The organism is Devosia sp. J20-27 (genome assembly GCF_055808595.1).
On record NZ_CM147875.1, the window covers coordinates 2,883,600 to 2,941,270 of the forward strand.

Annotated in this window: 48 protein-coding genes and 2 pseudogenes (2 of these 50 cut by a window edge); 31 read left to right on the forward strand and 19 right to left on the reverse strand. The window is 64.0% G+C overall.

Features of this window, described 5'->3' with window-relative positions; all coding sequences use genetic code 11:
- Window positions 1–1,988, forward strand: the 3' portion of a protein-coding gene (locus AC0L4C_RS14250) for a ComEC/Rec2 family competence protein (protein WP_473400323.1). The gene continues 115 nt to the left of window position 1, outside the view; only the last 1,988 of its 2,103 coding nucleotides appear in the window; the start codon falls outside the window, past its left edge; it ends in the stop codon at window positions 1,986–1,988.
- 71 nt (window positions 1,989–2,059) lie between these two features.
- Here the strand turns inward: AC0L4C_RS14250 and AC0L4C_RS14255 are convergent, their stop codons facing one another.
- From AC0L4C_RS14255 to lexA, 4 genes are all read right to left on the reverse strand, one after another.
- The gene (locus AC0L4C_RS14255) at window positions 2,060–2,932 is read right to left on the reverse strand and encodes an SMP-30/gluconolactonase/LRE family protein (RefSeq protein WP_473400324.1); all 873 of its coding nucleotides are present in this window, start codon (window positions 2,930–2,932) and stop codon (window positions 2,060–2,062) included.
- Window positions 2,929–3,543 carry a 2-dehydro-3-deoxy-6-phosphogalactonate aldolase gene (locus AC0L4C_RS14260; protein ID WP_473400325.1) on the reverse strand — a complete coding sequence of 205 codons (615 nt, stop codon included), beginning with the start codon at window positions 3,541–3,543 and terminating at the stop codon, window positions 2,929–2,931. Before AC0L4C_RS14260 ends, AC0L4C_RS14255 begins: the two co-directional genes overlap by 4 nt.
- A gap of 7 nt (window positions 3,544–3,550) precedes the next feature.
- A complete protein-coding gene (locus tag AC0L4C_RS14265) occupies window positions 3,551–4,462 on the reverse strand; it encodes a 2-dehydro-3-deoxygalactonokinase (RefSeq protein WP_473400326.1) in 912 nt (303 codons plus the stop codon).
- Between the two features lie 196 nt (window positions 4,463–4,658).
- Window positions 4,659–5,384, reverse strand: coding sequence for a transcriptional repressor LexA (gene lexA, locus AC0L4C_RS14270; RefSeq protein ID WP_473400327.1), 726 nt, complete (start codon window positions 5,382–5,384; stop codon window positions 4,659–4,661).
- A gap of 248 nt (window positions 5,385–5,632) precedes the next feature.
- On the opposite strand from lexA, the gene AC0L4C_RS14275 reads away from it, so the two are divergent.
- Together AC0L4C_RS14275 and AC0L4C_RS14280 are read left to right on the forward strand one after the other, a co-directional pair.
- Complete coding sequence (locus tag AC0L4C_RS14275; RefSeq protein ID WP_473400328.1) at window positions 5,633–6,067, forward strand: hypothetical protein; 435 nt, start codon at window positions 5,633–5,635, stop codon at window positions 6,065–6,067.
- Window positions 6,019–6,480: a transglutaminase-like cysteine peptidase gene (locus AC0L4C_RS14280; protein WP_473400329.1), complete on the forward strand. Its 462-nt coding sequence runs from the start codon at window positions 6,019–6,021 to the stop codon at window positions 6,478–6,480. Before AC0L4C_RS14275 ends, AC0L4C_RS14280 begins: the two co-directional genes overlap by 49 nt.
- A 77-nt stretch (window positions 6,481–6,557) precedes the next feature.
- On the opposite strand, the gene AC0L4C_RS14285 is transcribed toward AC0L4C_RS14280, so the two are convergent.
- From AC0L4C_RS14285 to AC0L4C_RS14330, 10 genes and pseudogenes are all read right to left on the reverse strand, one after another.
- Entirely contained in the window at window positions 6,558–7,790 is a 1,233-nt protein-coding gene (locus tag AC0L4C_RS14285; RefSeq protein WP_473403525.1) for a calcium-binding protein, read from the reverse strand.
- Between the two features lie 1,410 nt (window positions 7,791–9,200).
- Window positions 9,201–18,872, reverse strand: a pseudogene (locus AC0L4C_RS14290) (VCBS domain-containing protein); the annotation flags it as partial.
- Window positions 18,873–18,978: 106 nt separating this feature from the next.
- A pseudogene (locus AC0L4C_RS14295) lies at window positions 18,979–19,206 on the reverse strand (channel protein TolC); the annotation flags it as partial.
- A gap of 305 nt (window positions 19,207–19,511) precedes the next feature.
- Window positions 19,512–20,720, reverse strand: coding sequence for a molybdopterin molybdotransferase MoeA (locus AC0L4C_RS14300; protein ID WP_473400330.1), 1,209 nt, complete (start codon window positions 20,718–20,720; stop codon window positions 19,512–19,514).
- Complete coding sequence (gene moaC, locus AC0L4C_RS14305; RefSeq protein WP_473400331.1) at window positions 20,717–21,196, reverse strand: cyclic pyranopterin monophosphate synthase MoaC; 480 nt, start codon at window positions 21,194–21,196, stop codon at window positions 20,717–20,719. The genes AC0L4C_RS14300 and moaC overlap by 4 nt, the downstream gene beginning before the upstream one ends.
- 1 nt (window position 21,197) lies before the next feature.
- A complete protein-coding gene (gene trpC, locus AC0L4C_RS14310; RefSeq protein ID WP_473400332.1) occupies window positions 21,198–22,004 on the reverse strand; it encodes an indole-3-glycerol phosphate synthase TrpC in 807 nt (268 codons plus the stop codon).
- A 3-nt stretch (window positions 22,005–22,007) separates the two neighbouring features.
- Entirely contained in the window at window positions 22,008–23,021 is a 1,014-nt protein-coding gene (gene trpD / locus AC0L4C_RS14315; RefSeq protein WP_473403526.1) for an anthranilate phosphoribosyltransferase, read from the reverse strand.
- Window positions 23,018–23,614 carry an anthranilate synthase component II gene (locus AC0L4C_RS14320; RefSeq protein WP_473400333.1) on the reverse strand — a complete coding sequence of 199 codons (597 nt, stop codon included), beginning with the start codon at window positions 23,612–23,614 and terminating at the stop codon, window positions 23,018–23,020. The genes trpD and AC0L4C_RS14320 overlap by 4 nt, the downstream gene beginning before the upstream one ends.
- Before the next feature lie 108 nt (window positions 23,615–23,722).
- Window positions 23,723–25,231 (reverse strand): anthranilate synthase component I, encoded by a 1,509-nt coding sequence (gene trpE / locus AC0L4C_RS14325; protein WP_473400334.1) that lies wholly within the window; start codon window positions 25,229–25,231, stop codon window positions 23,723–23,725.
- A gap of 7 nt (window positions 25,232–25,238) precedes the next feature.
- Window positions 25,239–27,116 carry a peptidylprolyl isomerase gene (locus AC0L4C_RS14330; RefSeq protein ID WP_473400335.1) on the reverse strand — a complete coding sequence of 626 codons (1,878 nt, stop codon included), beginning with the start codon at window positions 27,114–27,116 and terminating at the stop codon, window positions 25,239–25,241.
- A gap of 224 nt (window positions 27,117–27,340) precedes the next feature.
- Here AC0L4C_RS14330 and tpiA point away from each other — a divergent pair, with 224 nt between their 5' ends.
- The 4 genes from tpiA to AC0L4C_RS14350 all read left to right on the forward strand — a co-directional run bounded on the left by tpiA (window position 27,341) and on the right by AC0L4C_RS14350 (window position 30,950).
- Window positions 27,341–28,096, forward strand: a complete 756-nt coding sequence (gene tpiA, locus AC0L4C_RS14335) for a triose-phosphate isomerase (RefSeq protein ID WP_473400336.1) — start codon at window positions 27,341–27,343, stop codon at window positions 28,094–28,096.
- A 104-nt stretch (window positions 28,097–28,200) separates the two neighbouring features.
- A complete protein-coding gene (gene secG, locus AC0L4C_RS14340) occupies window positions 28,201–28,695 on the forward strand; it encodes a preprotein translocase subunit SecG (protein WP_473400338.1) in 495 nt (164 codons plus the stop codon).
- Window positions 28,696–28,821: 126 nt separating this feature from the next.
- Window positions 28,822–30,450, forward strand: coding sequence for a CTP synthase (locus AC0L4C_RS14345; RefSeq protein ID WP_473400339.1), 1,629 nt, complete (start codon window positions 28,822–28,824; stop codon window positions 30,448–30,450).
- Window positions 30,450–30,950, forward strand: coding sequence for a GNAT family N-acetyltransferase (locus AC0L4C_RS14350; protein ID WP_473400341.1), 501 nt, complete (start codon window positions 30,450–30,452; stop codon window positions 30,948–30,950). The genes AC0L4C_RS14345 and AC0L4C_RS14350 overlap by 1 nt, the downstream gene beginning before the upstream one ends.
- 53 nt (window positions 30,951–31,003) lie before the next feature.
- On the opposite strand, the gene AC0L4C_RS14355 is transcribed toward AC0L4C_RS14350, so the two are convergent.
- Window positions 31,004–31,516 (reverse strand): hypothetical protein, encoded by a 513-nt coding sequence (locus tag AC0L4C_RS14355; protein ID WP_473400342.1) that lies wholly within the window; start codon window positions 31,514–31,516, stop codon window positions 31,004–31,006.
- A gap of 75 nt (window positions 31,517–31,591) precedes the next feature.
- On the opposite strand from AC0L4C_RS14355, the gene AC0L4C_RS14360 reads away from it, so the two are divergent.
- From AC0L4C_RS14360 to AC0L4C_RS14435, 16 genes are all read left to right on the forward strand, one after another.
- Window positions 31,592–31,768: a DUF4169 family protein gene (locus AC0L4C_RS14360; RefSeq protein ID WP_473400344.1), complete on the forward strand. Its 177-nt coding sequence runs from the start codon at window positions 31,592–31,594 to the stop codon at window positions 31,766–31,768.
- 17 nt (window positions 31,769–31,785) lie between these two features.
- On the forward strand, window positions 31,786–32,265 hold the full coding sequence (locus AC0L4C_RS14365) for a glutathione peroxidase (protein WP_473400345.1): 480 nt from the start codon (window positions 31,786–31,788) through the stop codon (window positions 32,263–32,265).
- Window positions 32,266–32,282: 17 nt separating this feature from the next.
- A complete protein-coding gene (locus AC0L4C_RS14370) occupies window positions 32,283–32,888 on the forward strand; it encodes a nucleotidyltransferase family protein (RefSeq protein ID WP_473400346.1) in 606 nt (201 codons plus the stop codon).
- A 74-nt stretch (window positions 32,889–32,962) separates the two neighbouring features.
- Window positions 32,963–33,913 carry an NAD-dependent epimerase/dehydratase family protein gene (locus tag AC0L4C_RS14375; protein WP_473400347.1) on the forward strand — a complete coding sequence of 317 codons (951 nt, stop codon included), beginning with the start codon at window positions 32,963–32,965 and terminating at the stop codon, window positions 33,911–33,913.
- Window positions 33,914–34,138: 225 nt separating this feature from the next.
- Window positions 34,139–35,020, forward strand: a complete 882-nt coding sequence (locus AC0L4C_RS14380; protein ID WP_473400348.1) for a glycosyltransferase family 8 protein — start codon at window positions 34,139–34,141, stop codon at window positions 35,018–35,020.
- Window positions 35,021–35,112: 92 nt separating this feature from the next.
- Window positions 35,113–35,508 carry an FtsB family cell division protein gene (locus tag AC0L4C_RS14385; RefSeq protein WP_473400349.1) on the forward strand — a complete coding sequence of 132 codons (396 nt, stop codon included), beginning with the start codon at window positions 35,113–35,115 and terminating at the stop codon, window positions 35,506–35,508.
- A 126-nt stretch (window positions 35,509–35,634) separates the two neighbouring features.
- The gene (gene pdhA / locus AC0L4C_RS14390) at window positions 35,635–36,654 is read left to right on the forward strand and encodes a pyruvate dehydrogenase (acetyl-transferring) E1 component subunit alpha (RefSeq protein WP_473400350.1); all 1,020 of its coding nucleotides are present in this window, start codon (window positions 35,635–35,637) and stop codon (window positions 36,652–36,654) included.
- A 364-nt stretch (window positions 36,655–37,018) separates the two neighbouring features.
- On the forward strand, window positions 37,019–38,410 hold the full coding sequence (locus AC0L4C_RS14395; protein WP_473400351.1) for a pyruvate dehydrogenase complex E1 component subunit beta: 1,392 nt from the start codon (window positions 37,019–37,021) through the stop codon (window positions 38,408–38,410).
- A gap of 5 nt (window positions 38,411–38,415) precedes the next feature.
- A complete protein-coding gene (locus AC0L4C_RS14400) occupies window positions 38,416–39,780 on the forward strand; it encodes a pyruvate dehydrogenase complex dihydrolipoamide acetyltransferase (protein ID WP_473400352.1) in 1,365 nt (454 codons plus the stop codon).
- Entirely contained in the window at window positions 39,777–40,412 is a 636-nt protein-coding gene (locus tag AC0L4C_RS14405) for an SGNH/GDSL hydrolase family protein (RefSeq protein WP_473400353.1), read from the forward strand. Before AC0L4C_RS14400 ends, AC0L4C_RS14405 begins: the two co-directional genes overlap by 4 nt.
- Before the next feature lie 10 nt (window positions 40,413–40,422).
- The gene (gene lpdA / locus AC0L4C_RS14410) at window positions 40,423–41,865 is read left to right on the forward strand and encodes a dihydrolipoyl dehydrogenase (protein ID WP_473400354.1); all 1,443 of its coding nucleotides are present in this window, start codon (window positions 40,423–40,425) and stop codon (window positions 41,863–41,865) included.
- A 32-nt stretch (window positions 41,866–41,897) separates the two neighbouring features.
- On the forward strand, window positions 41,898–42,155 hold the full coding sequence (locus AC0L4C_RS14415; RefSeq protein ID WP_473400355.1) for a GlsB/YeaQ/YmgE family stress response membrane protein: 258 nt from the start codon (window positions 41,898–41,900) through the stop codon (window positions 42,153–42,155).
- The gene (locus tag AC0L4C_RS14420; protein WP_473400356.1) at window positions 42,152–42,553 is read left to right on the forward strand and encodes a hypothetical protein; all 402 of its coding nucleotides are present in this window, start codon (window positions 42,152–42,154) and stop codon (window positions 42,551–42,553) included. Before AC0L4C_RS14415 ends, AC0L4C_RS14420 begins: the two co-directional genes overlap by 4 nt.
- A gap of 142 nt (window positions 42,554–42,695) precedes the next feature.
- Window positions 42,696–42,956 (forward strand): GlsB/YeaQ/YmgE family stress response membrane protein, encoded by a 261-nt coding sequence (locus tag AC0L4C_RS14425; protein ID WP_473400357.1) that lies wholly within the window; start codon window positions 42,696–42,698, stop codon window positions 42,954–42,956.
- A 159-nt stretch (window positions 42,957–43,115) separates the two neighbouring features.
- Entirely contained in the window at window positions 43,116–44,057 is a 942-nt protein-coding gene (lipA, locus tag AC0L4C_RS14430; protein WP_473400358.1) for a lipoyl synthase, read from the forward strand.
- Window positions 44,058–44,062: 5 nt separating this feature from the next.
- Window positions 44,063–44,500, forward strand: coding sequence for a type II toxin-antitoxin system RatA family toxin (locus AC0L4C_RS14435; RefSeq protein ID WP_473400359.1), 438 nt, complete (start codon window positions 44,063–44,065; stop codon window positions 44,498–44,500).
- On the opposite strand, the gene AC0L4C_RS14440 is transcribed toward AC0L4C_RS14435, so the two are convergent.
- Together AC0L4C_RS14440 and AC0L4C_RS14445 are read right to left on the reverse strand one after the other, a co-directional pair.
- Window positions 44,497–44,994 (reverse strand): CinA family protein, encoded by a 498-nt coding sequence (locus AC0L4C_RS14440; protein ID WP_473400360.1) that lies wholly within the window; start codon window positions 44,992–44,994, stop codon window positions 44,497–44,499. The genes AC0L4C_RS14435 and AC0L4C_RS14440 overlap by 4 nt on opposite strands.
- Entirely contained in the window at window positions 44,994–46,187 is a 1,194-nt protein-coding gene (locus AC0L4C_RS14445) for a bifunctional 2-C-methyl-D-erythritol 4-phosphate cytidylyltransferase/2-C-methyl-D-erythritol 2,4-cyclodiphosphate synthase (protein ID WP_473400361.1), read from the reverse strand. The genes AC0L4C_RS14440 and AC0L4C_RS14445 overlap by 1 nt, the downstream gene beginning before the upstream one ends.
- Before the next feature lie 163 nt (window positions 46,188–46,350).
- Between AC0L4C_RS14445 and dusB the strand changes: the two genes are divergently transcribed.
- The 7 genes from dusB to hflX all read left to right on the forward strand — a co-directional run bounded on the left by dusB (window position 46,351) and on the right by hflX (window position 55,610).
- On the forward strand, window positions 46,351–47,349 hold the full coding sequence (gene dusB, locus AC0L4C_RS14450) for a tRNA dihydrouridine synthase DusB (protein ID WP_473400363.1): 999 nt from the start codon (window positions 46,351–46,353) through the stop codon (window positions 47,347–47,349).
- Window positions 47,346–48,479, forward strand: coding sequence for a two-component system sensor histidine kinase NtrB (locus AC0L4C_RS14455; RefSeq protein WP_473400364.1), 1,134 nt, complete (start codon window positions 47,346–47,348; stop codon window positions 48,477–48,479). The genes dusB and AC0L4C_RS14455 overlap by 4 nt, the downstream gene beginning before the upstream one ends.
- Window positions 48,476–49,924: a nitrogen regulation protein NR(I) gene (gene ntrC / locus AC0L4C_RS14460; RefSeq protein ID WP_473400365.1), complete on the forward strand. Its 1,449-nt coding sequence runs from the start codon at window positions 48,476–48,478 to the stop codon at window positions 49,922–49,924. The genes AC0L4C_RS14455 and ntrC overlap by 4 nt, the downstream gene beginning before the upstream one ends.
- Before the next feature lie 168 nt (window positions 49,925–50,092).
- Window positions 50,093–52,453 (forward strand): sensor histidine kinase NtrY-like, encoded by a 2,361-nt coding sequence (locus AC0L4C_RS14465; RefSeq protein ID WP_473400366.1) that lies wholly within the window; start codon window positions 50,093–50,095, stop codon window positions 52,451–52,453.
- Window positions 52,453–53,835 carry a nitrogen assimilation response regulator NtrX gene (gene ntrX / locus AC0L4C_RS14470; protein WP_473400367.1) on the forward strand — a complete coding sequence of 461 codons (1,383 nt, stop codon included), beginning with the start codon at window positions 52,453–52,455 and terminating at the stop codon, window positions 53,833–53,835. Before AC0L4C_RS14465 ends, ntrX begins: the two co-directional genes overlap by 1 nt.
- Window positions 53,836–53,986: 151 nt before the next feature.
- Window positions 53,987–54,235, forward strand: coding sequence for an RNA chaperone Hfq (hfq, locus tag AC0L4C_RS14475; RefSeq protein ID WP_473400368.1), 249 nt, complete (start codon window positions 53,987–53,989; stop codon window positions 54,233–54,235).
- 16 nt (window positions 54,236–54,251) lie between these two features.
- Complete coding sequence (gene hflX / locus AC0L4C_RS14480) at window positions 54,252–55,610, forward strand: GTPase HflX (protein WP_473400369.1); 1,359 nt, start codon at window positions 54,252–54,254, stop codon at window positions 55,608–55,610.
- Window positions 55,611–55,660: 50 nt separating this feature from the next.
- Here hflX and mazG read toward each other — a convergent pair whose 3' ends face one another.
- A complete protein-coding gene (mazG, locus tag AC0L4C_RS14485) occupies window positions 55,661–56,467 on the reverse strand; it encodes a nucleoside triphosphate pyrophosphohydrolase (protein ID WP_473400370.1) in 807 nt (268 codons plus the stop codon).
- Between the two features lie 108 nt (window positions 56,468–56,575).
- On the opposite strand from mazG, the gene hpt reads away from it, so the two are divergent.
- Window positions 56,576–57,112, forward strand: coding sequence for a hypoxanthine phosphoribosyltransferase (gene hpt, locus AC0L4C_RS14490; protein ID WP_473400371.1), 537 nt, complete (start codon window positions 56,576–56,578; stop codon window positions 57,110–57,112).
- Between the two features lie 2 nt (window positions 57,113–57,114).
- Here hpt and AC0L4C_RS14495 read toward each other — a convergent pair whose 3' ends face one another.
- On the reverse strand, window positions 57,115–57,671 hold the 3' portion of the coding sequence (locus AC0L4C_RS14495; protein WP_473400372.1) for a fumarylacetoacetate hydrolase family protein. It continues 172 nt past the right edge of the window; the window shows 557 of its 729 coding nt (coding positions 173–729); its start codon lies off the right edge, out of view — the gene reads right to left on this strand; its stop codon occupies window positions 57,115–57,117.

Sequence of the window (57,671 nt, forward strand, 5' to 3'; positions counted from 1 at the left end):
GCATGGACGGGCGGCGCATCTTTGTTCTGCTGCCGTTTGCCGTGATCGCCGGGATGATCGTCTTTCTGCAGGGCGATGCCGCCGTGGCGCCGGAAGCGCTATGGGTTGTGGCCGGGCTGCTGGCCTTGGCGCTGCTGCTCACCCAGGCACGCGCCGCGGCCTTCAAGGGGCTCGTCCTTGGCGCGGCGTTCTGGAGCGGGTTGAGCCTGCTGCCCTTGCACGGGGCGCTGTTCGGTACGCCGATGCTGGCGCGGCCCGCCTACGGCGTGTTCGAGGCGCGGGTCGACGAGATCATCAGCGAGGCCGAGAGCGGCCGCCGTGTGGTGGTCTCGGGTGTCCATCCGGTTACCGGTGGGCGGGGCGTGCCGATGCGGCGGGCCCGGGTGGTGATCAAGGGCGGTCCGCATCTGGCGCCGGGCGACGTGATCCGCGGACCGATCCGCTTTTACCCGGTGCCCGGGCCGGTGGTGCCCGGCGGCTATGACACGCAGTTTCATTCCTATTTCGATGGCGTCGGCGCCTATGGCAACGCGACGGGCGCCATCGAAGTGGTGCAGAGCGGGGCGGACGGGCCCGAGCGACTGGTCGACGCGGCGCGGCAATTGATTGGTCAACGCATCGATGCCCGGATCAGCGGCGAGGCCAATGGGCTTGCCCGCTCGATGATGATCGGCGACCAGAGCCGGATCACCGATGCCACCCGCGAGGCGATGGCCAGTTCAGGCCTGGCGCATATCTATTCGATCTCGGGGCTGCACCTGTCGCTGGTGGCGCTCGGCGTGCTGACGGTGATGCGCTACCTGCTGGTGCTGGTGCCGGGCATATCGCGCTACGTCTCGATCAAGAAGGTGGCTGCCGTGGTGGCGCTGGCCGCCGCCTTCGGCTACCTGCTGCTGGCCGGCGGATCGGCCAACGTGCCGGCCTTTCGCTCGACGCTGATGATCGCGCTGGTGCTGGGAGCGGTGCTGGCGGGCCGACGCGCCCTGACGATGCGCAACGTCGCCATCGCGGCGCTGATCATCATCGTCAGCGATCCGGCCAGCGTGTTCCGGCCGAGTTTCCAGTTGTCGTTTGCAGCGGTGGTCGGGCTGATCGGCAGCTATGAATGGGCGAGCGGCGACGGGGAACCCGCAGGTGGAGCCCTCGGCTGGGTGCGACGCGCCATAATCGGCACGGCACTGACCAGCCTGATCGCCGGTCTCGCGACGCTGCTGTTCTCGGCCTATCATTTCCAGCAGACGGCGCCGTTGGGGCTGCTCGCCAACCTGATGGCGCTGATCCTGATCGCACCGATCATGACTGCCATTGTGATCTCGGCGCTGTTGCTGCCGTTCGGCTGGGAAGGGCCGTTCCTCTCGGTGCTGCAGGTGCTGCTGGAGGGGTTGATCTGGATTGCCCGGACGGTCACGGAGTGGAGTGCGGGGCTGAGCCTGCACCCGCTGCTGACCCCGCTGGCGCTGGCATTCGGCCTCGTCGCGCTGGCCTGGTTCGCGGTGGTGCCACGGTGGTGGAAACTGGCAGGACCGGCGCTGCTGCTGCCGGCGGTACTGCTGTTTGCGCTGGACCGGCCGCCCGATGTGCTGGTGGCCGACACCACGCGGGCGGTGGCCGTGCGCACGGCGGCAGGGCTGCAACTGGTCGACGGCAAGGCCGGGAGCTTTGCGGTCGACGTGTGGCAGGAGACCTATGGCGAGCCGATCGCCACCGGGGCGGGACGCTGCGACAGCGTTGGATGCCTGGTGGACAGTCCCGCGGGCTTTCGTCTGGCGCTGATCAACGACCCGTCAGGGTTCTTCGAGGATTGCGGCAGCGCCGACGTGGTGATCACGCGACGCGACGCGCCGGCGGTCTGTGCGGCGCCGACGGTGATCGATGCGGATGCGCTGGAGCAGGGCGGCGTACACTGGCTGCGCTGGACCGGCAGCGGCTTCGAGGTCCGCGCGGCCAAGACCGGCCTCAGCCGGCCCTGGAGGGCGTCGCCACGTTGACGCCGCTGGGTTTCATGCGCGGCGCCACCGATCAGCAGGCGGCGGCGCCGGGGAACAACCTGTCCGGGCTCTCAGAGCTTGAGGAAAGGCTCGGTGAGGCCCGCCACATCGACATTGATGGCGAAGACGCTGCCGGACAGCGGGAACGCCTCGAGCTGCTCGGGCGAGAGGTTCTCACGGGCGGTGGTGATATAAAGCGTTTTCATGTCGGCGCCGCCGAAGGCCGGGCAGGTGACGTTGGGCACCGGCAGCTCGATGATGCGGTCGAGCTTGCCCTGGGGGGAAAAGCGGGCGACGCAGGAGCCGCCCCAGCGGGCGTTCCAGATGAAACCCTCGCTATCGACCACCGAGCCATCGGCGCCGCCCGGTGCGCCGCCGGCAACCAGATCGGTCCACGGGCCATTGGGCAGGCCGGTCGCCGGATCGAGCGGCGCGGTCTGGATGACGGCGCCGGCATCGGTGAAATAGGCGCGGCTGCCGTCGGGCGAAAAGCAGATGGAGTTGGGAATGCCGACATTGGCAAGGATCGGCGTCAGGGTGCCGTCCTTCCACTGATAGACGGCACCGGTCTTGTGGGCGCCACCGTGGCGATTCATGGTGCCGATCCAGAAGCCGCCGGAGCGATCCATGCGGCTGTCATTGGTGCGGTTGCCGGGGACATCGGCCTCGATGGTGTCGATGACGGTGGTGCTGTCGGACGAGAACGAATAGCGGAGCAGGGCGCCCGACTGGGCCACGGCGAGGGTGTCTTCGTCGACCACGGCAGCGGCGGCGGCCGTGTCCTTGAAGGTGATGCGATCGACCAGATGACCGTCGGGGCCGGCGCTGAGCAGGGTCTGGTTGAGAATATCGAACCAGAAGAGCCTGCCAACGAGCGGGTTCCAGAACGGCCCCTCGCCCAGTTCGCAGCGGCTATCGACGAAGAGTTCGGCTTTCTGGTTCATTTGGTCTGTCCTGCGTCATAGGCGGCGACGGCGGTGCGGGCGCGGGCAGCCACGTCCGCGGCCGACATGCCGGGTTTAAAAATGTAGGTGCCGAGGCCGAAGCCGGCGCAACCGGCAGCGAAATACTCGGCGAAATTGTCGGGGTTGGCGCCGCCAACGGCATAGAGCGGCACCTCGGGCGGCAGCACGGCCTTCATCGCCTTGATGCCCTTGGGGCCGAGCACTTCTGCCGGGAAGAATTTCAGGCCATTGGCGCCGGCCCGCAGGGCGGAGAAGGCGTCGGACGGCGAGAACACGCCGGGATAGCTCCTGAGGCCCTTGTCGCGCGTGCGGACGATGACATCGGGGAAGGTATCGGGCGAGACGATGAAGGTGCCGCCGGCGGCAGCGACCGCGTCGACATCCTTGATGCTGAGCACGGTGCCGGCGCCGATCTCGGCGCGGCCGGCAAAGAGTTTCGCGGCGCTGCCGATCGAACTGAGCGGATCGGGGGAATTGAGCGGCACCTCGATCAGGGTGATGCCGGCAGCCACCAGCGCCTCGCAGACGTCGGTGACTTCGGCGGGCGAGATGCCGCGCAGGATGGCGATGATGTGTCGGTGTTCGAGCATGGTATCCTCAGGCAGCGCGGGCGGCCTTCAGCCCGGCGAGAGTGGCGTCGGTCGCATCGACGATGCGGGTTCTGGCCCCTAGCACGGCAAAGCCGCGCGCATAAAGCCGGCACAGGCCGGTGCTGCCGACGAGCGGGATTTCGGCATCGGTCAGCCAGTCGCGCTGGCCGCCGATTTCGGTGCCGATCAGCAGGCCCGACAGGAAGCCGGCGCACCAGGGGGCGGAGCGGCCCGAGAGCAGCGAGCCGGCGCGGACCTTGAAGAGCGTTGCGGTCAGGCGCTCAGGTGCGTCGAGGCCTTGGGAAAGGCCGGCATCGAAGCCGGCGTCGCGGTCCGGCCCCTCGACTTCACCCTGCAGCGAGTGCCGCAGCACCGAGTGGGTGCGCAGCACCTCGAAGAGTTCGCCGGTCATGGCGGTGGAGAAACGCTCCAGCCGGTGGCCGCTGAGGGTGGCCCACTTGGAATGGGTGCCGGGCATGACCACGAGGCCCTCGAAACCGGGCTGAAGGGCGGAGAGACCGAGCAGTTGCGTCTCCTCGCCGCGCATGACGTCCTCGGCGCCTTCGCGCCTGAGGCAGACACCGGGGAGGATCGTGGCGCGCAGCTTGCCGGGCAGATCGGGGGTGACGCCGCGTGCGGCCAAAGTGGAAAGATCGGCGGGGGCATCGAGATAGGGGGCCTCGAGCCAGCCCTGGCGAGCGCCAGCCATGCCGCAGATCAGTGCATCGATTTCAGTGCCTGGATCAATCGCGCCGTCCAGCAGCGCGGCGAGCACATCCGGATATTGCCCGGGCGTCAGCTTGCCCATGCCCTGATCGGAGCTGCGTGCAAAGGCGATGTCGCCGCTGGCGTCGATCCCCCATAGCCGCAGGTTGGACGTGCCCCAGTCGATTGCGATCCAGTCTGCCGTGCCTGCCAAAACCTGCTCCTCCCGTCGGTTGCCCCCTGTTTGGCCTTTTGTGCGGCCAAGCTCCAGCATTTCCGGAAGGTGGTTCAGTCATTTCTGCGGTTCGGGGCACTATCCGACCCGGATCGGCACGTGGCGGGCACAAAAAAAGGGCCGGTGCTGTCCACCGGCCCAGAGACGACCCACGGGGAGGGTCAGAGTTGCGTGCTCAGTACTTGCGCAGCAGGCCGACGAGGCGGCCCTGTACCTTGACCCGGTCGGGTGGGAAGATGCGCGTTTCGTAGGCCGGGTTGGCGGCCTCGAGCGCCACGGAATTACCCTTGCGACGCAGGCGCTTGAGCGTGGCCTCCTCGTCGTCGACGAGGGCGACGATGATCTCGCCGGTCGAGGCGTTGTCCTGCTTGCGGATGAGCACCGTATCGCCATCGAAAATGCCGGCTTCGACCATCGAGTTGCCGCGCACTTCGAGCGCGAAATGCTCGCCGGAGCCCAGCATCTCGGGCGGCACGGTGATGGTGTGGCTGTGGCTCTGGATGGCTTCGATGGGCGTACCGGCAGCGATGCGGCCCATGACCGGAATGGTGACCGGACGGCCCGCCTCCGAGGCAGTGGAGATGGCCGTGGCGGCGCGTGGCGGTGGCGCCGAGACACGGCCCAGGCTGCCATCGATGACGCTCGGCTCGAAGCGCGCCTTGCGGCCGCCAAGCGAGGGGTTCATCGAGTCGGGCAGGCGCACCACTTCGAGGGCCCGGGCCCGGTTGGGCAGCCGCCGGATGAAGCCGCGCTCCTCCAGCGCCGTGATCAGCCGGTGGATGCCGGACTTGGAGCGCAGATCGAGCGCGTCCTTCATTTCATCGAAGGAGGGCGGAATACCCGCCTCCTTCATGCGCTCATGAATGAACATGAGCAGTTCGTGCTGTTTGCGTGTCAACATTTGGCAGGCCCCGTGAGCAGAATCGGAACAAAGGCTGAACGATGTATAGATGTTCCAGTTCTGTTCTGCAACAGCCGGGGTAAATATTCGGTATGCAGGGACTTCGCCGAGCCGGCGCGAGCGTGATTTAGGGTTTGGCAAGCTTAATGGATTGCTTTTGATCGATTTAAGTAATGCCAAATAGAGCATGCCAGTTGGCATAGTCTTAGAATTTCAAAACTAGGCTCTCTCGTAACAGGGAGAGCAGAATGCTCAAAACAACAAACAAATCTGTCCTGGCTGCCGCGGCGTTGCTGGCTGGCATGATATCGGGCATGCCGGCGGCAGAAGCCCGTTTCGATCTGGGTCTGCCCTCGAGTGAGCCCAGCAACGAACTGCGGTTCGATGTTGCCTCGCTGAAGCTGCGGCCGAGCTATGACGCCTTTGCCACCGCCTCGCTGATGCCGCGCATGGAAGTGACGGCGCCGGTGCGCACGGTGGCGCCGAACTATAATGTGTTCAAGTCGGTGGTCGTGCCGATCGGGAAACTGCCGGCCTTCGCCCAGTGGGGCAAGGTGAAGCCCGCAGCTGTCTCGGCGAGCGATTTCTGCGCCAACGGGTTTTGCAAGAGCGCCGCCGGACGAGACTGGCGGCCGTGGCCGAGCGGGCGCGGCGCCTGCCGCAGGTCGAGGCCCTCAAGCTGATCAATCGTGAAGTCAACCGCACCATCGCCTATCGCTCGGACAAGGGCGACACCTGGCAGACGCTGGCGCAGAGCGCCGCGCGCGGCGCCGGTGACTGCGAGGACTTTGCCATCGCCAAGATGCAACTGCTGGCCAAACTCGGCTTTGCGCCGGACCAGTTGCAGTTCATCGTGCTCAAGGATACGCGGCGCCAGCTTTACCACGCGGTGCTTGCCGTGCATGTCGAGGGCAAGCGCTTCATCCTCGACAATCTCTCGAACACCGCCGCCAGTGACGACATCTTCCGCACCTACAAGCCGATCGTCTCGTTCGTGGGCTCAAAGAGCTACGTGCACGGCTTCAAGGGTGGCCAGAGTGCCGTTGCCATGGGCAAGGGCGGCATGAGCGCGATCCGGCTGGGCGAGGGGAACTGAGGGCAGGCCCGCTATTGAGCCTCGAAAGTGAGAATGGCCCGCCCGAGCGGGCCATTTGTTTTGCGCGTTCGCTGCAATCAGATCAGAAACGTATGCTCGGTGCCGTCGAAAACGATGTTGACCGGATCGGCGCCGCTGGCGGTGCCGTAGCCGACAAGTACGGAAACGCTGGTCCACACTACCCCCCCGGCGTTCGAAGATCCGTTGGTATCCACCTGGATGGTCACGTCCTGACCGGTCTGGGTCAGACGCACGTAATCCTGGATCTGGTCAGCTGGGATGGGGTTAGTCCCTAAGGCGGCGTCCAGCAGGCCACCCAGGTCGATGCGATCGCCCTCTGAGAAGCTGTAGTCGGTGATCTTGTCCGCATGTGACGAGCCAGAGGCCGCAAAGATGAAATCGTCAGCGTCGAGGCCGCCAGAGAGGATGTCATTGCCATTGCCGCCGTGCAGCTTGTCATTGCCCGAACCGCCCAGCAAGAGGTCGTCGCCGGCGCCGCCCCAGAGGACATCATCGCCATCCAGACCGACGAGGATATCAGTGCCGTTATCGGCCGTGTCGGAGTTGCCGCCACCACCATTCAGCGTATCTGCCCCCGCGCCGCCTATCACGGTATCGCCACTTGTATTGTTGTCTGGCGAGCCATCGAATGTGGGCAGGTTAGCGTCGATTGCCCCGATCGCTGTGTAGGTGACGTAGCTGTCTGGGCCGGCCGCAAGCGCAAGCGCGGCATTGTCGTAGTTGTTGACGATGGCGTTCCAGCTGGTGCTGCCCAGATCAAGATTGGAGTTGATGTCGCCGTCCAGATAGTAGTCGAGTGCCGAGTTGGCGCCGAGAGCCAAGAGTGTCTCAAGTTGGATCGAGGTGAAGACCAGGGTGATTGTGTCACCGTTGCCCGACACCCCATTATAGGTGATGGCGGACGATGTGGTGTGGCTCCAGGAGGTGACGATAGTATCGTTGTTGCCGGAGGAACCGGATGGCGGTGTATAGGCGTCATCTCCGACGATATTGACTGCAGCGTAATTGTTGGAGAGTGGACCGCTGGTGTCCGGAGAGAATTCAACGATGTTGGCGGTCGTGGTCGTGATGTTGCCGCCGGACGCAGTTCCGTTGTCGTCGATGGTTATCGTCACGACACCTCCCTCGCCATTGCTTGAGCCGTCAGGGTTCCAAAGCACATTCCCAGCCGCCAGATATGCGTTGATCGCCGAAATGGTGCCGTCGAGGGTGATGGCACGGCCGCCACTGCCGTTCACGGTCACGCCAGCGCCGCTCGAGGCCGTGAGGGAGTCGTCGCTATCATTCATGGACAGCGTGACACGCACGATGCCAAAGCTGTCGACATCCTGGAAGCTGATGCGATTAAGGACGTTGACGTCCCCGGTGCTGGCTTCGGACAGGTAGTAGAGTGTCGATGGGACATTGATGACGGCGGCGTCGGCTACGGCAGTCACCCCAATGGTCGTGGTTGCGACGTTGCTGGTCGAGGTCCCGTCGGTCACTGTCGCGGTGACGGTGCGAGACGTCGTGTCCGGGTTGTCCGTATGATTGCCAAAGCCGATCGCCTTGATGGCCGTCGCATAGTTGGCGACCGTAGCGGATCCGCTGAGAGCCACGGTGATCTTGCCGGCAACCGAAATATCGACCGACGCGGCAATACCGGGCGGCAGCGAGCCAACCGAGAGGAAGTCACCTGTCTTGGCATTGGTCAGGACGACGGTGGCGCCCGCCATATTGGGGGAGTCAGCATCCACAATGGTCGGGCCTGCCGCTGCAATTGAAACTGCCGCGCCGTTCTCAGTATAGCCGGTCGAATTATTGGTCGACGCGGCGCTGTAGGTGACATCGATATTGTCGATATAGACGAAATCGTTACTCTCCATCCCCCCGCCGGCTACGATGCGAATGATGGTGTCGCTCGTGTAGGGGCCAGTGATCGGGATGGAGATGTGCAGCATCCCGCTGTCCTGCTGGTTGCCTTTGAGCTCAAGAACTTCGCTGAAATTGACGCCGTCCTTGGCGATCTGGACGCTGACGATGTCGTTGCCTTGATCCAGATCACGCCGGTAGTCGAAGCTCAGCGTTGCGGATTTTGCGCCCGCTAGGTTGACGGTTCGCTGGATCGATGCATCGTCATTGTCACCGCTATCGCTCAATCTCAAGCGGCCGGAGGTGATGCCAATATCGTCGCTAGCGTGTGAAATCGATGCACTGTCATCGTCGCCGGTTTCTGTCCAGGAATTGACCCAGTTCACGCTGCCATTGTTGTTGCCATAGCTGGTGGCGCCGAACTCATCGCGGACGTTATCAAGCTGGTTGAGGCTGAGTACCGGCGCTTGGTTTGGCGATGCTTCGTTGACGTCGGTGACGTTCAGGGTGAAGACCTGCGATGCGTCCGGGTTGCCGCCAACGGCGATGTCATCGACGTTCACGGTCACCGCGTAGGACGACTTGGCCTCGAAGTCGGGTGACGACCCGACATAGAACAGCTCGTTGCCGTTGCGGATTTCGAAGGACGCAGCGTCGGCCCCGGCAAGGTTGAGGCTGTTGGTGCCCAGGGCATCGTCGGTGATGCCGATGGTGGCCACCTTGATGCCACCGGTGACGTCGCTGTTCTCGTCGATCGTAGCCGTGACATCGGTGAAGCTGACCGCAGTCGGTGCTTCGTTGACGTCCGACACCGAGATCGAGAATGCTTCCTTGTAGGTGGCGCCGTGGCTATCGGTCACCTCGACGGTGACGCTGTGCGAGGACGCTGACTCGAAGTCGAGCAGTGTTCCGTTGGCGACGGTGATCTGACCGGTCGCCGCGTCAATGGCGAAGCGGCCGCCAGCGTTCTGGGTGATACCCCCAACTACGGCGAAGGCGTAGCTGAGCGTTTCAACCGGACCATTGCCATCCACGCCGGTCACCGAGCCGACCACCACGCCATTGGCGCTGTTCTCGGCAACGCTCAGCGCGGTCGCGGTGAGGTCGGTTGGGGCCATCTGAATGAGCTGGGCCGGGGTGACCGATCCATTGGCGAACTGCACGCTCTCGATATTGGAAATATCGAATGTGTGGCCGCCGACGATCAGCGTATAGACGCCGCCGGACTCGGTGACCACGGCATCCTTCCATTGCACGTTGCTGAGCAACAGGGTGTCGTTTCCGCCATTGCCGTTGAAGACAACGTGGACATCGCCGACGAAGCCGGTGAGGTCGAGCGTGTCGTCGCCGGCGCCACCGGTGAAGGTGATGGTGCTGGGCAGGATTGCCGTACCCGAGACATCGTTCAGCACAAGGTTGATGGCACCAGTGCCGGCGACGACGTCGATATGTTCGATCTCGTCCGCACGAACAGTGGCGGCCCCGGGGCCGGTGTAGGTGATGACGATATCATCAGAGTCGACACCGCCGACGGACACGATGTTGCCCGCGTCGGCCTGCGGCAGCTTGCCGATGGTTACGGTGCGGTCCTCGCTGTCGCCCTGGACAGTGAGGATATCGTAGTCCGGGTTGAGGGCGGAAGATTCGGTGCCGCCGTGATAGCGATCATCACCGCCGCCAACCGTGTAGACGAAGGTGTCGTCGCCGCCCATGCCGCGGAAGGTGTCGGCGCCGAGGCCACCGGAGAAGAAGTCGTTGCCTTCGGTGCCGGTGACGTCGAACGCGAGCGGCTGGGCAGCATCGGCGCTGAAGTAGAGGTACTCATGGCCGATGGAGGTGAAGGTATTGCCGGTGAACACCGTGCCCGCGCCCGGCGTCAGGGTGGCCGGGAAGCCCCAGCCTGCCAAATAATCCTCGACGTCAATCGCCCAGCCAACGCTGGAGATGTCGTTATTGGTGACAATCGCGCCAGTGGCGTCAATGACCACTACGCCCAGGTTCAGGTGCGTCGCGCCCGTGCCGGTCAGACGGTTGCCGTCAATGGTGAGGTTGGTGGTCTCGAAGGTGAGGATGAGCGAGGCGGACCAGTTGGCGCCGGTGTAGCCAATGGCCGAAACCGTGTTGTTGACGATGGAGCCGGTGGAGCCGGAAACTTGGATGCCGTTCTGCGCCTGCACAGTGTGGGCGCCGACGCCGGTGATGGTGTTGCCATGGATATCAACGTCGGCGTTGACCACCACGATCGCGGTCTTCTGGAACTGGCTGACCGTAGAGTTCTGGATGACCATGTCGTTGGCTGCATGGGCACTGTCGTTCGACACGAAAATGCCGACGCCCCGCTGATTGCCAAAATTGCTCTCACTTTCGCGGATACCGGTGACGTCGACGGCGTCGATCTTGCCGCTGGCATTGAGATAGGCGATGCCGACAAAGGTCGGATTGGTGGCGCCGGTGACCGAGCCACCCCGCAGCAGGCCGTCCACGGTGACGCCTTCAATGGTGACATTGCTAGCGTTCTTGACGGTTATCAGACCGTCCACATCACGCAGTGATCCGGTGAGCGTGGCGCCGGTGGAGACCAGAGTGAGCGGCGCATCGATAAACACGCCGGCGCCGGCGGCCTTGATTGTCAGGTCGTCGAGACCATCGATCACGACCTGCTCGGCATAGCGGCCGGCGGCGATCAGAATGGTGTCGCCGTCCGCCGCCGCGTTGACCGCCGCCTGGATGGTGGCAAAGCCGCCATTGCCGACGAGGAGGAAGCGGCCAGCGCCGTTCCCGTCAACGATCTCGACGTTGAACAGCGTGTCACTGCCCTCGGCGCCGCCGGTTGTCACCGTCCAGCCGCCAAGGATGTTGGTGGCAATGTCGGTGGAAACCAGGGATGCCGCGTAGTTGGCAGTGTCGATACCACTGCCGCCATCGATGACGTCGTCGCCGCCGCGGCTAGTGATCTGATCATTGCCGCCCTGCGCCGTGATCACGTCGACGAAGTCGGTTCCCTTGAGGACGTCGCCACCGCCGCCGCCATTGATATAGAAGCCGTCGTTGGGCAGGCCGCCGTCATTGATGTTGTCAGAGAAGCCCGACCCTGCCGCGTCGAATTCGATGCCGTTGGCCAGGTTGCCGAAGTGCAGCTCAAGATCGACATTGTTGTAGGTGTTGGTGGCAAAGGCCGTGGTGATGTCACCGGCCCAGTGGTTGCCCAGCGAAATGGCGGTGCCGACATTCTCGAAAATGTTGCCAGTGACGTGCACGGGCGAATTTGGCGTTCCGGGGATGTTGTCATCCAGGTTGAGACCGGAACGGGCGCTGGTGATGGTGTTGTCGCTGATTTTCAGGTCGACGCCGTTGCCGTCACTCCAGATGCCGCGTCCCCAGGACGCCGCGCCGTATTTGCCCGAAGAGGGGCCAGTGATCAAATTGTCGTCGATGATGATCTTGCCGGCATTGGCGCCGACGCTCACGAAGATTGCCCGGTCGTCGCGGACCGGATCGCTGTCGCTGGCCGTTCGATCCCCGCCATCGAGCGCGCTATAGAAGACGCTGTTCTCGACGACGTGCCCAGTCCCCGTTCCGCCCTTGAGGAAGGACAGGGTGGCATCGGAACTGATACCCTCGGGCGAGACGTTTTCGAAGCGGACACCGTCGATAACGATGTCGTTGGTGGTGGTGACCGACGATATTCCCGCGATGATGGTTTCGGTGCCGCGCGCATCGGTCCCGTCGACGCCATAGTTGGCGCCGCGGATTTCGACGCCGCGATCAATGTTGAGGTTTTCTGCATAAGTGCCGGCCGCAGCGGAGATGTACTGCCCAACGCCGTCACCAGCGGCGTTGATGGCCGCCTGAATGGTGGCAAAGCTGCCCAGCAGTTCATTGCCGGCGGTGAAGAGGCTGACCGGCAGGGCCAATGCAAAGCTCTCGGTGTAGCTGGCGCCGCTGCCATCGGTGGCCGTGATGGTGACGCTTGGGGGCAGGGTGGAGACGCCCGCGTTGATCACCTGCAGGATGTAATTGCCCGGCGTTCCGGCGACCGCAAAGTCGGTGCTCACGGTGCCGTTGGGATTGCGGACCACGAAAGTGAAGGAGGTATCATCGGGATCGGTGACCGTCACCGATGCAATGATATCGCCCGGGCCGTTGCCGGCGGCCACCACCAGATTGCTGAGCGCGATGTCGCTAGGCGCGTCGTTGACCGGGGTCACGGTGATGGTGGCGCTGGCGGAGTCGAGCGAGAAGGCGGTTTCGCCGCCGCGGGTGCTGACATCGACATTGGTGTAGGCGGAAGTGCCGCCGGTCTGGTCCCAGGCGTGGTAACTGAACGAGGCAGTGGTGCCGTTCTGGCCATCGGGCAGGAAGCGGACGCGGTCATCGGCGCCCAGCAGCAGGGCGCTGGCCTGAGTGACGCTGCCGAATTCGGTCCAGACGCCGGCCTGGAGGAACTGCCAGGTGCCGTTGCCCTGGTTCTGGCCGAAGATGGCGATGCCTTCGACGGCGCCGTTGTCGACGTCGCTGACGGTGGCGCCGAGGATCTCGGCGACGGTGTTGCCACTATTGGCGAGGGTGGTGGCGTCCTCGTCGATGGTGGCCAAGGTGGTCGCCGGAACCACCGAGAGGCTCACATTGTCGATATTGACTTGGACCGTGTGGTCGAAATTACCGCCGGAACCGGGCTGTTCCAGGTTCATGAACTCGATGCGCAACGGCTGGCCGATGCCGGGCGAACCGGCTGGGACATCTGCCGTCACCGTGCCGGGGCGCCAATCAACACCATCGGTGGGGAAGAAGGGGAAAACCGACTCACCGAGCAGCGTTGCGCCAGCATAGATGCGCACATGGAATTCCGGCATGCCGGAGAGGTTGGCGTCGTTGCGGTCGCCGATCTCGAAATTGAGCGCGTAGGTGCCTTCGACGGCGGTGGTGGTCAGCGTCTGGACGGCTGACTGGCCATCGTTGAGGTAGAGAACGCGGGCGCCGTTGTCGACCTCCATGGCGAGAATGTTGTCGCCGCTGGGATCGAACCAGCCGCCATTGCTCGGGCCGGCAATGGCCCAGCCGGGCAGGGAGCCGTTGGACCAGACGCCTTCGGTGCCGCCGCCGCTCTGTGTCGGTCCGGCCTCGAAGCCGGGGTTCTGGATGGTTATCGGCTGTGACGGCTGGACGTGGAGCACCGGCGCGTCATTACGGCCTTCGACCGTCACCGTGACGGTCGCCGTGCTGTGGCGTCCCTGGCCATCGTGGATGGCGTAGGTGAAGGTGTCGGTCGCGGTCTGGCCGACGGCCAGGACCTGCAGGTTCGGCGCGGCGGACGGATCATAAGTGAAGGTCGTGCCGTTGAAACTGATCGTGGCGCCCAGGGCCGAGACGCCAGCGCTGGCGCCGGCCTCGGTGAGCCCGACAACGCTCAGCGTTTCGCCGGAATCGGTCTTGAGATCGTTCTGCAGCAGCAGAGCCGCCTTGATGCCATAGGCGCCGTCTTCGTTGATCGGGGCGTAGAATGAGCCGGGCTGGCCGGCTTCGGCAATGAGTCCGTAGGGGCGATTTCCGGCCCAGAAATGCGCGCCGTTGGCGTCGTTCCAGCCGCCATTGAGGAACTGGGCGTAGATCGTCAAGACGTTTTCGGCTTCGCCTGAAACGCCGGTGTTATTCGGTTCGCTGGCAGATGCCCAATTGGTGTAACCTGTCTCTGCGAAGCTCTTGCCGGCCTCAGGGCCAGAGACCCATGTCCACAGGCCTTCATGGCCTTCATCGGAAGCGCCGAGATAGGCGATGGCGTCGGTGCGACCCTCTGCGTTCAGGACTGCCAGAATCTTAGTCTGTTCGGCCGATGATGTAATCGTTGCCAGGTAGCCGGCGTTGCCGAGCAAGGCTTCGGCAATCCCATTGGCAGCCGACCAGGACAGATTAACGTCGCCTGTCACAAAGCTGTAGACATGTCCGTTGGATGCCTCGAAGCTCCAGCCGCTCGGCACCAGACCGAAGCTGTCATTTTCGGCGACCGGGTCGTCGTTCGCGCCGTTTACCGTGATGGTCAGCGAGGCTGTGGCGCTGAGCGTACCGTCAGTGACCGTGAAGTAGAACGTCTCGGTCGGATGATCGTAATCGTTCAAGGCCTGGGTTGCCAAGCGGGTGTTGACGATTTCGTATTCATAGGTCCTGGCAATACTGTCCCAGGTCAGCGTGCCGTACACGCCCTGGATCGTCCCACTATGGTCGACTGGTCCGGCGCCAAGTTGCACGCCCGAAATGGTCAGCGCATCGCCATCGACATCGGAGACCGGGAAGCTCTGCGTCCCCGTCGTCGGTGTCCCCGCCGTCACGTCGTGATTTTCCAGCGTCCCCGCCTCTGTGACCGAAGCAGTCGCGGCCAGCGCCTCCGGCGCATCATTAACGGCGGTGACGTTGATCCGGGTTGTGGCAACGTTGGAATCGGCGTCGCCGTCATTGACGGTGACGGTGATGACGCGCTGTTCGGTCGACGGGTTGTCCGAGGTGCTGGCAAACTTGACGGCCTCGATGGCGTCCTCGTAGGCGGCCTTTGAGGCCGATCCGGTCAGCGTGACGACGGCGCCGCCGGGCGAAACCGTGTAGGTGATGCCCGAGATCGTGATGCTGTGGCCAGCATTGGCGGTGACGCCGTTGATCTTGAAGACATCGCCGGCATGGGGGTTGGTCAGCGTGATCGTCGCCGATTCCATGTTCACGTCGTCGACATCGCCGACATGGCTTGCCGTGGCGGCCGCGATGGCGACGCCGTCGCCGTTCTCGGTGTAGCTGGTGGTGTGGTCGATGCTGACGGTGGTGAAGCCAATCTTCACGTTGTCGATGTAGATGTAGTCGGGGGTATTGCCGTTTGAATGGCTGTTACTTTCACTGAGATCCTGGTCTGCGGTGAAGCGCAGCACGGTGTTGGGACCGGCATAGGCCGAAATATCGACGCTGAAGTGACCGCTGGCATTGCTGGGCCCGGCAATCGTGGTCAGCAGGACAAAGTTCTGGCCGTCCTTGGAGATGTAGACGCGCACCTGGTCGGACGAGTTATCGAGGCCCGAACGGCGATAGTCGAAGTCCAGGGTGGCAGATGTGACGCCGCTCAGATTGACGTCGCGCGAGATCGAGTCGTCTTGGCCATCGCTGTCGGTGAAGCGCAGCTCGCCGCCAGTGATGCGGATGTCGCCCTGCGTCGTGCGGCTGCCGGAGCTGTCGCGGCTTTCGTCCCAATCGTCGGACCAGGGGGCGGTGCCATTGCTGTTGGCATAAGAAGCAGAACCGAACTCGTCCAGGTAGTAGGCGCTGGTGCTGCCCAGGGTCAGGGTGGGGGCGTCGTTGACGGGCGTGATGTTGATCGTCACGTCCTCCGCATCCCACATGGCGCCGCCGGACCCGTTGTCGCCGGTGTCGTTGACATAGAGCGTCAGCGTGGCGTTGGCGGGCGGAGTATCGGAATTGGCGTTGTAGACGATGGTCCCCGAGCCGGTCCCGGCGAGGAGGTTGTTGATTTCGGCAATGGTGCCGGAAATCGTCACCGAAGCGGTGCCGTTGCCCGACAGGTCGTTGTTGCCGATGCCGGAATTGCCACCGGAAATGGTGATGACGCCGTGGGTGACGGACAGGGTGATGTAAATTCGGTCGTTTCCGGCATCGACGTCACTGACCGCAAGGCCCTTGCCGTGCAGGTTGAAATCGACCTGCTCGACTGCTGTAAGCGGCTGTGATGGCACGGTGGCCACCGGCGCGTCGTTGACCGCCTTGACGCTGATGGTTGAGGTCGCGGTGTTGGAGGCCAGGCCGGCTTCGTCATAGGCGGTGACCTGGATCTGGCGATTGCTCTCGTCGGGTGCCTGGCTGGTGTTGGAGAAGCGGACGGATTCGAGGAAGACCTCGTAATCCGAGTGCGTGCCATTGCCGGTGATGGTCAGCCGGTAGGCACCGCCCGGGGTCGACACGTCGACCGTGGCGCCGCCGGGCAACAGGTTCGAGTCATAGGTCAGCTGGTCGCTGGCCTTCGGGTTGGTCAGCGTGATCACCATTTTCGACAGATTGCTGCCATCGACGTCGCCGATGCGGGAATCGGTGTCCGCGATGCGGACCGCGGCGCCGTCTTCGGTGAATGTCGCCGAATGGCCGGTTCCGGAGGCGCTGTGGTTCAGATCAAGCGTCGGCGCATCGTTGATCGGCGTGACGTTGATGGTGATGGTCGAGCTGTCGGATTGCGAGCCGCCACTACCGCTGTTGCCGCCATCATTGAAGGTGACGGTGGCCGTGCGCTGCCCATTGGTGGGGTCTTCCGAGGTCGATTCAAAGGCGATGGCGCGCAGCAGGTTCTCGACGCGCGGATCGGTGGCGTCGTTGTCGAGGCTGATGGTCACCGAGGTGTGGTTGCCGCCGAAGCCGCCGGAGGTGATCTCGCCGACAGTGACCCAGCTGTTGCCGCCGGTGTTGATCTGCACCTGATCGCCATTGACCACACGCACGCCATTGTCGGCCAGCACCAGCCGATCGCCGGCGACGGTGCCCCACAGGGTCACGGTGATGAAGCCGTGGTTGAAATCGTGCGGATTGTCGGGGTCGGTGACCGTGGCATTCGACAGCAGCCGGACGGCGTTGCCGTTTTCGGTAAAGGCGACAGTCCTGGTCTCGGGTGCGAGCACTGGCGCGTCGTTGACCGCATGCAGATCGAGCGTGATGGTGTCGACATCGATCAGCGCGCCGCCGGCGCCGTTATTGCCCAGATCGTTGGTGGTGATGGTCAGCGTCACGTCTGTGTTGGCGTTCGGCGCCGGGGTGTAGATCACGCCCGTACCGGAGGACAGGAACGCGTTGATCGCGTCGACCGAGCCGGTGAGCACCAGCGCCGTCGGCGACCCGCTGACCACCACATTGCCGCCTGACGTGGCGCTCAGCGCGCCAGAATTGCCGGGGATGGAGAAGGTGACCGTGACATTCTCCCCGTCGGCATCGACGTCCGAGATGGAGATATCGGTCAGCTTGATCGCGATGTCTTCGGTGACATCGATCTTCTGCGGCACGTGATTGATCGGCGCGTCGTTGACTGCCGTGATGTTGACCGTGAGATTGGCGCCGGCCTGGTCGCCATCGCCGTCGACCAGCTTGTAGGCGAAGGTCTCGGTGGTGTCGTGCACCAGCTCGTCAGGCGCCTTGTAGGTCCAGGCGCCGGTGGCGAAATTGAAGGTCAGCTGGCCGTGAATGGTGGTCTCAACCGACAGAGTCGAGCCGCTGTATGGACCGGATTCGTTGGACGCGGTGATCGCAGTTTCGCCGTCCCAGGTATAGGTGACGCCATCGACCGTGATCGACAGGATGCGCCCGCCATCGGCGCTGAAGCTGTCATTGGCCAGGACATTGCCGCTGGCGCCATCTGCCTGCGGCACGGTGCCCAGCAATTGCGCGAGCGTGCCTGGCTGGCCGCTATGCAGCAGAATGACATGTCCGGCATTGGGATAGGCGACGTCCAGCAGGTCATTGTCACCGCTGCTGACATCCTGGCCGAGGCCAACGGCGTAGGCTTCGAGGCCGTTGTCAAAGAGGAAGTTCTCCCAGTTGGTCCGTTCGCTGCTGTTGATGTCGCCGCTGCCGCTGACCTCGCCGTCGCTGAAGAAATAGACCGTGGCGTCGCCGCCCGGATGATTGACGGAATAGCCGTTCTGGATCGCGCTGAGGGCGTCGTCGTAGTCGGTGCCGCCGGAGGCGCCGGGGAATGTACCGCCCGAGACATAGGCGATGGCATCGGCGCGCGTCATCCAGCCCTGGCTGTTGGCGTCGTCGGCGAAGGTGACGACGAAGACGTGCGTGGCGTTGCTGGCGTTGATCAGATCGACAGCGGCGCTGCGGGCAAAGGCGAGCCGTGAGTTGAAGAGACTCGACCCGTCATCGTTCTCCTGCATGCTGCCGGAAACGTCGAAAGCCAGGATCAGGTTGTGCGCGAGACCTGCGCCTTCGGTCGCCGTGTAGTCGCCGTTCTGGCCGGTCAAATCATCAGATGCCGTCGGGGTGTCATCGTTGACCACGACGCTGAAGCTGCCATTGGTGGTGTCGCCATCGGAGTCACGCGCGGTGAAGCCGAATGTCAGCGCAAGATTGTCTTCGAAACTGTTCTGCGGGTGGTCAAGCTTGCCGAGCAGGGTGAACTTGTAGCTGCCGGTGCCCTCGTCAGAAAGGCTTACATCAAAGACCCAGCTGCTCTGGTTGGCCGGGCTTTCGCCAGTGTAACCGACGATGCGCGTGCCGTTCTCCATAACGGCATAGTGCACTTCCGCGTGGCCGGAGGTCAGAGTGAGGGGCACGCCGTTCGAACTGACGGTGACGGCGGGCTGCAACCCGGCTTCCTGAAGGTTGGCGTCCTGGAAATAGACGGCGCGTCCGGTCAGTTGCGAGACGTCATCTGCGGTGCCCCCGTCCGCGTCCTGCGGCCCGGCGACGAAGGTGGTGTCGCGGTCGTCGACGCCCCAGTCGATCCCGAGAACGCCGCTGGTGCTGGTGGTTGCACTGACCACCATCGCCTTCAGGGAAATCAGTCTGCCGGAAGACGGTCACGGTACCTATCTTGCCAATGTCAGCCTCAGGGCGTCGAACGCCGGCTTCGTCGATGAAGATGGCGGCCTATTGCGCGCCCACCGAAGCTTCGAGGTCAAGGCGTGGTGCATAGAGGCCCAGGGCCTGTTGCAGTTCGAATTCGGTGGCCTCGCGGTTGGCGACGGCCTGTCCGATTTCCGGATTGGTCTCGATCGCCACCTTGGCGGCTTCATGGAGAGATAGCGCCTGTGCCTGCAGTGGCAGCAGCGTCGAAGTGGCAAAAATAGTGCCGAGCAGCAGCTGTTTCAAAATATTCATTTCAGGCCCTTTTCGGACGAGGTCCCAGCCTCGTTCCCGGCGGTTGGCGCCGGCCCCCCAGTCAATGGCGGTCACGCAAGTGGTGAAAACGTCGATCATTCCCCCTTGGTCTGATCGCTGTCGTGTCCGCCCCGCTTCGGCATATCCCAATATATACTTGGTTGTTGCTTCTGCGTTATGCTGAAATGTTTATTAACGCGGTGCGGAAGTCAATTGAGGGGTGCGGCGAATCTAAGGATTCCAACGCCAGAGGCAATTCTGCAACAGTTATGCGGGATTTCCGGGGACCGCCGACGCCAGAGTGCTTAGCCCAGCATGCCTAAAGGTACGACTTCGACGAACTCGCCGATCTTGCGACCCGAATCGCTTTCCGGCTGGATGATCAGGGCATCCGCCATGGCGAGTGAGGAGGTGTGGGCGCTGTCGGTCTCGGAAATCGGCTTTACTTGCTGAAAGCCGATTTCATTACGACTGATTGTTGCACGCAAGTAATGACGACGCGGACCGTTGGGCGGCAGGTCGGCGGCAAGCGGCATGGCCACCTGCGGCCAGAAGGGATCGGCGTGCCCTGTCATCTTGCGCAGGGCCGGGCGCAGGATGACGGTGGCGGTGACCATGGTAGAAACCGGATTGCCGGGCAGACCGAATACCAAAGTCTTGCCGCGCGTGCCGAACATCAGCGGCTTGCCCGGCCGCATGCGCAACTTCCAGAAGTCGAGCTCGACCCCGAGGTCGAGCAGGATTTCCTGCACGTAGTCCCGCTCGCCGACACTGGCGCCGCCAGTGGTCACCAGCACATCGACACCAGCGTCGAAGGCGCCCAGCAGAGCCTGCTCCAGCGCCGCCTTGTCATCATGGACGATGCCCAGGTCGATGACCCGCTCGGCGTGCGGCGTCAGCAGCGGGATCAGGCCATAAGAGTTGGAAGCGACGATCTGGTCTGGACCCGGGGTGGAGCCCGGTGGCACCAGTTCATCGCCGGTGGCCAGAATGGCGATCCTGGGGCGCCGGGTGACCGGCAGTTCGGGGCGATTGGCCGAGGCCGCCAGATTGAGCATCGCGGGGGTCAGGGCGACACCGGCCGGCAGCAGCTGCTGGCCGCGCTGGAAGTCGTTGCCCTGGCGGCGAATGCTCTGGCCGACGCGTGGCGTCTGCTGGAAGCTGATGCGGTTGCCGGTGGCGGTGGCCTCTTCCTGCATGATGACGGCGTCGGCGCCGATCGGCATCGGCGCGCCGGTGAAGATGCGGACGCACTGGCCGTGTTCCATCATGCCGACGAAACGGGCGCCGGCCTGGGAGGTGCCGGCGAGCTTGAGCGGTTTGCCCGGGGTCACCTCGGCGGCGCGCACGGCGTAGCCATCCATGGCGCTCGAGTCGAAAGGCGGCTGGTTGTGGCTGGCGATCAGCGGCCGCGCCAGCACGCGCCTGTGGGCCCGGAGCAGGGGGACGTTCTCCTCGCCCGGCGGCTGGATATGCGTGAAAATACGCTCGAGCGCCTCGTCGACGGGGATCATTCCGGCCGGCCGTCGCGACGGAAGTCGCCAGACTTGCCGCCCGTCTTTTCGACCAGCGACAGGCCATCGACCCGCATGCCCCGGTCCATGGCCTTGGCCATGTCGTAAAGGGTCAGGGCAGCGACCGAAGCGGCGGTCAGGGCCTCCATCTCGACGCCGGTCTGGCCGGTGGTCTCGGCGGTGGCCGTCACCAGCAGGGCTGCGCCGACCGGTGCGATATCGACGCTGACGCTGGTCAGCGCAATCGGGTGACAGAGCGGGATCAGCTCGGAGGTCTTCTTGGCGGCCATGATGCCGGCCACGCGGGCCACGGCGATGGCATCGCCCTTCTTCAGCGTCCCGCCCAGGATGGCAGCGATAGTCTCTGGCTGCGCCTTGAGGCGCGCCTCGGCAACAGCGCGGCGGCGGGTGGTGACCTTGTCGCCGATATCGACAATCCGGGCCTCGCCACGCTCGTTGAGGTGGGTGAGGGTCATGTCAGTGAGCCGGGTCGCCCGTCAGCAGCGCCCGGGTGGCACTGGCCACGTCCTGCTGGCGCATCAGGCTCTCGCCGACGAGGAAGGTGCCGATGCCGCCCTTCTCGTCGAGGTTCTTGATGTCCTCGTGCGTGTAGATGCCGCTCTCGGAGACCAGGTGCACACCCTCGGGGATGCCGCCGGAGAGGTTGATCGAGGTGGTCAGTGTGGTCTCGAACGTGCGCAGGTTGCGGTTGTTGATGCCGATGAACTCGGCGCCCAGCCCGAGGGCACGATCGAGTTCGATCTGGTCGTGCACCTCGACGAGGGCATCCATGCGCCACTCCTCGGCGGCATCGAGCAGGTAGCGCGCGGTATCGTCGCCGACCGCCGCCAGGATGACGAGGATGCAGTCGGCGCCATAGGCGCGGGATTCGGCGACCTGGTAGGTCTCGAACAGAAAGTCCTTGCGCAGCACGGGCAGCTGCGTGGCAGCGCGCGCCTCGATGAGATAGGTCGGCGATCCCTGAAAGCTCGGACGGTCGGTGAGCACCGACAGGCAGGCGGCGCCGCCCATCTCGTAGGCGCGGGCGATCTCCGCGGGATGGAAGTCCGGACGGATCAGGCCCTTGGAGGGGCTGGCCTTCTTGACCTCGGCAATCAGGGCGTACTGGTGCTCGGCACGCTTCTTCCTGAGGGCGGACAGAAACCGGCGCACCGGCGGCGCGTCATGGGCCTCGGCAACCACTTCGTCCCACGGCTTCAGCGCCTTGGCTGCGGCGATCTCTTCGCGCTTGTAGGCTTCGATGCTGGAGAGAATATCGGACATGGACTAACCGTTTGAAACTGTAACAAGACGGGCGAGGGTGTCCCTGGCGCGGCCGCTGTCGATCGCGTCGGCGGCCAGCCGGACGCCGGCTTTCAGGTCATCGGCGCGGCCGGCGACAATGAAGGCGGCCGCCGCATTGAGCAGGACGATGTCGCGGTAGGGGGTCTTTTCGCCGTCCAGCAGCGCCCGCAGCGCGGCGGCGTTATGCGCCGGATCGCCACCCTTGAGTTCGGCGAGCGCGGCCCGGGGCAGGCCGGCATCTTCCGGCGTCACCTCGAAGCTGCGCAGGTCGCCATTCTTGATTGAGGCGACGAAGCTGGGGCCGGTGGTCGAAAGTTCGTCGAGTTTGTCGTGGCCATGCACGACCCAGGCCGAGACGGCACGATTGGCCTGCAGGGCGGCAGCGACCGGCTCGACCCAGCGCTTGTCATAGACGCCGAGGACGTAGTGGCGCACGCCGGCCGGGTTGGATTGCGGCCCGAGCAGGTTGAACAGGGTGCGGGTACCCATTTCGACGCGGGTGGGGCCGACATGCTTCATGGCCGGGTGGTGTGCCGGTGCGAACATGAAGCCGATGCCGGCCTCGCGAATGCACCTGGCAATGCTGTCGGGCGGCAGGTCGAGCTTGATGCCCAGGGCCTGCAGCACGTCCGATGCCCCGGATTTGGACGACAGCGCGCGGTTGCCATGCTTGGCGACCGGAACGCCGGCCGAGGCCACCACGAGCGCCGCAGCCGTGGAGATATTGAGGGTTTCGGCGCCATCGCCGCCGGTGCCCACGATATCGATGGCACCCTCGGGCGCCTCCACCTGGACCATGCGCTCGCGCAGGATCGAGACGGCAGCGGCGATTTCGCCGACGGTCTCGCCCTTGACCCGCATGCCCATGAGGAAGGCACCGATCTGGCTGGGCGTGGCCTCGCCGGACATGATGGTGCCCATGACGCCGCGCATTTCCTCGCCGGTCAGGTCATTGCGACCGGCAATCTTGTTGAGGGCTGACTTGAGGTCCATCAGGCGGCTCGCTTCAGGTTGAAGTCGCGGGCGAGATTGAGAAAGTTCTGCAGCAGCGCGTGGCCGTTCTCTGACGCAATGCTCTCGGGGTGAAACTGCACGCCATGCACCGGCATGGTCTTGTGCTGCACGCCCATGATCAGGCCGTCATCGGTCGACGCGGTGACTTCCAGTACGTCAGGCAGGGTTTCCGGCTTGACGATCAGCGAGTGGTAGCGCGTCGCCTCAAAGCCGGCATTGAGGCCGCGGAACAGGCCCTTGCCGGTGTGGTTGATGCGGCTGGTCTTGCCATGCATCAGTTCGGGGGCCCGGACGACGTCGCCGCCCATGGCCTGGCCGATGGCCTGGTGGCCGAGGCAGACGCCGAGCAACGGGATGGTCGGGCCGAACCGCTCGATGACCGAGAGGCAGATGCCGGCTTCGTTGGGGGTACAGGGGCCGGGGGACAGCACAATGGCGTCGGGTGCCATGCGCTCGATCTCGTCGAGCGTGATCTTGTCGTTGCGGACCACGGTCGGGTCGGCGCCCAGTTCCCCGAGGAAGTGGACGAGGTTGTAGGTGAAGCTGTCGTAGTTATCGATGACGAGGAGTTTCATGTCAGAGGTCTCAGAGTGCGGGATGCGCTGTTGCGAGGGCACGGGTGCCCGGCGAACGGCGCCATCGGCCCGTACGCGCATCCATCACGACATGAAACGACTTCAGGTTCACTGGCCCACCCTGGCTTCACCGGCATAACGTAGCGCTTCCTCGGCGGCGCTGAAAAGGGCGCGGGCCTTGTTTTCGCATTCGAGCTGCTCCAGCTCGGGCTTGCTGTCGGCGACGATGCCGGCGCCCGACTGCACGTAGATGCGGCCATCCGAGATGATGGCCGTGCGCAGGATGATGCAGGTATCCATGGTGCCGTCGGCGCCGAAATAGCCGACGCAGCCGCCATAGATGCCGCGCTTGGCCTTTTCCAGTTCCTCGATGATCTCCATCGCCCGCACTTTCGGCGCACCCGAGACGGTGCCGGCCGGGAACCCGGCGCTCAGGGCATCGACGAAGTCATATTTCGGGTCGAGCTCGCCGATCACGTTGGAGACGATATGCATGACGTGGGAATAGTATTCGAGGAAGAACTTGTCGGTGACTTTCACCGAACCGATCTTCGCCACGCGGCCGACATCATTGCGGCCCAGGTCGAGCAGCATCAGGTGCTCGGCCAGTTCCTTGGGATCGCTGAGCAGTTCGTCGGCCAGTTCCTTGTCGCGTGTCGGCGTCGAGCCGCGCTTGCGCGTGCCGGCGATTGGCCGGATGGTGACCTTGCCCTTTTCGACCTTGACCAGGATTTCCGGGCTGGACCCGGCGACCGAGAAGTCGCCGAAATCGAGGAAATACATGTAGGGCGACGGGTTGGTGCGGCGCAGGGCGCGGTAGAGCGCGGTCGGCGGCAGGCTGAACTCGGCCTCGAAGCGCTGGCTCAGCACGACCTGGAAGATATCGCCGGCCTTGATGTACTCCTGGGCCGCCGCCACCATGGCCATGTACTCGGCCTTGCTGGTGTTGCTCTTGACCTCGATCTTCTCGAAATCGGGCAGATCACCGGCATAGGGCAGGGTGCGCCCGAGCCGGGCGGTGGCGTCGTCAATGCGCGACTGCGCGGCCTCCCAGGCCTGGCGGGCGGTGACGCCGGCGCGCACATAGACAGGAGCGGTCAGGTAGAGCTCATCCTTGAGCGTGTCGAACACCGCAAGGACCGTGGGGCGCATCAGCACGGCATCCGGGAAGCCGAGGCCGTCGGCGCCGTTGTCGGGCAGCACTTCCATCTGCCGCACCATCTCGTAGCCGAGATAGCCGTAGATGCCGGCGGCGGTGGAGGGGAGGCCCTCGGGCACGTCGGCCTGGCTTTCGGCAACCAGCGCGCGCAGCACCTCGAGCGGCGGCTCGCTGACCGGCGTGAAGTCGTCGGGCGCGAGGCCGGCATTGCGATTGATGCTGGCCTTGCCGTTCTCGACCTTGAGGATGATGTCGGGCAGCAGGCCGATCATCGAGTAGCGGCCGCGGATGGCGCCATCCTGCACGCTCTCGAGGAGGAAGGTGTTCTGCCGCCCCTCGGCCAGCTTCATATAGGTGCCGATCGGCGTTTCCAGATCGGCGACGATCCGCCGGAAGACGATCTGGGCGCGCCCGGCCTCGTAGCTTTCGGCAAAGCGGCTAAAGGAATCGTCCGGCATCGCGGCCTCAGTTCTCTGTCGAATCGAGGGCCAGCAGCTGGCTCAGCGCTTTCTGGTTGATCTGCATGCCCATGGATTCGCGCAGGCCGCCCATGAAATCGCTGTAGAGCGTGTTCTGGCGGGTCTCGGCGATATAGCCGCCGGCATCCTGGGTGGCGGTATCCTCGCTGGTGACAATATCGACCACCTGGAAGACGACGTGATCGCCTTCGGCGTTGACCGCCGTGCCGACATAGCCCTCGCCGCCGCCAAAGGTGGCCTGGGCCACTGTCTGGTCGAGGGGTGCCGCCTCGCCGGAGCGGCTGAGCGGCTGGCTGAGAACGGGGAACTGATTGAGCCCGGCCGCCACGTCTCCAAAGGGGGTGCCGGCCTTGAGGTCGGCCATGGCCTTGTCGACCTGGGCCTGCACGGCCTCCTCGGTCTTCTGCTCGGTCCAGGCGGCGGTGACGGCGTCGCGGACTTCATCCAGCGTCTGGTCGCGGGCCGGCTCGACAGACTTCAGATCGAACCACACATTGTTGTTGGCCGAAATGACGACCGTGGGCGACAGCTTGTCGGTCTCGGCAGCAAAGATAGCCGTCGAAATCTTGCCGTAGCTTTCGGCCGGAATGGAGGGCACGGCACTCAGTTCGCTGGCGCCGTCGGTGACGGCCACCTGGGTCAGCGGCAGGTTGAAGCGCGAAGCGATCTGGTCGAGCGGCTGGAAGGCGGCACGCAGTTCCTCGATCTGGTCGAGGATGTCGGTGTACTCGTCGCGGGCCTCCTTGGCAGCAAGGCTGGCGCGGATGTCGTCGCTGACCTCTTCGAGCGGGATCTGGCCGCCGGCATCGATGGCGGTCACGGTGATGGCCCGCTGGCCGCCAATGCCCGGGACGATGGCGAAATCGCCGATCTCGAGATCAAAGGCGGCAGCGGCGAGATCGGCATCGGTGATCTCGGTCTTGGCGAGGGTGCCGACATCGGTCGGTGTCAGGCCGGCCTCGGCGACCAGGGTCGCAAAGCTCTTGCCCGAGGCCTTGCCGCTCTCGAACCAGCTCTGCTGGTTGGCGGTGGCCAGCGGCACCTGCTGGATGGTGCGCTTCTCGATCTTGACCCGCTGCTCCTTGGTGCGCTCGTATTCGGCGGCAACGTCGGCATCGGAGATCTGCTTGGTCGCCGACAGCGTCTCGATGCTCAGGTCGAGCACGTCGACGGTGCGCGTTTCCTTTGTGCGGTAGCTGGTCTGGTTGTCCTTGAGATAGGCGGCCAGTTCGTCCTCGGTCGGGGCAGCCACATCGACCATCAGGTTGCCGGCACCCAGGGTGAAATAGTCGACGGTGCGCTTGTCGGCGCCATAGCGGTTGACCAGCTCGATGGCCGCCTGCGGAACGGGGCTGCCGAGGAACAGGCCCTGCGCCACCTGCTGGCGACGCGCGGCGTCGCGCTGCAGGTTGAGATACTCTTCCTCGGTATAGCCATTGGCCTGCAGCACGCGGGAGAAGCTGGAGGGATCGAACTTGCCCAGAATGTCACTGAAGCTGGGGTCTTCGCGCAGCATCTTGGAGAGACGCGCGTCAGAGACGCCAATGCCCATGTTCTCGCCCATCTGGTTGAGCGCCGCTTCGGCGCCCAGCTGGGTCAGGACCTGCGACGGAACGCCGAGGGCGAGGGCTTCCTCATTGGTCGGCAGGCGGCCAAACTGCTGGCCATAGAGGTTCAGGCGATTGTTGTATTCGCGCTGGAAGGACCGGACGGAGATATCCTGATCGCCGACGGTGGCGACGTTGTTGCTGCCCAGATCGAGCAGGACATTGGAAATACCGAACCCGGCGAGGCCGACGATCAAGAAGGCACCAAGGATCTTGCCGACCCAGGTCCTGGCAAGGGAACGCAAACCGTCGAGCATATTTTCTCGCTTCCGAATACGAATTGCCCAGCAGCTGCCGGGGTTTCAAGGCGGCGGATACTAGACAGGGAGTTTGACCTGCTGCAAGGCAATAAGGAGCCTGCAGACGATTGCCTGCCCGGTTATGGCAAACAGGGCGCGCGCGCAAGGGCTTGGCGCGGAACCGGCAATCGGTCACAGGTGCCGGATACAGGTTTGGAACGTGGCGACTGGAGAGGTTTGACGTGGCCAACAGCTTGACTCCGCTGATTGCGGGAAACTGGAAAATGAACGGGCTGGGCGCGGCTCTCGGCGAGATCGACCGGCTGGCAAGCCTGATCACGGGCAGCGGTCGCCCGGCGTGCACCATTGCCATCTGCCCGCCGGCAACGCTGCTTGCTGCGGTGAGCGCGCGCGGCAAGGCGGCCGGTATTGTTACCGGCGGACAGGATTGCCATCCCAAGCCCGGCGGAGCGCATACGGGCGATATCAGCGCCGCCATGCTGGCCGATTCCGGCGCCAGCTATGTCATTGTCGGCCACTCTGAACGGCGCACGGATCACGGAGAAGACGATGCGCTGGTGCGGGCCAAGGCCCTGGCAGCTCTCGCTGCAGGCCTGACACCGATTATCTGCGTCGGCGAAACGCGTGCCGAACGCGAGGCGGGGCGGGCCGTGGAGGTGGTCTCAGGGCAGATCGCCGGCTCGGTACCGGACGAGGCCGCATCGCAGGCCGTCGTGGTCGCCTATGAGCCGGTATGGGCCATCGGCACCGGGCTGACACCGACGATCGAGGACGTGCGGGCGATGCATCAGAGCATCCGCGACCAGCTGGTTGAGCGCTTCGGCGCGGCCGGTTCGGGCATTCACATCCTCTATGGCGGGTCGATGAAGCCGGGGAACGCCCGCGAGCTTCTGGCGGTGGACAATGTCGATGGCGGGCTGGTTGGTGGCGCCAGCCTCTTGGCAAACGACTTTCATGCCATTATCTCCGCGGTCTAGATGGACGCCGCAGCGGCCGGGCAAAAAACCCGGGCGCGCGGCTGGCATTTGTCGGCAGGCGCGTGTAGAACGCGCGCCAAATCGAACTGGAAACTGAGACACGCATGGCCAACGTTCTGATTGTTGCCTATCTGCTGATCGTTCTGGCGCTCATCGGGGTGATCCTGCTGCAGCGTTCGGAAGGCGGTGGACTGGGCATGGGCTCGAGCTCGAACGGCCTGATGAGCGTTCGTGGTTCGGCCAACCTGCTGACCCGGACGACGGCGATCCTGGCGGCCCTGTTCTTCGCTACGGCGATCGGGCTGACGGTTCTTTCCGAGATCGACAACCGCGCCAGCGGCATTCTTGCCGGCGCCGCGGACAGTGCCGACAGCTCCATCGACGCCCCGACGACGGTGCTCGATGCGCTCAACGCCCTGAACGGCACCGATAAGTCGCTGACCGTACCGGCGGCTCCCGCCACCACCGAGACGGCGCCTGCCGTCGGTGCGGCGGACCCGGCCCTGGCGGTTCCTGCGGAAACGGCTCCGGCCGAAACCGACGCTCCTGCGGCCCCGGCGGCCACAGACACGACAACGCCAGCAGCGCCGACCAACTAAGGCGCCGCAGCAGATCAACCGGGAAGGGGATGGCAACATCCCCTTCTTCTTTTTGTGGGGGCTTAGCCGGACATGACCGGCGCGGCCCTTCCGAATCAGTTCTATGACCCCATAAGGTGAAGGCCCATGGCTCGGTACGTTTTCATCACCGGTGGCGTGGTTTCCTCATTGGGCAAAGGGCTCGCCTCCGCCGCACTCGGTGCGGTTCTGCAGGCGCGTGGCTACAAGGTCCGCCTGCGGAAACTCGACCCCTATCTCAATGTCGATCCCGGCACGATGTCGCCGACCCAGCACGGCGAGGTGTTTGTCACCGACGACGGGGCCGAGACTGATCTCGACCTGGGGCACTACGAGCGCTTCACTGGCCGCTCGGCCAACAAGCGTGACAACATCACCACCGGCCGGATCTATTCCGACATCCTCGCCAAGGAGCGCCGCGGCGACTATCTGGGCGCCACCGTGCAGGTCATTCCGCACGTTACCGACGCGATCAAAGCCTTCGTCGTCGAGGGCAACGAGGATTTCGATTTCGTGCTGGTCGAGGTCGGCGGCACGGTCGGCGATATCGAAGGCCTGCCATTCTTCGAGGCGATCCGGCAGCTCGGCAACGATCTACCGCGCCACCATGCGGTCTATGTCCACCTGACGCTGATGCCCTATATCCCGAGCGCCGGCGAGCTCAAGACCAAGCCGACGCAGCATTCGGTGCGCGAGCTGCGCTCGATCGGCATTGTGCCCGACGTGCTGCTGGTGCGCGCCGACCGGCCGATCCCGGCGGGTGAGCGCAAGAAGCTGTCGCTGTTCTGCAATGTGCGCGAAAGCGCCGTGATCCAGGGCCTCGACGTCGGCTCGATCTACGACGTGCCGCTGGCCTATCACGAGGAAGGCCTCGACCGCGAAGTGCTGGCCGCTTTCGGCATCACCGATGCGCCGGCGCCGCAGATGGACTCGTGGCGCGATGTCTCGCAGCGCTATCACAACCCGGAAGGCGAGGTGAATATCGCCATCGTGGGCAAATATACCGGCCTCAAGGATGCCTACAAATCGCTGTCGGAGGCCCTGACGCATGGTGGCATCGCCAACCGCGTGAAGGTCAATGTGAGCTGGATCGACAGCGAGATCTTCGAGAACGAGGACCCGGCGCCCTACCTCGAGAACGTGCACGGCATCCTGGTGCCCGGCGGCTTTGGCGAACGCGGCTCGGCCGGCAAGATCCAGGCGGCGCGGTTCGCGCGGCTCAAGGATGTGCCCTATTTCGGCATCTGCTTCGGCATGCAGATGGCCTGCATCGAGGCGGCGCGGAACACGGCCGGCATCAAGGCCGCCAATTCCACCGAGTTCGGGCCGACCAAGGAACCGGTCGTCGGCCTGATGACGGAGTGGACCAAGGGTAACGAACAGGTGACGCGTTCGTCCGAGACCGATCTCGGCGGCACGATGCGGCTGGGCGCCTATCCGGCCCAGCTGGCCAAGGGATCGCGGGTCGCCGACATCTACGGATCGACCCGTATTTCGGAGCGCCATCGCCACCGTTTCGAAGTGAACATGAACTACCGCAAGGTGCTCGAGGCCAATGGCCTGCTGTTCTCGGGCACGTCGCCCGACGGCAAGCTGCCCGAAATCGTCGAGCGCACCGACCATCCTTGGTTCATCGGCGTGCAGTTCCACCCCGAGCTCAAGTCCAAGCCGTTCGAGCCGCATCCGCTGTTCGCCAGCTTCGTTGCCGCGGCAATGGAGCAGAGCCGGCTGGTCTGATGGAGATCCGCACGGCGCGGCTGCTGTTGCGCCGGGCTCGGTCCGACGACCTAGCCGCGATGCATGCCGTCATGTCGTCCCCGGCGGCCATGCGCTACTGGTCGACGCTGCCGCACGCGTCGCTCGAGGTCACCGCGGCATGGTTTCCCAAGTCGCTGATGGATTTCGACAATCCCGATCAGGATGAATTCGTCATTGTGCACGATGGCCGGGTGATCGGCTATGTCGGCATCTGGAAATCGCCGGAGTTCGGCTTCATCCTGCATCCCGATGCCTGGGGGCAGGGATTTGCGACCGAGGCGGCCGGGGCATTTGTCACGCACGCTTTTTCGGCGCACGACATCGCGGCACTTACCGCCGACGTCGATCCCCGGAATGCAGGGTCGCTGGCCGTGCTCGGCAAACTGGGGTTTCGGAAATCCGGCGAGGCAAAGAACACCTTCCTGCTGGGTGACGAATGGTGTGACAGTATCTATCTGAGGCTGGAGCGACCCGCCTGAGTTCCTGGCTGCTGGAGGTGGCTCACCTTCGCCGTAGCTCGCGGACGAGTGTTTTAGTTGTTCCGAGGTGCCCAGGCGGGGGTGTCGTCAACTCGGCGATAGCCCTTTTCGCCAGCTCCGCCGCCGAACCAATGGATTGGCTGGTCAAACGGACGGACGAGGAAGCTTACGCCCATTTGCCTTGCGCCTTTGCTGCGGACCTCCGTTCTCCAATCAACAATGGTACCCTGTCGGTGGGAAGCAGCAGCTTTGGTCTTGTGCAGCGCAACGTAGCCTCGTAGCTCAATGGCAGTATCACAATGCTCCTCACTCACGGCCCAGACACCAGACCAGAAATTTCCATCTTCTAGCAATTCAACCTCGTAGTCGTCAGGGCAAACGAAGTGAAAGCCGATCACCGGGCTCTCCGAACGGCCTTGTGACCGCTTTGCTCTCCTCGATGCCTGCAACTCGGCGATCTGATGGGCTAAGGCTGATTCACCCTTGTCGGCTGCATTTCTTCGTACTTGTTCGAGTTTTGAGGGCTCTAGCGCGCTCAGTCTTTCTATCGTCCAATTAATAGCCATGGATTGGAGTTCCCCCAATGCGGTTCGATGGATAAGTCTAGTCTCAAATTCTGAAACACGAGACCCTATAGGACCATGGCTGACATCGTCTCCCTCTCCAAAGCCCGCAAGGCCAGGGCGCGTGCCGACAAGGAAAGCACGGCCGAGGCCAATCGGCAGAAGTTCGGACAGACCAAGGCCGAAAAGCAGAAGGCCGCCGCCGAGAAGGCGCTGTCCGACAAGGTCATCGATGCGCACAAGCGCGACAGCTAATATTCAAGAGTGATTTCATGAGCAGCTTCTTTGATTTCTCCGCCCGTCGCCTCGACGGGTCTGAGCAGCCCCTCGATGCCTATCGCGGCAAGGTCATCCTGCCGGTCAATACGGCCAGCAAATGCGGCTTTACGCGCCAGTATGACGGGCTGGAAAAGCTCTGGCAGGACTACAAGGATCGCGGCCTCGTGGTGCTGGGTTTCCCCTGCAACCAGTTCGGTGAGCAGGAACCGGGCAGCGCCGCCGAGATTGCCACCTTCTGCACCACCAATTTCTCCGTGACCTTCCCGATGTTCGACAAGATCGAGGTCAACGGCAAGTCAGCGCATCCGGCTTGGGCCTATCTGAAGGCAGAAGCGCCGGGTTTCCCGTGGTTTCGTGATATCGCCTGGAATTTCACCAAGTTCCTGGTCAACCGGAACGGCAAGGTCACCGGCCGCTACGCCTCCAATGTCGAGCCCGAAGCTCTGGTGCCGCATATCGAGAAACTGCTGTAGCAGGCGGGGCCCGCCCAATGAGTGATCATCTCAGGTTGGCTGGGCTTTCCTCTGCGGTGCAGCGCGCCGCCTTGCTCGACCTCGTGGCAGGCTCGCCTTTCCTGATGGACGCGCTGACACGCGCCCGCAGTCTGGCTTTGCCTGATTGCTGGCTGGTTGCGGGCGCGATCTACAATCTCGTCTGGAACCGGCTGACGGGACGGCCTGGGCTTTCCGGCATCAAGGACGCGGATCTCTTCTATTTCGATGCCAGCGACGTCAGCTACGAGGCCGAGGATCGGGTGATCCAGATGGCGCGGCCAGTGTTCTCCGGCCTGCCGGTGCCTGTCGAAATCCGCAATCAGGCGCGTGTGCACCTCTGGTTTGCTGCGCATTTCGGTACGGACTATCCACCTTTGCGGAGCAGCACCGAGGGTGTCGATCGCTTTTCGACGCGGGCGCATGCGGTCGCCCTGCGGCTCGAGCCGGACGACACGATATCGGTCTACGCGCCGTTCGGACTCGATGATCTGTTTTCGTTCCGGCTGGTTCCCAACCGGGCCATTGACAATGAGGCGACGCACCGGAGCAAAGCTGCCAAAGCCCTCTCGCTATGGCCCGAACTGACGTTTCTGCCCTGGTGACTTGTCCCTATGGCGCATTTGCCGGCCCCGGGGTTTGCCGCTAACAAGTGGCAACGCAAACGGAGGGGAATGCCATGTCGCGCGTAGTGGTTATCGGTGGCAGCGGTCATGTCGGCACCTATCTGGTGCCGCGGCTGGTCGAGGCCGGGCACGAGGTGGTCAATGTCAGCCGCGGGCAGCGGCGCGCCTATTCGCCCAATGCGGCCTGGGACCGGGTGACGACGGTGACCATTGATCGCGACGCGGCGGAGAAAGCGGGTACCTTCGGCGCCGATATTGCGGCGCTCGAGGGCGACGTCGTCATCGACATGATCTGCTTCACGCTGCCGAGCGCGCAGCATCTGGTCGAGGCGTTGCGGGGCAGGGTGCAGCACTTCCTGCATTGCGGCACCATCTGGGTCTATGGCCACAACACAGTTGTACCGGCCACGGAAGACCAGCCGCTCAACGGTTTTGGCGACTATGGGCGGCAGAAGGCCGAGATCGAGACCTATCTGCTCGACCAGGCACGTCGGACCGGTTTCCCCGCCACGGTGTTCCGGCCGGGACATATTGTCGGCCCGGGCTGGGACCCGCTGAACCCCGCCGGCCACTTCAATTCGGCCGTGTTTTCGCAGATTGCGCGCGGCGAGGAACTGGCGCTGCCCAATTTCGGACTGGAAACCGTCCACCACGTGCATGCCGACGATGTCGCGCAGATCGTCACCGGGTCGATCACGCATCGCAGCGCGGCAGTGGGTGAGGCCTTCAATGCCGTGTCCCCGGGTGCGGTGAACCTGCGCGGCTATGCCGAGGCCATGTTCCGTTGGTTCGGCCACGAGCCCCTGATCAAATACCTGCCGTTCGATGCGTGGAAAGCGCTGCAGGCGCCCGCTGATGCCGATGCGACCCGGGAGCACATTGCGCGCAGCCCCTGCCATTCGATCGACAAGGCGCGGCGGCTGATCGGCTACACGCCGCGCTATACCTCGCTCGCCGGTGTGCAGGAAGCGGTGGGCTGGCTGGTGGCCAACGGCCGGATCTAGGTTGAAGGGCCACAGGTCGCAACAGCCCTCATCCTGAGCCCGTCGAAGGACGAGGGCGTGGCACCGCTCGCCAGGTGTCCCGACTTCGTGGTTCGACAGGCTCACCATGAGGTCTTCTGGAACGCTGTTCCTGGAAATGCTGCGGGTCGGCCAAATCTCCGTCGCAGCCAGTTGGCAGGTCGCCTCCAACCCCGTAAGCAGGGGCCGTTCTGACGGGGGTGTGACATGGCGAGTGCTGTAGGGTCCGGGCCGATCCATATCGCGCTGACCTTTGACGACAAATACTGGGCTCCGGCCTACACCACCATGCGTTCGATCTGCATGGTGAGCCGGCGCGCCGGGGACATCGTCTTTCACTGCATGCATGTGGGGCTGAGCGATCGCCACAAGGCCGATCTGGCCGCCGTGACCGCCGAGTTCGGCGCCACGCTGGTCTATTATGACCTCGATGCGCTCGGCATCCTCAAGGACCGGATTTCCGGGTTGCCGCGCGTGGGCATGCACATCAACACGCCCATCGTCTATGCGCGGCTCTTTCTCACCGACATCGTTCCAAAAAACGTCGAGCGGCTGATCTTCATCGATTCCGACATGATGGTGCGGGCCGATCTTGCCGAACTCTACGATCTCGACCTGGGCGACTTCCCGTTTGCCGCTGCCTCGGACCCCTATCGCACGGGTTTCCAGACCGGGCGGGACCTCAAACCCAAGCGCTACTATTCGACCACCGACCTCTTCTTCAATGCCGGGCTGCTGGTGATCGACACGGGCAGGATGGCAGCTGTCGATTGCATCGCCAGGATCACCGAGATGCTGACGCCCGAGGAGGTCGCCGGGCTCTACTATGACCAGGACATCCTCAACATCGTCTTCCGCAACAACTGGTACGTCCTCGACAAGCTCTGGAACCTGCAGAACCCGCTGCCGGCCCACGAAGTGCTCGATCCCTATGTCGTGCACTATACCGGCATCCACAAACCCTGGCTGCTGTTCAAGAAGCCGGCGTTCAAGCGCATGTACCGCCACATGATGACCAATGCCTATTACTACCGCTATCTGCGCGAGCGGCTGGCGCGGCGGTTCGGACTGGGGTTTCTGGTGAAATAGGTGGGCGCCGGCCATCTGCAGGCGGCGATTGCAAACCGGATGTTAAGCGATCGTCAGCCATGCTGGCGGGACCTGCAATGTGAGTTGTCCGCGTGTCCACCCGCCTCAAACGTCCGGCCTTCTGGCGCCATCTGGCACTGACCCTGGCGCTCGTCGCCTTCCAGGGCTATCTCGCCTACAACGCGGTGTCGGGACAGTTCGGGGTCGAGAGCCAGAAAGTCATGCTGGGCGAGATCGATGAGCTCAAGGCGCGCTCCGGGGCGCTGGCGGCGGAAATCGAGGCAACGCGACATCGGGTACGGCTCTTCAACTCGGATCGGCTCGATCCGGACATCCTCACCGAACGGGCGCGGGCGCTGCTGTCGATGAGCCAGCCCGACGACATCATCGTCATGGTGGAAGCCAAAACAGGTAAACCCATTTCCGGTTCATATGACGAATTAGCTGCATCTAAGTTAAGCGACGAAATCGAAGTCGGAATAGACTGATAGCGGCGTTTCCTCACTAAAGAGAACGTTTGGCTCCGCGCTTGCCTTGCGTTAAACTCATTCTCGCGGCCTAATGGCCCGTGTTGCATAGCGGCATCGTCATCCACTTTCCTGGAGAACTCGCCCATGGCGCGTAAAGCGGCAGCCAAACCGGCCTCGATCCCGGCCAAATCCAACATTCCCCAGTTCAGCAAGGACGAAGAGCTGAAGGCCTATCGGGACATGCTGCTGATCCGGCGGTTCGAGGAAAAGGCCGGCCAGATGTATGGCATGGGCCTGATCGGCGGCTTCTGCCATCTCTATATCGGCCAGGAAGCCGTGGTGACCGGCATCAACATGGCCAGCAAGGAAGGCGACGCCTCGATTACCGGCTACCGGGATCACGGGCATATGCTGGTGATCGGCATGGATCCCAAGGGCGTGATGGCTGAGCTCACCGGACGCCAGGGCGGCCTGTCCAAGGGCAAGGGCGGCTCGATGCATATGTTCTCCAACGAGCACCGCTTTTATGGCGGCAACGGCATTGTCGGGGCGCAGGTGTCGCTGGGTACGGGACTGGCCTTTGCCGCCAAGTACCGGGGCGAGAAAACCGTGTCGCTGACCTATTTCGGTGACGGTGCGGCCAACCAGGGCCAGGTCTACGAGAGCTTCAACATGGCTAAGCTCTGGAACCTGCCGGTCGTCTACATCATCGAAAACAACCGTTATGCCATGGGCACGTCGGTCGAGCGCGCTTCGGCGCAGCACGACTTTTCCAAGCGCGGCCTCGGTTTCGGCATCGAAGGCGAACAGGTCGACGGCATGGACGTGCGGCTGGTTCGCGAGGCTGCGGCCCGGGCCATTGAACACGCCCGTTCGGGCAAGGGTCCCTATATCCTCGAAATGATGACCTATCGCTATCGTGGTCACTCGATGTCCGATCCGGCCAAGTACCGGTCCAAGGACGAAGTGACGACCATGCGGGCCGAGCGTGACCCGATCGAGCAGGTCAAGCAGCGCATCATCGAGCGCAAGTTCGGCACCGAGGAGAGCCTCAAGGCGATCGAGACCGAAATCCGCGCCGTGGTGACTGCCGCAGCCGATTTTGCGACATCCGATTCAGAGCCGGATGCATCCGAGCTCTGGACCGATATCTACGCGGCCTGACGCGGGCAGCATGGCTATCCTCGTGGCAGTGCTGGCACTGGTCGCAGTCGGAGCCTGGGTGACGGCGTTGTTCGCCGCCATCGGACTGTGGCGCGCCATGCCCGCGGGGCACCGGTTGAAGGGGTTCTTCGACCTGGGCTGGCTGCAGTTCGAACTCGATCCGCGAAATCGCGGGTCCGGAAGCCGACCGTTATACCAAGCGCTATGTGTGGGCGCTTGTTGTGTTCTTTGTCACTTTTGCCGCACTGTTCGCGGTGATGGTGGCGATCTTCGTGACCGGCCAGGGTGGAGGCATTCCGTGACCTCGCCTGCAGCCAATCGAGATATTTCCCTCAAGCTCCCGACCGAGAGCCAGGAGACCTAGATGCCCAATATTCTGATGCCTGCCCTCAGTCCGACGATGGAAGAGGGCAAACTCTCCAAGTGGCTGGTGAAGCAGGGTGACACCGTCAATCCCGGTGACGTGCTGGCCGAGATCGAGACCGACAAGGCGACGATGGAAGTCGAGAGCGTCAACTCGGGCAAGGTCACCGAGATCCTGGTTGCCGAGGGCACCGAGGGCGTGAAGGTGAACACGCCGATCGCCGTGGTGCTGGCCGAGGGCGAGGAAGCGCCGGCGAGTACGCCGGTCGAAAAGACCGCGCCGGAGCCGGCCGAGGCACCGGTTGTGGCGGCCGAGAAGGCTGCCGACGCTGCCCCGTCGGCCGCTGCCGTACCGGCCGCGCCGAAGTTCGAGGCGCAGGCCGATCCCGATCTGCCGGCCGATGTCGAGATGGTCGAGATGACCGTCCGCCAGGCCTTGAACGAAGCGATGGCCGAGGAACTGCGCCGCGACGATACGGTCTTCGTCATGGGCGAGGAAGTCGCCGAGTATCAGGGCGCCTACAAGATTACGCAGAACCTGCTGCAGGAATTCGGTCCGCAGCGCATCGTCGACACGCCGATCACCGAGCATGGCTTTGCCGGTATCGGTGTGGGCGCGGCCTTTGCCGGCCTGCGACCGATCGTCGAGTTCATGACCTGGAACTTTGCCATGCAGGCAATCGACCAGATCATCAACTCCGCCGCCAAGCAGCTCTACATGTCGGGCGGCCAGGTGACGGCGCCGATCGTCTTCCGTGGCCCCAACGGGGCGGCGGCGCGCGTCGGTGCGCAGCACAGCCAGGACTATTCGGCCTGGTATTCGCATGTGCCCGGCCTCTACGTCATCGCTCCCTATAGCGCGGCCGACGCCAAGGGCCTGCTGAAGGCCGCCATCCGGTCGAACAACCCGGTGGTGTTCCTCGAAAACGAAGTGCTCTACGGCTCGACCGGGCTGGTGCCCAAGGTCGACGATTTCGTGCTGCCGATCGGCAAGGCGCGGGTTGCCCGCGAGGGCAAGGATGTCACGCTGGTGTCGTTCTCGATGGGTATGCGCTACGCCACGCAGGCGACCGAGAAGCTGGTTGCGGCCGGCGTCGACGTGGAACTGATCGATCTGCGCACCTTGCGGCCGCTCGACAGCGCCACCGTCATCGAGTCGGTCAAAAAGACCGGCCGCCTGGTCACCGTGGAAGAGGGCTGGCCGCAGGGCGGCATCGGCGCCGAACTGGCCGCCCGGGTGATTGCCGAGGCATTCGACTATCTCGATGCCCCGCCGACCCGCGTCACCGGCAAGGATGTGCCGATGCCCTATGCGGCGAACCTTGAAAAGCTGGCCTTGCCGAACGTCGATGAAGTGGTCGCGGCGGTCAATGCCGTGACCTACAGGAGCTAGGCGCCATGTCGATCAACATCACCATGCCCGCGCTCTCGCCGACCATGGAAGAGGGCACGCTCGCCAAGTGGCACGTCAAGGAAGGCGACACCGTCTCCTCCGGTGACGTCATTGCCGAGATCGAGACCGACAAGGCGACGATGGAAGTCGAGGCCGTCGACGAGGGCAAGATCGGCAAGATCATGGTCGCCGAAGGCACCGAGAACGTGAAGGTCAACGCGGTGATCGCCGTGCTGCTGACCGAAGGCGAGTCGGCTGCCGACATCAAGACCGAGGCGCCGGCACCCAATGCCGAAGCCAGGAAGGACGAGCCGAAGAAGGACGAGCCGAAGGCCGAGGCGCCAAAGGCCGCCGAGGCACCGGCCGCCAAGGAAAGTGTCGCGACCGGCTCCGCCGTCGTCGCTGCGCCGAAATCTGACGCGCCTGCTGCTGGGTCTGGTGGGCGTGTCTTTGCCTCGCCGCTGGCCAAGCGGCTCGCCAAGGAAGCCGGCATCGAATTGTCGGCGATTTCCGGCTCCGGCCCGCGCGGTCGCGTGGTCAAGTCGGATGTCGAGGCGGTGAAGTCGGGCAAGGTGCCGCTCAAAGCCGCGCCGGCGGCTGCCGGGGCAGGGGCCGCGGCTCCTGCTGGCGGCATGAGCAAGGCGCAGGTGATCGCGCTCTATCCCGAAGGCAGCTACGATCTCGTGCCGAACGACGGCATGCGCAAGGTGGTGGCGGCCCGCCTCACCGAGAGCAAGCAGACCGTTCCGCACTTCTACCTGACGCTCGACTGCAATATCGGAGCGCTGCTCGAGGCGCGCGAAAAGATCAATTCCGCCGCTCCGCTCAAGGACGGCAAGCCGGTCTACAAGCTGTCGGTCAATGATTTCGTGATGAAGGCCTGGGCTGCGGCGCTGATGAAGGTGCCGACGGCCAATGCCACCTGGGCAGGTGACTCGATCCTCTACCACAAGCATGCCGACGTGGCGGTTGCCGTGGCGGTGCCGGGCGGGCTCTTCACGCCTGTCGTCAAGGCCTGCGATACCAAGTCGCTGCGGCAGATTTCCGAAGAGGTCAAGGACCTGGCCGGCCGCGCCCGCTCCAAGAAGCTGACGCCGGCTGAATACCAGGGCGGCTCGTCTTCGGTGTCCAACCTCGGCATGTTCGGCATTCGCGAATTTGCTGCCGTCATCAACCCGCCGCATGGCACCATCCTCGCCGTCGGCGTGGGTGAGGAGCGCGTCTATGCCGAGAAGGGGCAGGTCAAGACCGGTCACTTCATGACGGTGACGCTGTCGTGCGATCACCGTGCGGTGGACGGTGCGCTCGGCGCTGAACTGCTGGCGGCCTTCAAGGGGTTGATCGAGACCCCGGTCATGATGCTGGCATGAAGACCGTCCTCGCCTTCGGCGACAGCCTGACCTTCGGCGCCAATGCCGAAACGGGCATCCGCCATGCCTTCGAGGATCGCTGGCCGTCCGTGCTCGAACAGGGTCTGGGCGGCGCGGTTCGGGTGATCCCCGAAGGACTGGGTGGCCGGACCACGGTGTTCGACGATTTTTCGTCCGTGGCCGACCGCAATGGCGCCCGCGTGCTGCCGACGCTGCTCGACACGCACAAGCCGCTCGATCTGGTGGTGATCTTTCTGGGCACCAACGATCTCAAGGTCTATCTCAACGGCACCGCCTTCGGCGCGGCCATGGGCGTGAAGCGGCTGGTCGAGATCGTGCGCCAGCATCCCTATGGCAGCTATGCGGTTCCGGGCGTCGTCATCGTGGCGCCGCCGCTGACCGTCGAAACGACGCATCAGGACCTGCATCCGATGTTCGCGCCGCGGGCCGACGAGGCAAAGCGCTTCGACGTCTACTACAGCCGCATCGCCAGCGAACTCGGCGCCGGCTATTTCAATGCGGCATCCGTTGCGGTGGCATCGCCCATCGATGGCGTCCACCTGGACGCCGCCAATACACGCGCGATCGGCGAGGGGCTCGTCCCGGTCGTCAGATCCCAGCTCGGTCTCTAGGGGAGTCCCAATGGCCAATTCCTACGATCTCATCGTCATCGGCGCAGGCCCCGGCGGCTATATCGCGGCCATTCGCGGCGCGCAGCTGGGCATGAAGGTGGCCATCGTCGAGCGCGAGCACATGGCCGGCATCTGCTCGAACTGGGGCTGCATCCCGACCAAGGCGCTGCTGCGCACGGCCGAGGTATATGGCCATATGGGCCACGCCAAGGATTACGGGCTGACCGCCGAGAAGTTCGGCTTTGACCTCGAGGCCATCGTCAAGCGTTCGCGCGGCATTGCGGCGCAGATGAACAATGGCGTGCAGTTCCTGATGAAGAAGAACAAGGTCGACATCATCTGGGGCGAGGCGGTGTTCACCAAGCCCAACGAGGTCGCGGTGGCGCCGACCAAGAAGCAGATCGTGCAGCCGCAGGGACCGATCCCCAAGAACGCGCTGGGCGAGGGCAGCTACACCGCCAAAAACATCATCGTGGCCACCGGCGCACGGCCGCGCGCCTTGCCGGGAATCGAGCCGGACGGCGACAAGATCTGGACCTATTTCGAGGCGATGAAGCCCGAAAAATTCCCCAAGTCGCTGGTCATCATGGGGTCCGGTGCCATCGGCATGGAGTTCGCCTCCTTCTATCGTTCGATGGGCGCCGAGGTGACCGTGATCGAATTGCTGCCGCAGGTTCTGCCGGTCGAGGATGGCGAGATTGCCGCCTTGGTGCGCAAGCGCTTCGAAAAGCGCGGCATCAAGATCCTGACGGACGCCAAGGTGGCCAAGGTCGACAAGACCAAGACCGGCGTGGTCGCCCATGTCGAGCTCAAGGATGGCTCCAAGCAGCAGATCGAGGGTGAGAAGCTGATCTCGGCGGTCGGCGTGCAGTGCAACAGCGAGAACCTCGGGCTCGAAAAGATCGGCGTCAAGGTCGACCGCGGTGCCATCGTCATCGATAATTACGGCCGCACCAATGTGGCGGGCGTCTGGGCCATCGGCGATGTCGCCGGACCGCCGATGCTGGCGCACAAGGCCGAGCATGAGGCGGTGATCACCGTTGAAACGATTGCCGGCCTCAAGGGCGTACACGGGCTGAACAAATTGCGGGTGCCGGGCTGCACCTATTGCGAGCCGCAGGTGGCCAGCGTCGGCCTGACCGAGACCAAGGCCAAGGAAGCCGGACGCGAGATCAAGGTCGGCCGTTTCCCCTTCGTGGGCAATGGCAAGGCCATCGCGCTGGGCGAGCCCGAGGGGCTGGTGAAGACGATCTTTGATGCCAAGACCGGCGAACTGCTGGGCGCGCACATGGTCGGCGCCGAGGTGACCGAACTGATCCAGGGCTTTGTCGTGGCCATGGGTCTGGAGACGACCGAGGAAGATCTGTTCCACACCATCTTCCCGCACCCCACGCTCAGTGAAACGATGAAGGAGAGCGCCCTCGACGCGTTCGGGCGCGCCCTCAATATCTGATGGACCATCCCGTCCCACCGGAGAGCCTGCCAATGCCTACCGATACGACGGCGCTGCTGATTTTCCTGGGGATCGGTCTGGTGGCCGGCTGGCTGGCGAGCCTCGTGCTCGGCGGCGGCGGCTTACTGCGCAATCTGGTGGTCGGGGTGATCGGCGCGTTCGTCGGCGGCTGGCTGCTGTCTGCCGCCAATATTGCGCTGCCGATCGGCAATGCCCTGCTGAGCCAGGTCATCACCGCCACCATCGGCGCCATCGTGGTCATCGTCATTGCCCGGGTCATCGCCCGATGAGCCGTGGTCTGGTCAGTCTTGCTGGCCTGCTGGTGCTGGTGGCGTCGCCGGCATGGGCCATCAGTCCGGCATCGACGTCGGTGACCTGCGCGGGTGCCGTGACCACGGGGCAGGGGACGCACCAGGTGGTGCGCGACCTCAAGCCGTCGGAACTGCCGGTGCTGGCCTATGCGAAGCAGCCGGCCGAGCGCGAATTCAAACAGCTGGCCGTCTTCCGGGATGTGCCGGTACGGCTCTATGTCTACCGGGTCAACGAGAACCTGCTGCGGCTGCGCATCTACGAGGATGGAGCTGCCGGCCAGGACCTGCTGGCGGATACGGACCTGCGCGGTGAGATGACGCAACTGAGCTATCGCGTGCTGGGTGGCGACGAAATGGTCACCGCCTACTGCTATTGACCTGACCGAATGTGGAGTTGAACTGCGGCGGCTCATCCGCCACGTCTTTTTAAACGTCGCGAAACACGGAAAGCCGTGATTTCGCATCCATTTGCCCGGTTCTGCGTTGCTTTGGCACAACGGACACCAAAGGAGAAGGCAAATGGAAGGTGTAGGCTGGATCATGGCAATCATCATCGGCGCGCTTGCCGGCTGGATTGCTGAAAAACTCATGAAGTCCAACCAGGGCCTCGTGATGAATATTATTCTCGGGATCGTCGGGGCCGTGCTCGGCAACTTCATCCTGATGCTGATCTTCGGTGCCACCATGGGCGGCATTATCGGTCAGCTGATTGTTGCGGTGATCGGCGCCTGCCTGCTGATTGCCATCGCCCGCGCCATTCGCGGACGTCGCGCTGCCTAGCAGTCTTTCCGGGCTGCGGGCTTGAAACCGCGGCCCGGCTCCCACCAGAGACGGGTCAGACGAGCAGATATGCGTCAGCGCGATATCTGCTCGGAGTCATTCTGGGGTATACTTGCCGCACATCGGCAGGTTGTGCCGAAAGCGATAGGACCCGTCACCTTGGTCACTCTCATCGATAGCCGCCCGCGCCATCCCGAAAAGGTCAATCGGCCGGAATCCGAAGTCTTGCGCAAGCCGGACTGGATCCGCGTCCGCGCGCCGGGCTCCGCCGTGTACCGCGAGACCCAGCAGATCGTGCGCGAGAACAATCTCGTCACCGTGTGCGAGGAGGCAGGCTGTCCCAATATCGGCGAATGCTGGTCGAAAAAGCACGCCACCATGATGATCATGGGCGAGATCTGTACGCGGGCCTGCGCCTTCTGCAACGTGCGCACCGGCCTGCCGACGGCGCTCGATCCCAATGAACCCGAGAACGTGGCCATTGCCGTCGAAAAGCTCGGCCTCGAGCATGTGGTCATCACCTCGGTCGACCGCGACGACCTGCCCGATGGCGGGGCGGAGCATTTCGCTCAGGTGATCCGCGCCATTCGCGCCCGTACCCCGAAGACCACGATCGAGATCCTGACGCCGGACTTCCTGCGCAAGGACGGGGCCCTGGAAACGGTGGTGGCGGCCAAACCGGACGTCTTCAATCACAATCTGGAAACGGTGCCGAGCAAGTACCTCAAGGTGCGGCCCGGCGCCCGCTATTTCCATTCCATCCGGCTGCTGCAGCGGGTCAAGGAACTCGACCCGACGATGTTCACCAAGTCCGGCATCATGGTTGGCCTCGGTGAAGAGCGGAACGAAGTGCTGCAGCTGATGGACGACCTGCGCTCGGCTGATGTCGATTTCCTCACCATCGGCCAGTACCTGGCGCCGACGCGCAAGCATCACCCGGTGATCCGTTTTGTCACCCCGGAGGAATTCAAGTCCTTCGCCTCCATCGCGACATCGAAGGGGTTCGGGCTGGTGTCGTCCAGTCCGCTGACCCGGTCGTCGCACCACGCCGGCGAAGACTTCGCCAAGCTCAGGGCCGCGCGCCTTGCCAAACATGCTTGAGTGCCATGCCTGACCAATTCTACGAGCGGCACACGCCGCATCTGCCGCAACGGATGTTCGACCTCGTCAACGACCTCGAATCCTATCCGCGCTTTGTTCCCAACTGCACGGCAATGGAGGTGAGGACCGACCCCGCCGATCCGGCCGTGCGCTATGCCAGGATGACCATCAAGTTCGGGCCGCTGACCCAGTCCTACACCAGCAAGGTCACCGCCGATCCGGTGGCGCTGACCATCAGTGCCAAGGCCGTGGACGGGCCGTTCGCCTATCTCGACAGCATCTGGCGCTTCGAGCCGGAGGGGTCGGGCGGCCGGGTGACCTTCGATATCGACTTCAAGTTCAACAACCCGCTGATCGCTGCCGTCGCCGAGCCGGCCTTCACGGCCAAGCAGGACGAGATCCTCGACGCCTTTGCGGACGAAGCCGACAGGCGGTTCGGCTAGGACGACGCCCCGAGGCAGTCGAGTACGAGATCGAGCGCTGCCTCGACCGTCATCTCCCGCACCTGCCGGCGGCCGATGTCGCCAAAGCGGCGTTCCAGCACGACCGTGCCGCCTGCCGTCGCACAGGCGAAGTGAACGAGGCCGACGGGCTTTTCAGCCGAGCCGCCGCCGGGTCCGGCGACGCCCGTGACGGCAATCGAGACTTCGACACTGGCGGTCTCGCGGGCGCCCTCGGCCATGGCCCGCGCCACCGATTCCGACACCGCGCCCCAGCGTTCGATCAGGTCTTCTTCGACGCCGATCATCTCGATCTTGGCGCGGTTGTCGTAGGTGACATAGCCCCCGAACACCGCCTCGGACGAGCCGGGAATGTCGGTCAGCGCACCGGCGATCAATCCGCCGGTGCAACTCTCGGCGGTGACGATCATCTCGCCCCGCGCCACGAGCGCCCGGTTCAGGCGGGCAGCCTTGTCGGTAATGCTGGCGGAAAACATCAGTCCTCCCTCGGGAGTTCGACCATGGCAGTGGCCATGGCCATCAGCCCTTCCTCGCGGCCGGCAAAGCCCATGCGCTCGCTGGTGGTTGCCTTGACGGCGACGCGTGAAATCGAAATTCCACAAACACTTGCGATGGTTTCTTTCATCGCTGCGACGTGCGGGCCAATGCGCGGCGCCTCGCAGACAATGTTGAGGTCAACGTTGACGATGCGACCGCCACGGGCGGTGATCAGGCCTGCGGCGTGCTCCAGGAAGATCGACGAGGCAGCGCCTTTCCACTGCGGATCGCTGGGCGGGAAATGCGTGCCGATGTCACCCTCGCCGATGGCCCCGTAGAGAGCGTCGGTCAGCGCATGCAGCGCTGCGTCGGCATCTGAATGGCCTTTGAGCTTCTTGCTGTGCGGAATCTTGATGCCGCCCAGCCAGACGCCGTCGCCCGGTTCGAACTGGTGGAAGTCGATCCCCATTCCCTGACGGAATTCCATGGCGTGTTCCCGTCCAATCATGCGTTCGGCGCGCCCGAAATCTTCGGGATGCGTCAGTTTGATGTTGCGTGTGCTGCCTGGCGTCAAGGCAACAGTGAGACCTGCCCACTCGGCAATTGCGGCGTCGTCGGTGAATGGGCGCGGGACCCGCGTGGCCCGCATATGGGCCGAGAAAATCTGCGGAAAGCGGAATCCCTGCGGGGTCTGGGCAGCAAACAGTGTGCGTCGGTCCTCGGTGGCGTCGACCGTCCTGCCGTCTTGAGAGCGCTTGATGGTGTCGGTCACCGGGGTGACGGGCAGGGCCGCGTCGTGGCTGCCCAGCCCTTCGATGACGCCCTCGATCAGCGGGAGGTCGACAAATGGTCGCGCCGCGTCCTGGATCAGCACCAGATCGGGGCGCAGCGGCGCGAGTGCTTTCAGACCTTCGAGCACCGAGGCCTGCCGTTCGGCACCGCCATCCACGGCGGGCAGCAATCGGGGGTCGGTGAGGGCGAGTGCCGCATAGCGCTCGGCGTGCTCCGGGTGGATCACGGGCAGCACCCAGGTGATACGGTCGCATGCCAGCAATGCGTTGATAGTACGCCCTAAAACCGGTTCGCCTGCGAGCAGGCGGTATTGTTTCGGCGTCGTCTCTCCGCTAGCGTTGGCACGTTCGCCGCGGCCGGCTGCCACGATGATGGCGGCGATGCTCTTGAGTCTGGTCACGGCAATCCCTGTCCGGGTGGTGACTTCCTCTAGCGGCGACAATCCGGCGGAGCAAGTCGTGAGGCCTCTATGCTCAGGCCGAAGGCACTGAGATGGTTGCGCTTCCGCAGATTTTGACTATTGTTGAGGCAATTGCTGAACATGAGCATTTCTGGGGCACTTAGTGGCTAATTTTGCCTGCGACTTGAGCATCGGCGGTCACATCCTGCCCAACCGTGCTTTTCTTGCGCCTATGGCCGGCATCACCGATGCGCCCACGCGTCGGATTGCCGAGCGTTTTGGCGCGGGTCTCGTGGTCTCCGAGATGATTGCCAGCAATGCCCTGGCGACCGGCCATCACGAGATGGTGCGCAAGCTCTCCAAGTCTGGAAGCCTGCCGCACATGGTGCAACTGGCGGGCTGCGAGGCCGAATGGCTGGTGCGCGGCGCCGAGATCGCCTGCGCTGCGGGTGCTGATATTATCGATATCAACATGGGCTGCCCGTCCAAGCGGGTGACCAACGGCTATGCCGGCTCGGCCCTGATGCGGGTGCCCGACGAGGCGCTCAAGCTGGTCGAGGCCGTGGTCGGCGCGACGCCGCTGCCGGTCACGGTCAAGATGCGACTGGGCTGGGACGATGACAGCCTGAACGCCGCCGACATTGCGCGTCGGGCGGTCGATGCGGGCGTGCAGATGATTACCGTACACGGCCGGACACGCCAGCAGTTCTACAAGGGCACGGCGCGCTGGGAACTGGTGGCTCCGGTGGTCGAGGCGGTTGATGTCCCGGTGGTGGTCAATGGCGACATTGTCGATCTCGCGGCTGCCCGCACGGCGCTGGACCAGTCGGGTGCGGCAGCGGTGATGATTGGCCGCGGGGCGCAGGGCCGGCCATGGCTGGTGGGGCAGGTGGGTGCGGCTCTCGCCGGTGCCCAGCCTCTCGAGGCCCCCACGGGCGAGGCGCTGCTGGATCTGGTGATCGAGCATTACGAGGCGATGCTGGTGGAATATGGAACGGCACTCGGAGTGCGGGTCGCCCGCAAGCACCTCGACTGGTATCTCGAGGCCAGCGGCTTGCCGGTCGACAAGGCCGGCCGCAAGGCCATTCTGGCCTCGGAACAGCCTGCCGAGGTGATCGACGGCATGGTGCAGCTGTTTGCGGGCTGGAGGCAGGCGGCATGAGCGACCAGAACCTGCCCATGATGCCACTCTCGGTGCTGCAGGCATTGCCGCAACCGATCATCGTCTGCTCCGACGATCGTACCATCACCTTCGTCAACTATGCGGCGGAAGCGTTTTTCGGCGCCTCGCTGAGCGTGCTCAGCCGGCAAAAGCTCGACGACCTGATAGCCTTCGGCTCGCCGATCGTCAGCCTCGTGGCGGCCGTCGCCGAACGGCGCGCGCCGATGACCGAATATCGAGTCCGCGTCGATTCCTCGCGTTTCGGCGATGCTGCCAACGAACGGATCGTGGACGCCTTCGCCAGCCCGATTTCCGAACTCGACGGGCGCATTGCCCTGCTGTTTCAGGAGCGCACCATGGCCGACAAGATCGACCGGCAACTGGTGAGCCGCGGTGCGGCCCGATCGGTGACAGGCCTCGCCTCGATGCTGGCGCACGAAATCAAGAACCCGCTTTCGGGCATCCGTGGCGCCGCGCAATTGCTCGAGCAGTCGGTAACGCCCGAAGAGATTCCGCTGGCCCGGCTGGTGCGCGAGGAAGTGGACCGCATCGTCGACCTGATCGACAAGGTGGAGGTGTTCGGCGACGACCGGCCGATCGAACGCGAGCCGATCAATATTCATGTCATCCTCGACCGGGTGAAGCTGCTGGCCAAGAACGGCGTGGCGCGCGGCATCAGCTTTTACGAGGAATACGATCCCTCGCTGCCGCCGGTTTATGGCAACCGGGACCAGCTGGTGCAGGTGTTCCTCAACCTGGTCAAGAATGCCGCCGAAGCGCTTGAGCGCACGCAGAAGCCGGAAATTCGCATCTCGACAGCGTTCCGCCCGGGCATCCGCATCTCGGTGCAGGGCGTCAGCCAGCGTATCTCGCTGCCGCTGGAAATCATTATCGAGGACAATGGCGCCGGCGTTCCGCCCGATCTGCTGCCGATCCTGTTTGATCCATTCGTCACCACCAAGACCAACGGCTCGGGCCTTGGCCTGGCGCTGGTGGCCAAGATCATCGGCGACCATGGCGGCGTCATCGACAGCGACAGCCGCCCCGGACGCACGCGCTTCCGCATTCTGCTGCCTGTGGCGAGCGGTGCGTTCGTGCAGGAAACCACCGAAGAGGCGCTGGTCAAATGAGCCATACCATTATGCTTGCGGATGATGATGCAGCCATCCGTATGGTGCTCAACCAGGCCCTGACGCGCGCCGGCTACGAGGTGCGACCGACCGGCAATCTTTCCACCATGTGGAACTGGGTGAGCCGCGGCGAGGGCGATCTGCTGATCACCGACGTGGCCATGCCGGACGGCAATGCGTTCGACATCATGCCCAAGATCAAGAAGCTGCGGCCCGATCTGCCGATCATCGTGATGAGCGCGCAGAACACCTTCATGACGGCGATCCGGGCCAATGAGGTCGGGGCCTACGAGTACCTGCCAAAACCCTTCGACATCACCGAAGTGCTGTCGGTGGTGGCCCGGGCCCTGGCCGATGCCAAGAAGCCGACGATGGCCGAGAAGAAGGCCGAAGAGCCAGGCGAGACCATGCCCTTGGTCGGCCGCTCGACGGCGATGCAGGACATCTATCGGGCCCTGGCCCGGCTGATGCAGACCGACCTCACGGTGATGATCACCGGCGAGAGCGGCACCGGCAAGGAACTGGTGGCCAAGGCCCTCCACAATTTCGGCAAGCGCCGCAACGGCACATTCGTTGCCATCAACATGGCGGCCATCCCGCGCGACCTGATCGAGGCCGAACTGTTCGGCCACGAAAAGGGGGCGTTCACCGGTGCCACGGCGCGATCCTCGGGCCGCTTCGAGCAGGCCGAGGGCGGCACGCTGTTCCTCGACGAGATCGGCGACATGCCGATGGATGCCCAGACCCGCCTGCTGCGGGTGCTGCAGGAGGGCGAGTACACCATGGTCGGCGGTCGCACGCCGATCAAGTCGAACGTCCGCATCGTTGCCGCCACCCATCGCGACCTCAGCCAGATGATCCGGCAGGGACTGTTCCGCGAGGATCTCTACTACCGGCTGAACGTCGTGCCGATCCGGCTGCCGCCGCTGCGCGAGCGCGTCGACGATATCGGCGATCTGGTGCAGCATTTCCTGCGTACGGCGCAACGCGAAGGCGAGCCGGTCAAGGCGATTTCGCCCGAAGCGATCCGGCTGATGCAGAACTATTCCTGGCCGGGCAATGTGCGCGAGCTGGAAAACCTCGTTCGCCGTCTCTCGGCGCTCTACGCCGACGAGAGCATTTCGCTCGAGATCGTGCAGAGCGAGCTCAACATTGCCGACCGGCAGCCGATCAGCACGTCGAGCGGGCCGGTGGATGTGTCGACCGCCGTCGAGACCCACGTGGCGCAGCTGCTGCGCGAGCATGAACCGAATCTGCCGCCGGCAGGCCTTTACCAGCGCGTTCTGGACCGCGTCGAGGCGCCGCTGATCGCCATGGCGCTCAATGCCTGCGGCGGCAATCAGATCAAGGCGGCAGATCTCCTGGGGCTGAACCGCAACACGCTTCGCAAGAAGATTCGCGCCCATGCCATTGAGATCGTGAAACAAAGCCGGCGTCAGGGTTGACGCTCGCCGCACGGGCGCTACCTCTGGCGGCAGTGCTGTGGTTGGCCTGATTCACCGCTGAATGCGGCTGGATCGGGGCGGTGTCACATTTTAGCAACATTTGTCTTGAAGGGTCCGGCATTGTGGGCATAGCCTGTCCCAAGACCCACGTTTGAACCGGTTGACCAGATGAGCGACGCCGTACTGCCAGGTCCGACTTCGCCGATGGAGTCGTCAACCGGACGACTTCGTCCGGCGTTTTTCGGCGGGCGGAGTTGGCAGGCCATTCGGGCCATCGGGCTGATCATCGTGCTGCTGTCGGTGCTGGTGTCGTCGGGTTCATTCCTGATCATGACCGGGGCGACCGGCATCGAGCCGACCCCGCTGGTCTGGGCGATGATCTGGGCGGTCAATGGCCTGCTGGTGCTGCTGGTGGTGGCACTGGTGGCGACCGAAGCGACGCTGTTGCTGCGGGCCCGCATTCGCCGGGAGGCCGGGTCGGGACTGCAGTTCCGCATGGTGGCGATGTTCGCGGTGGTGGCCGTGGCGCCCGCGGCCCTTGTGGCTGTGGTGGCGACGATCTCGCTCAACCAGGGGTTGGACCAGTGGTTCTCCGAGCGAACCCGCACCATGGTGGAGGCGTCACGACTGGTGGCGCGCTCCTACATGCTCGAACATGCGCAGGTGCTGCGCGACGACATCATCTGGGTGGCGACCGAGCTGGAGCAGGCGCGCGGCACGTTCGAAACCGACAAGGAGAAGTTCCAGCGCATCCTCACGGCGCTCGCCGTGACGCGGTCGCTGCCGTTCACCTCGCTGATCTCGCGCGACGGCAGCGCGCTGATGCGGGCCCAGATCAATGTCCAAGGCACGCCGCCGCAGATCCCCGACGGGCTGACCTCGGGCGTTGACGTCGGCCAGCCGACGCTGATCAATCCGGGCAGCACCAACCTCGTGGGCGCGGTGGTCAAGCTGCGCGGCTATGAGGACACCTATCTCTTCGTGGCGCGGCCGGTGGACCAGGAAGTCCTCGAATTCATGCGGCTCACCGACGAGAACATCACCGAATACCGCGACTACGAGTCGAACCGGCTGGTGTTCCAGATCACCTTCACCATCATGTATATCGGCCTGGCACTGGTGCTGCTGCTGGCGGCCCTGTGGATCGGCATTGCGCTGGCCAATCGCTTTGTCGACCCGATCCGCAACCTGATGATTGCCTCGAGCCGCGTCTCGGATGGCGACCTCGACGTGCAGGTGCCGGTGCAGGAGGGCAGGGGTGATCTGCGCGACCTCTCGAACCGCTTCAACACCATGACGCAGCAGCTCAAGTCGCAGCGTGTGGCACTGCTGGAAGCAAGCGAGACCAACGAGAAGCGGCGGCAGTTCACCGAGGCGGTGGTGGAGGGCGTGTCGGCCGGCATTGTCGGCCTCGATGCCTTCGGCGCCGTGACGCTGGTCAATGCGCGGGCCGCCGAAATGGTCGGCAGCGATGAAATCACCCTGGTGGGCGAGCAGATCGGCGAAGTCATTCCGGCGCTCGGCCCCATCATCGAGCGGGCCAAATCATCGCGGCGCGGGCAGATCCGCGACCAGATCGAGATTGGCTCCGGCCCGGACTACCGCACCTACCAGGTGCAGCTGACCCGCGAGGGCACGATGGCGGAATCCAAGGGCTATGTGGTGACGCTGGACGACATCACAGACCTACTGTCGGCGCAGCGTACTGGTGCCTGGGCCGACGTGGCGCGCCGTATCGCGCACGAGATCAAGAACCCGCTGACGCCAATCCAGCTCTCGGCCGAGCGGCTGCGCCGGCGCTATGCCTCCAAGCTCGAAGACGACTTCGAAGTCTTTGACAAATGCATCAACACCATCATCCGGCAGGTGGGCGATATCGGCCGCATGGTCGACGAGTTCTCCTCGTTCGCGCGCATGCCGGAGGCCAAGCTGGAAACCGGCGATCTGTCCGATGCGGTGCGCCAGGCGGTGTTCCTCGAAAGCGTGCGCTTGCCCGAAGTCCAGGTTACGGTCGACCTGCCCGAGCAGCCGATCATTGCCTGGTTCGACAACCGCCTGATCAGCCAGGTTCTGACCAACCTGATCAAGAACGCCGTGGAAGCCATCGAAGGTGCCGGGCTGGAGGCGATCAAGGAGCCGACAATTGTGGTCGCGGCACGGATCGAAGGCCAGGTGGCGCGCGTTTCGATCTCTGATAATGGCAAGGGCTGGCCCAAAGAGAATAGAAACCGCTTGCTCGAGCCCTACATCACCACGCGTGACAAGGGGACGGGTCTGGGGCTTGCAATCGTTGCCAAGATCATAGAGCAGCACGGGGGCAAGGTTGAGCTGGTGGATGCTGAACCGGACCAGAGCGGGCGCGTCGGCGCCTGCTTTACTTTTACTCTGCCACTTCAGTCACATGAGAGTGCAGAAGAGACGATAGAGACGACTGACACGGCAGCAGCAGATACGACGAATGCGGGTGGGGCGACACCTGAGGCAGAAAAACAAGGGGAACCGCAATTGCAGGCGGTAGGTAACACCTGATGGCGCTCGACATTCTGATCATCGATGACGAAGACGATATCCGCGACCTGATCGCGGGCATCCTGGAAGACGAGGGGTTCGAGACCCGACAGGCGCATGATGCCGATTCCGGGCTCAACGAAATTGCGCGGCGGCGGCCGAGCCTGGTGTTCCTCGATATCTGGATGCAGGGCTCGCGACTGGACGGGCTGCAACTGCTCGATGTCTTCCAGAGCCAGCACCCCGACATGCCGGTGGTGATGATCTCGGGACACGGCAATGTCGAAACGGCGGTCTCGGCCATCCGGCGCGGCGCCTATGACTACATCGAAAAGCCGTTCAAGATCGACCGGCTGCTGCTGATCACGCAGCGGGCGATGGAAGCGACCCGGCTGAAATCGGAAGTCGCGGACCTGCGCGAGCGCTCGAGCAGCAAATCGGTCGAGATGGTCGGCACCTCGCCGGCGCTGCAACAGGTGCGCGGCATCATCGAGAAATCGGCGCCAACCAATTCGCGCATCTTCATTTCCGGCTCGTCGGGCACCGGCAAGGGCCTTGTGGCGCGGCAGCTGCATATGCGCAGCGCCCGCTCGGAATCGCCGTTCGTCGAAATCAACTGCTCGCTCTATTCGCCCGATGAAGTGCAGGTGGTGCTGTTCGGGCGCGAGGTGCGGGAAAAGACCGGCAGCCTCAGGACCGAGGTCGGGGCGCTGGAAAAAGCGCATGGCGGGACGCTCTACCTCTCCGAGGTCGCCTCACTGCCGGCAGCGGCGCAGCAGGCACTGCTGCGCACCCTGGTGGAAAACAAGTTCAACCGCGTCGGCGGCACGGTGCCGGTGCCGATCGATGTGCGCATCATCTCCTCGAGTTCGCAGAACGTGGCGCAACTGATCGAGGACGGGCAGTTCCGCTCCGATCTCTTCCACCGGCTGTCGATCGTGCCGATCCACATTTCGCCGCTCCGCGAGCGGCGCGAGGACGTGCCGCCGCTGGTCGAGGTGTTCATCGAGCAGGTCTGCCGCATGCACAACCTGCGCAGCCTGTCGATCGGCGGTGACGCCGTGGCGGTGCTGCAGGGACAGGACTGGCCGGGCAATGCGCGGCAGTTGCGCAATTCCATCGAGCGGCTGCTGATCCTCGTCAAGGACCAGGCGCCGCCGGACGGCGTGATCACGGCCGCCCTGCTGCCGTCCGATATCGGCGAAGTGCTGCCCACGGTCGGGGACACCGACGGGTCGGCGCATCTGATGAGCCTGCCGCTGCGCGAAGCGCGCGAAGTGTTCGAACGCCAGTATCTCCTGGCGCAGATCGAACGGTTTGGCGGCAACATCTCCAAGACGGCCGAGTTTGTTGGCATGGAGCGCAGCGCCTTGCACCGCAAGATCAAGTCACTGGGGCTCTGACGAACGGCTGTAGGCACGAAAAATGAATTGTGTCATAGTTGCTGTCGGAGTGGACACGAACTTTTTGCGGCGCGGCGGCGGGCCGCAGCCTTGAGGAGTTTTGAGCCGGCCTCCGGGTCGATCGAACATTAGCGCGAGAAGAGGCCTTAAAATGCCCAGCGAAAAAACACAGAACCTGCAGGATGCGTTTCTCAATCATGTCCGCAAGCAGAAGGTGCCGGTCACCATCTTTCTCGTAAACGGCGTCAAATTGCAGGGCGTCATCACCTGGTTCGACAATTTCTGCCTGCTGCTGCGGCGCGATGCGCAGTCGCAGCTGGTCTACAAGCACGCCATCTCGACCATCATGCCGGGCGCACCGATCCAGCTGTTCGACCCCGAACACGTGGTGGACGATTGACCGGCCTCGCGCTGCGATGACTGATCTTCCCGACGACGACGAGCATTCCGGCCCGCAGCAGTTCATCGACCATCGTGTGGCTCCAACGCGTGTCGGCCTGATCGTGCCCGATGTGCGGGGCAGGGCCTATGGTCACTCGATCGAGGCACGGCAATCGGAATTCGAGGGATTGGCGCGGGCCATTGGCGTCGAGATCGTGTTCTCGGACGTGGTCAGGGTGCGCGAGGTCAAGCCGGCGACCTTCATTGGCGGCGGCCACGTGGCCGAATATGCCAAGCGGGTGAGCGAGCAGGACATCGAGCTGTTGCTCGTCGACACGCAGTTGCATCCGATCCAGCAGCGGAATCTGGAGAAGGAAACCGGCGCCAAGGTACTCGACCGTACGGCGCTGATCCTCGAGATTTTCGGCGAGCGGGCGGCGACACGCGAAGGCGTGCTGCAGGTCGAGCTGGCCCATCTCAACTACCAGAAGAGCCGCCTCGTGCGGTCATGGACCCACCTCGAACGGCAGCGCGGCTCCGGCGGCTTCGGCTTCATGGGCGGACCGGGCGAAACACAGATCGAAAGCGACCGCCGGCAGCTGCAGGATCGCATCGTGCTGCTCGAGGACCGCATCGAAAAGGTGCGCAAGACGCGCAGCCAGCAGAAGGGCAAGCGCGACGAGGTACCGTTCCAGGTGGTTGCGCTCGTCGGTTATACCAACGCCGGAAAATCCAGTATCTTCAATGTGCTGTCCGGGGCAGGGGTGTTCGCCAAGGACCTGTTGTTCGCCACGCTGGACACCACCGTGCGCAAGATCGAACTGCCGCACGGCCGCGAGGTGATGCTCAGCGATACCGTGGGTTTCGTCGCCGATCTGCCCACCGAACTGGTTGCGGCTTTCCGCGCCACGCTCGAAGAAGTGGTCGATGCCGACGTCATCCTGCATGTGCGCGACATCGCCAATGAGGACCACGCCGCCCAGGCGCAGGACGTCATCAAGGTGCTCGCCGATCTCGGTGTGACAGCCGAAAAAGTGCCGGTCATCGAAGTCTGGAACAAGGTCGACCTGCTGCCGCTCGATGAAGATGGCAACCGGGTGATCGAGGCCAGCGCCGTCGGCAAGGTCGCTGCGACCGTGCCGGTATCGGCTCAGTCGGGCGAGGGGCTGGAGGCGCTCAAACTGGCCATTGAAACGGCCCTGGCCTCGCGCAGCCGTACCTTTCGCGTGCGCATCCAGCATGCCGAGGGCGCCGATATGGGCTGGCTCTACGGCCATGCCGAAATCATCAATCGCGAAGAGCCGGACGAGGAGGGGCAGATCTACGAGATTCGCGTCGAACCCCGGCACGCGCACGCCTTTTCCGAGCGGTTCGGCGGCCGCATCCAGCCCTAGCGGCGGGTCACTGAGCCTTCATTTCCCTCCTCTGGGTAGGACGACTGCGCTCAGCCCTTGTCGCTCTTTCGGATCTCGTTCCAGTAGCCATCCAGCCGGTCGAGGCCGGCTTCCGCCAGCGGCACGCCGTCCGCCGCGGCGCGGCTCTCGACATGGCGGAAGCGTCGGGCAAACTTCAGGTTGGCGTCGCGCAGCGCCGCTTCCGGCTCGACGCCCAGCTTGCGAGCGAGATTGGCGGCAGCAAACAGCAGATCGCCCAGTTCCTCGGTCACCCTGGCCTTGTCATCGGCGGCGGCCGCTTCGGCGACCTCGTCGAGTTCCTCGCGCACCTTGTCGAGCGTCTGGCGCCAGTCCGGCCAGTCGAACTGCACCGAGGCGGCACGGCGCGACAGTTTTTCGGCCCGTGACAGGGCAGGGAGCGTCTGCGGCACGTCGTCGAGCACCGAAGCGTCCGCACCGCGTTTCTCGGCTTTCCTGGCACGCTCGTCGGCCTTGATGGCGTCCCACTTGGCCTTGGCGCCGCCGGCGTTCCTCGCCGCCTCCTCGCCGAACACATGGGGGTGGCGGCGGATCAGCTTTTCGGTGATGGCCTGCACCACGTCGCCAATGTCGAACAGGCCCCGCTCTGCGGCCATCTGGGCGTGGTAGACGGGCTGCAGCAGCAGGTCGCCCAGTTCCTCGCGCAGGTCGTCATAGTCCTCGCGCTCGATGGCATCGGCCACCTCGTGCGCTTCCTCGATGGTGTAGTGGCGGATCGAGGCAAAGTCCTGCTCCAGGTCCCACGGGCAGCCGCCATCGGGGTTGCGAAGCGCTGCCATGATTTCAATGAGACGGGAGATGTCGCGGGAGGGTGTCATCGGGTACCTCTTGGGAGTCGTCGCCATTGTATCGATGCCGGGCGACAGACTCGACAAACAATTGCGCATCTGCTTCCGATGCGGCCGCCACGCGAGAGATTTATCCCCATGACCGACAAGCCTTATGTCATCGACGAACTGATTTCGGCCAAGGCCATCGCGGCCCGCGTCGAGTCGCTGGCCAAGGAAATTTCAGAGTTCTACTCGGACACCGAAAAACTGACCGTGGTGGGGTTGCTCCGCGGCTCGTTCGTTTTCATCGCCGATCTGGTGCGCGAACTCGACCTGCCGGTGGAAGTGGATTTCCTCGAAGTGTCGAGCTACGGCAATTCCACCGAATCGAGCCGCGAAGTCCGGGTGCTCAAGGACCTGCGCGGCGAGATCGAGGGCAGGGACGTGCTGCTGGTCGAGGACATTGTCGACACCGGCTACACGCTGCGCCACGTATTGGATTTTCTGGGTACGCGCCATCCCAGGCGCCTCGAAGTCTGCGCGCTGCTCGACAAGCCTTCACGCCGCGAGGTCGACGTGAAGGCGGGCTGGATCGGCTTCGAGATCCCCGACAAGTTCGTGGTTGGCTACGGCATCGACTATGCCCAGCGCAACCGCAACCTGCCGCATATCGGCGCCGTACGCTTCACCTGAGCTCAGGCAATATCGAGTTCCACGGCAAGGTCGCCGAGCCGGGCGACGACGTGTCCGGGGCCGCTGGTGGGCACCAGGCCGCAGAGCGAGCCTGTGGTGACGATCATGCCGGCGGGCAGCGGGAAGGCAGGCAACTGGTTCCGCGCATAGGCAAAGAGCGAGGCATGCACCGAGCCGAAGCCATGCTTGGCCGGCGCGTCATGGATCTGCCTGCCGGCGAACTCGAGCACCACGTTCAGGTTGTCGATATTGTCCCTGGCGGCCCGGTGCGTCGGGTTGATGACGTAGCCCAGCGCCGACATGCTGTCGGCCAGGCCGCCGGCATGGCTGGCCGCGTCGCGATCGGTATAGCGCGTGCCGACGATCTCGACGCCCAGCACATAGTGATCGATGGCGGCCAGCAGCGCCGCGTCGTCCATGTCGGGCGTCATGGCCTTGCCGAGCACCACGGCGACTTCAACCTCGAGGCCGACGACGTTCGCCAGCGGCAGCGTGAAGGCGCCGGACTGGCCGACGCGCGATGCGTAGATCGGTGCGACCACACCCAGTCCATCGGGCG

Coding starts and splice junctions, on each gene's coding strand:
- AC0L4C_RS14425 (WP_473400357.1), top strand. CDS start 42,696: ATGGAAGGTGTAGGCTGGATCATGGCAATCATCATCGGCGCGCTTGCC.
- AC0L4C_RS14375 (WP_473400347.1), top strand. CDS start 32,963: ATGTCGCGCGTAGTGGTTATCGGTGGCAGCGGTCATGTCGGCACCTAT.
- trpC (WP_473400332.1), bottom strand. CDS start 22,004: ATGTCCGATATTCTCTCCAGCATCGAAGCCTACAAGCGCGAAGAGATC.
- AC0L4C_RS14465 (WP_473400366.1), top strand. CDS start 50,093: ATGAGCGACGCCGTACTGCCAGGTCCGACTTCGCCGATGGAGTCGTCA.
- mazG (WP_473400370.1), bottom strand. CDS start 56,467: ATGACACCCTCCCGCGACATCTCCCGTCTCATTGAAATCATGGCAGCG.
- ntrX (WP_473400367.1), top strand. CDS start 52,453: ATGGCGCTCGACATTCTGATCATCGATGACGAAGACGATATCCGCGAC.
- AC0L4C_RS14405 (WP_473400353.1), top strand. CDS start 39,777: ATGAAGACCGTCCTCGCCTTCGGCGACAGCCTGACCTTCGGCGCCAAT.
- trpE (WP_473400334.1), bottom strand. CDS start 25,231: ATGCCGGACGATTCCTTTAGCCGCTTTGCCGAAAGCTACGAGGCCGGG.
- AC0L4C_RS14255 (WP_473400324.1), bottom strand. CDS start 2,932: ATGAACCAGAAAGCCGAACTCTTCGTCGATAGCCGCTGCGAACTGGGC.
- AC0L4C_RS14440 (WP_473400360.1), bottom strand. CDS start 44,994: ATGTTTTCCGCCAGCATTACCGACAAGGCTGCCCGCCTGAACCGGGCG.
- AC0L4C_RS14435 (WP_473400359.1), top strand. CDS start 44,063: ATGCCTGACCAATTCTACGAGCGGCACACGCCGCATCTGCCGCAACGG.
- hfq (WP_473400368.1), top strand. CDS start 53,987: ATGCCCAGCGAAAAAACACAGAACCTGCAGGATGCGTTTCTCAATCAT.
- AC0L4C_RS14420 (WP_473400356.1), top strand. CDS start 42,152: ATGAGCCGTGGTCTGGTCAGTCTTGCTGGCCTGCTGGTGCTGGTGGCG.
- pdhA (WP_473400350.1), top strand. CDS start 35,635: ATGGCGCGTAAAGCGGCAGCCAAACCGGCCTCGATCCCGGCCAAATCC.
- AC0L4C_RS14365 (WP_473400345.1), top strand. CDS start 31,786: ATGAGCAGCTTCTTTGATTTCTCCGCCCGTCGCCTCGACGGGTCTGAG.
- AC0L4C_RS14415 (WP_473400355.1), top strand. CDS start 41,898: ATGCCTACCGATACGACGGCGCTGCTGATTTTCCTGGGGATCGGTCTG.
- AC0L4C_RS14300 (WP_473400330.1), bottom strand. CDS start 20,720: ATGATCCCCGTCGACGAGGCGCTCGAGCGTATTTTCACGCATATCCAG.
- AC0L4C_RS14260 (WP_473400325.1), bottom strand. CDS start 3,543: ATGCTCGAACACCGACACATCATCGCCATCCTGCGCGGCATCTCGCCC.
- secG (WP_473400338.1), top strand. CDS start 28,201: ATGGCCAACGTTCTGATTGTTGCCTATCTGCTGATCGTTCTGGCGCTC.
- AC0L4C_RS14275 (WP_473400328.1), top strand. CDS start 5,633: ATGCTCAAAACAACAAACAAATCTGTCCTGGCTGCCGCGGCGTTGCTG.
- AC0L4C_RS14380 (WP_473400348.1), top strand. CDS start 34,139: ATGGCGAGTGCTGTAGGGTCCGGGCCGATCCATATCGCGCTGACCTTT.
- AC0L4C_RS14345 (WP_473400339.1), top strand. CDS start 28,822: ATGGCTCGGTACGTTTTCATCACCGGTGGCGTGGTTTCCTCATTGGGC.
- AC0L4C_RS14355 (WP_473400342.1), bottom strand. CDS start 31,516: ATGGCTATTAATTGGACGATAGAAAGACTGAGCGCGCTAGAGCCCTCA.
- AC0L4C_RS14395 (WP_473400351.1), top strand. CDS start 37,019: ATGCCCAATATTCTGATGCCTGCCCTCAGTCCGACGATGGAAGAGGGC.
- AC0L4C_RS14455 (WP_473400364.1), top strand. CDS start 47,346: ATGAGCGACCAGAACCTGCCCATGATGCCACTCTCGGTGCTGCAGGCA.
- AC0L4C_RS14350 (WP_473400341.1), top strand. CDS start 30,450: ATGGAGATCCGCACGGCGCGGCTGCTGTTGCGCCGGGCTCGGTCCGAC.
- AC0L4C_RS14320 (WP_473400333.1), bottom strand. CDS start 23,614: ATGAAACTCCTCGTCATCGATAACTACGACAGCTTCACCTACAACCTC.
- ntrC (WP_473400365.1), top strand. CDS start 48,476: ATGAGCCATACCATTATGCTTGCGGATGATGATGCAGCCATCCGTATG.
- AC0L4C_RS14400 (WP_473400352.1), top strand. CDS start 38,416: ATGTCGATCAACATCACCATGCCCGCGCTCTCGCCGACCATGGAAGAG.
- AC0L4C_RS14330 (WP_473400335.1), bottom strand. CDS start 27,116: ATGCTCGACGGTTTGCGTTCCCTTGCCAGGACCTGGGTCGGCAAGATC.
- lpdA (WP_473400354.1), top strand. CDS start 40,423: ATGGCCAATTCCTACGATCTCATCGTCATCGGCGCAGGCCCCGGCGGC.
- lexA (WP_473400327.1), bottom strand. CDS start 5,384: ATGTTGACACGCAAACAGCACGAACTGCTCATGTTCATTCATGAGCGC.
- AC0L4C_RS14285 (WP_473403525.1), bottom strand. CDS start 7,790: ATGAATGATAGCGACGACTCCCTCACGGCCTCGAGCGGCGCTGGCGTG.
- hflX (WP_473400369.1), top strand. CDS start 54,252: ATGACTGATCTTCCCGACGACGACGAGCATTCCGGCCCGCAGCAGTTC.
- AC0L4C_RS14370 (WP_473400346.1), top strand. CDS start 32,283: ATGAGTGATCATCTCAGGTTGGCTGGGCTTTCCTCTGCGGTGCAGCGC.
- AC0L4C_RS14360 (WP_473400344.1), top strand. CDS start 31,592: ATGGCTGACATCGTCTCCCTCTCCAAAGCCCGCAAGGCCAGGGCGCGT.
- moaC (WP_473400331.1), bottom strand. CDS start 21,196: ATGACCCTCACCCACCTCAACGAGCGTGGCGAGGCCCGGATTGTCGAT.
- hpt (WP_473400371.1), top strand. CDS start 56,576: ATGACCGACAAGCCTTATGTCATCGACGAACTGATTTCGGCCAAGGCC.